Genomic DNA, 57,671 nt, shown 5'->3' on the forward strand with positions numbered 1-57,671 from the left:
AAATTCCAGATTCCTAGTACTATCTATAAACTCTTTTGCATTTCTATTATAATATTTTAAAGTATCAATCATACAAAGGTATAACCCCTTTTTAGTTAGTATATTATTTATCTACCGTTTGATGTTTAATCCCAAATGTCATCCAATGTTTTAGCATTTAAAATAGTTTTATATGCAGAATATCTTGGTGCCTGTGGAGCCAAAGCTCTTTTTTGGCCCAATCCAACTGCACTGATTTTTTTCAGAGTCCCTTCTTTAAAATATATAATATACTTATTACTATCTTCATATTTTTCTATTCTGGCAACTTCAGCCATATAAGTAATGGCTGATACCGGAGCCACCTGATAAGAAGCAACGTATTTTATTTTATCAATCATAGCACTGGATATTCGAATAGCATACCAACGATTATTTTTTATAAATTCATCATTGAATCCTTCTTCTCTGGCAGGTACAACCACTGTATCTAACTGGTCTGCATCCTCAACTGTCGGTAAATCGTCAAGTAAATCGTCTTTAAATGGAGTAAAACGATGTAATTTCTTTTCTCCACATATATATGTCTGCGCCTCAATTACTTCTGTTGCCATCGTAAGCTGAGCCATTACCCGGCTTAACTCCTCTGTTGCCTCATCAATAATAACTATGGTAGAAGGACGGTTATCAAAAATCACTTGATCTAGCAATTCATTCACATTACTATATCTAGACCTTTTTAAAAAGGTATATAATTTTTCCTTTTTTTCATCATCTGAACCAATACTATCCAATAAAATACTTTTCATTTTATACTTATCCATCTCACTGGAAATACCAAAACGTAAGATCTGATCTCCGATATGTCCATAAACATCATGACTCTTTAATTCAATTTCTACCAAATATAATTTAGGATCATTATGAAAGGTAAGATCCAGGTAATAGCCATCTGGTATAGAAGCACCTTTTTTGGACTTTCCGATCAACTTCTTAATGTCAAAATAAATTCCTTCAGTGCCTAAAATAGTATTGGCGTTTTGGACAATCATTCTTTCAAAATCCACTTCCCGCTCATAATGGAGTAACGAATAGAGCTGTCCTGACTCATCTATTATCTTATACATACTAGTCCCCTCAAATTTATTAATCTTCGATATTTATTCCTTTTTCTCGAATCACTTCTGCTCAATATTATACTCTAGTATATCAACGAAGCATCATAATTTGTATATTTTTATTTCGTTCAAAATATATTATATCTATATCACTTCGTATTACCATAAAACCAATCCCTAAATCCGGCATTTTTAGCCACATTATATACAGACAGCAAGATATTTTGAAATTTTCCCAAAATTCTATCTATGGTGTATTCTTTCTATTTTAAATACTCTCAAGAACCATTAATGTTACTGATTCATTTTTCGTCATCTACGCTTTGTGCTAAAACTTAGTGTTGTTAATTTGTAAAAACTTTCATTTTTATTCTCGTAATATAATTATAATATACATTTTTCTCTCTGTTTTACAACTATTCATAAATAATATTATATCACTTAATCTTTAATTCTTCAATTTGCAAACACAAATATAATCTTTTTACCGAGTTAAAAAATTAGACTTCATTCCGGCTTAAGTAAGTAGAATTTATTTATATCCAAGAGGAATTAATGCTTTTATACAAAAGAAAAATAATCTTAACAAACTATGATAATACTCTCATTCTAATGGCTTGTCGTTCGGTGTTTTGCGCTCTTAACTCCAACACGTTGATTAGTCCACCAATCGACCTCTTATTCTCATTTTTTCGATAAAAACACGTTATTGCAACAGCAAATCTAATGCGATTGATAGAGCGACACAAAAAATCAATTAACTATTTCAGGGGTTTTACTATAATTTTTTAGTATATAATACTCACCAAAACAATTTGCCTCCTACATTTTAAAAAAATCAACTTCTATGCAAAATTACCATTGTCAGGAACCAATATGGTCTCATCCACACTGGATGGCTGTATAACAATATCTGAATTTTGTGAATCAGCAAAATTCTTCAAATACCCATCATATAAAATGCACCCAGCATCGTTAATCTGTCTTATATTCGAAAGAACATACAAGGACGGCTTCTACGAATCAAAATCCAGCAAATCATCTACCATCTCATCCAATTCCTCAAAATGTCCTCTCCAAATATCATGAATAATCTCTTTCATCGTTTTAATTTCCGGCGGCAGTAACATGGGAGTGTTCCTCTTTGCCAGACGATACAATTCCTCTTTCTCCATGCCCCACGGCTCCATGTGAGAATTGTGAATTAAAGCCGTCATTTGTCCTCCTCTATGTTCATCCAGAATCAGATAGAATACCACTGCCAGGTCCAGAAATTCAAAATATGGCACATCCTCTAAAAGCTCCTAATTTTTTTCCTCTGAATCAGCTTAAAAGCCACCTTATCCCTCAGATTATCAAATTCCAAAAACTCCCTCATATCATCGAAAACCACGTCATTGTTCTCCTTATATGCAGATATAATATCTTCCAGAATCTCCTGCAGTGGCACACCATGGGTAAAATGCATATAGTATGAGTTCAAGTAAATTGTGGGAGCGATGTTTTTACTTGCTTTCCCAATAATTAGCCCATCCAGCACGATTCCGTTATTTTTTGTAATCTTCTGAATGCGAATCTCATAATCGCTTCCTAATCTTTCCTGTACTGCTGCTCTGACATCCTCTAAAAACTGATTATAATTCATTCATTTTTCCTCCATTATCTCTTTCATTTTCAAATAAAAAGAAGCACTCCTTAGAAATGCCTCTTACATAATAATCACTTATTCACACGTATCCCCTGAAATTATTTTAAAAATTCTGACACCGTCTTTAACGCCAGCAAGGTATAGATAACGATTATCCTGCGCCGACTGTGTAATCCATTCATCCCAAAAACGCTCTACATCAGCTTACCATTCCTTATCCATCTGTCCGATAAACTCCTCCATTCTGTCTTTAAATTCCTTTTCTTCCTGTATTGCTTCATCAGAACGCCCATTTAGCAGCATTTCAATTCGTTCACAAATCATCTGCTCCAGTAAATCTACCACTTTCATATCGTCACTTTTCCCTTCTTTTTTGCAACAAAAAAGCCCCTGCAGTCCCACACCGCAAGGGCAAATCCTATTGTATTTGTTGAAACCAATCTGGCACACTATGAGAAATCCGAACCGGAATCCCATCTTTATAGATGGCGATTCTTTTGAATTCCTTAGTATTATCATACAAAGAAGCCAGATTGCACATAGGAAGAACAATCTTTAGGTTCTTGAACGTTTCCAGATACCGTTTTTCCACATCCTCGTCCGATATTCTATGCCACCTTTTGATACCCGATAGGTAATCCTCTGTTTTTCCAGTTCTACAGAGTCGACCCACACATAATAAAGTTCAATGTAATATCCTTGATTCTTGGCTTTTTCTATTATTTTAAAAATGGTCTTTCTGCAGCGCGTTGTTTCCTGATTAAAGGAAATTTCGGTTGAAAAGCATCGGTTCAATTCCTGAACAGCTAGTTTTCCGGCTTTCATAACATCACCGGCAATTTTCCAGTCACCAAATGTCTTAAGGATTTCATCTGTATTAATTCTGGGCATCTGATGATACTTGGGAAAAATCTAGTACAGTGTGGACTTCCCTGCCCCATTTACACCCGCAAAAATAACATATCGTTTCATCAAAACCGATTTTCCTCAATCACCTTTCTCTGTCTCTGCTGGAGGACAAGGTCACTGACCATGGAATAAAATTCCTGTTCTTCTTCTGTCTCTGCCCCAAGGATTAACTGTGTGGCCTCATCCGGATCTAATTTCAGACACTCTTTATATAACATTTTCAAGGTATCATTCGTTGACATATCATCACTCCTTCCTTGTCTTAACTATAATCGCGGTCACCAGAGCTATAATTACCAAGTACCGGCCGACATCTATTTTTACAAATCATCAAATGCGGCTTAATTCAAGAAAAAAGTTCATAACTAAAAATTTCTGAACAGTGATCCTGACAAGCGTGCACATTATACATCTTGCTGGCATAAACAGCAATAATCCGAGAATTAATACTTTTTCATACGTACTGCATCACTGTTAAGACTTAATTAAACGAAACATTTTTAAGAAAAAGATCCGACAGCACTGACCAAGGCTACTGCATTAAATATTTCAATCCATCAAAGCATAACGTTTACGGGAGACTTCAAACCTTCGGTACATATGCTGCACACCACCTTAGCAGGGTGGCACAATAAACCGTATGGGATATCGGCTATCACTTTATCCCGAAAGGCAAATAAAACTATGGCCGGCTGATTTCACAGCACTGCCATAGTTTTATTTTTCATAACTCATTTCATACCCAAACCATCACTCCAGGAATAAGCAAAGCTATCCCTTTATCAAACTACATTTTTAGGACTTCCGGCCAGCCAGCACTTTACATTGTCAAAGGCAATAATAACGCGTTTCACCATTGATTCCGCGGTGGCAAATGCGACATGCGGTGTCAATAAGGTGTTGGGCGCCTCCAGCAAAGGATAACCCTGAGGTACCGGCGGTTCCATATCAAATACATCCAGGGCGGCACCGGCAATCACACCGTCCTTAAGGGCCTGAGCCAGAGCAGCATTGTCTACAACCGGACCACGGGCGGCATTTATCAGGATAGCAGTGCTCTTCATCAGTTTTAACGTCTCCCTATTGATCAGCCCTTTCGTAGATTCCAGAAGTGGAACGTGTAACGAAACGATATCACTGCGGTGAAGCAGTTCCGCAAAACTTACATTCTCCACCCCGGCCATTGGGGCAGAACCTTCACTGTAAGTAATCACTTCACAGCCAAATGCCTGGGCAATCCGCGCCACCGCACCACCGATGGCACCGAGTCCCACAATGCCGAATGTCTTTCCTTCCAGTTCAAATCCCACCAGTCCATTTTTTGTTCCGCTATTGCGGGTGACTGCATCACACTCTTTGATGCGGCGGTACAGGGTAATCACACTGCCGAATACCAACTCCGCCACCGCAGTCGTGGCATAACCGGAACAGTTGCACACTGTAATGTTATTTTCACGGCAATACTCCATATCGATATGATCGAAGCCCGTAAATGCCACACAAATCATCTTTAAGTTGGGATTCTTGCTCATAATCTTTCGACTGTAGGGAATATTGGATATCATCACAATATCCGCATCGCCGGAGCGCTCGATCAACTGCTGCGGATCTTCGTTCCGATCCGGGTAATAATCAATCACCACATCAGATCCCAGAGCCTCTTTCGCACTCTCCATCAATATTTCTTTACTCACTCCCAATGGCTCTACTACTGCACATTTCATCTGTTCTGCTCCTTTATTTTTTATTTAGAATGGACGGATAAAAATACCGTTTTCCTGCCTTTTTCTTTTTTATTTCCCAATCATGCAAAATCGCCATCGCCAGATTGGCTACCTGGATATTTTTATCCGTGGTGTCACTGTTGTAGGAAAAATCATTGCGGACCCGGTTTGCGATAACCGTAAACACAGCCCCCGCCCGCATCTGATATAAACGGCTAATGGTAAAGACAGTGGCCGCCTCCATCTCAAAATTCAGCACCCCTGCTGCCTTCATATCCGGCAGAATCGTCTTCATGAAACTCTGGCTGTAGTCATTCATCCCCGGCCGTCCCTGGCCACAGAAAAAGGAGGCTGCCGTATAGCCAATTCCCACATGATAAGTATATCCCAGACTCTCTGCCGCCTCAATCAGAGCCTGAGTCACCTCATAATCAGCACAGGCCGGATATTCCGGAATCACATAATCACTGCTTGTCCCCTCTTTGCGCACGGCCCCGGTACAAATAATTAAATCTCCCGGTTCTATATGTTCCTGGATTGTACCACAGGTTCCCACCCGGATCACCGTATCACAGCCAATCGCCGCCAGGTCCTCCAGCGCACTCGCCGTAGAGCCGCCCCCGCCTCCGGTTGAGCAGGCCGATATCTCCATATCTCCGATCTTACCGGTGTAGGTGACATGCTCCCGGTAATCAGCTACTTTCTCAGCACTGTCCCACTTGGCGGCAATCTTTTCCACCCTCTTCGGGTCTCCCGGCAGCAGCACATACCTGGCCACATCACCTATCCCACATTGAATATGATATTGTTTACCACCCTCATTGATCGGGCGGGATGCATCTTGCCAATCACTCATCATTCTCTTCTATTCCTCCTGAAATTTTCCGACACCGGCCGGTATATTTGATCTACGGATACCAAATGATATCACAACTAAAGTAAACAGATAAGGAATCATCCGCATTAATTGGTTGGGCATACCACTGTCCTGGAACAGCACCTGAAGGGAGTCAAAAAAGCCGAAAAACATGCTGCCCAGCAATGCTCCCAGGGGACTGTAACGGCCAAATGCATTGATAACAACAGCAATGTAACCACGGCCGGCTGTCATCCCGTCAACAAACAGATCCAGCTGCCCAATCGACAGATAAGCACCACCCATCCCACATAAAAAACCGCACACTAACACGCCAAAATATTTATAGCCCACCACATTAATTCCCACTGTACTGGCAGCCTGGGGATTTTCCCCGACCATCCGCATGCGGAGTCCCCGGGTGGTGCGAAACATAAAGAACCAGCCAGCCGCAATAAATATAGTGGCCAGATAGAATAAAACATTTTGCTGGTTAAGGATCGCCCCGATCACCGGAACTTTCTCCAGAACTCCGATTCTTAACGGCGAAAAAGCATTTACTCTGGCCGAGCTGTTGCGCTGATGCCAGATCATCTGCAGAATCAGCGGCGATATGGCCAGCCCCAGCAAATTCACACACATACCGCTGATGGTTGCATTGACCCGGTAGGTGACATGCATCACCGCATGGAGCATGGCAATCATGCTGCCGGCGAGAATTCCGCCCAGAAGGCCCAGCCAGGCACTCCCGGTATAATAGGACACGATCACAGAGAACAATGCCCCTGATATCATCATCCCCTCACATCCCAGATCGCTGACACCGGCCCGCATAGAGAACGACGCACCTGCCGATGCAAGCACCATCGGAACCGACATTCTTATGGTTGACACTAACATCAAGAAAAACAAATTAGATCCTTCCATCACATCACGCCTCCCTCTTGATACGTTTCGGAATTTCCAGGATTGCTTTCACCATTCGAGGTGCTGCCACAAACACGACCACCAGAACCTGGATGACATCTACAAATTCAACCGGAATCGGCGTTGTCCGGTTCAGGGTGATGGCACCCGCTTTGAGAATACCGAATAAGATCGCGGAAAGAATGACTGCGGCCGGATTATAAGCCGCCAGAGCCGCCACCGAGATACCGGCAAATCCATAGGACGGAGATATTCCTTCAACAAACCGGAAATTTGTACCCATGACCAGAGCACTGCCGCACAGTCCTGCCACTGCTCCTGATAATGAAAAAGTAATCAGTTGGATCCTGGAAGTATTAATTCCCGCCGTCTGCGCCGCATGTAAATTTAGACCTGTTACATCCATCTCATAACCAAAGATGGTTTTTTTTAAGATAAACTGGATCGCCACTGCCAGTATAATCCCCAGAAGGATAGCTGTCGTAAGCTGTGTTTTGGGAATCAGCTTACTCAGCCGCGCCGTCTCAGCAATCATCTCTGTTTGCGGCTGCATGCTGCCATCCGGTTTTAACGGTCCGTTGGCCAGATATCCGGTAAACAGGATAAATACTTCATTGAGCATCAATGAGGTGATAATTTCACTGGCACCGAACTTCACCCGTAAAAATGCCACCAGAAGAGCTGCCAAACCGCCCATCACCATCCCTGCCAGTAATGTCAACGGCAGGTGAACCATCCGAGGCAAACCAACAAGATACGCACCCATAACCGCACTGCCAACAGCACCCATATAGAGCTGCCCTTCTGCCCCGGTATTTATCATACGCACCCTATAGGCTATGGCAAAGGCCAGACCAGTAAACAGGATCGGCGTAGCCTGACTCAAAGACAGGGCTATGCCTTTCACCGTCCCCAGTGAATAGCCGAAGATCGCCCCATAGCTTTGAATCGGCGAATAACCTGAGAGCCAGATAATTAAGGCCCCTAACAGCAGGGAGAAAAACAGGGCAAACACAGAAGACAGCAAAGGACCGAAATTCAGACTTTTCTTTTTCATATTCATGCTGTTTCCCCCTTCTGTGCTTTGCCGCCGGTCATCAGGATACCTATTTCGATCTCTGACAGTTCCCCCGGCAGACTTTCCGATACAATATTGCCTTCATACAGAACCAGGATGCGGTCACTTAAGGTACGGACTTCATCCAAATCCGGAGATATCAGCAGGATAGCCTTGCCGGTATCCCGCAGCATTAACATCTGCTGATGAATATACTCTATCGCCCCGATATCGACCCCACGGGTGGGATTGGCGATAATCAGAGACTGGGGATTTCTGCTGAAAGCCCTGGCAATGACGATCTTCTGCTGATTTCCACCCGATAAGGTACTGGCAGTTGTTTCTGTCGTCGGAGCCTTAATCAGGAATTTTTCTTTTAACTGCTGACCATAATCCTTGATCACACCGGATTTCAATAAACCCTTATTGTTAAAATCCGGTTCCATATGGTATCCCAGGATCAGGTTCTTTTCAATCGACATAGGACCAACAAGTCCCTGCTTCAGGCGATCCTCCGGTACATGGGCAATACCCTTTTCCAAAAATTTTCTAGCGCTGCCGCTGACCGAATCTCCTTCCAGAAGCAGCTCCATGCTGTCTGGCTTAATACATCCGGTCAGGGACTTGATCAGCTCTGACTGGCCGTTTCCCTCAATCCCCGCGATCCCCAGTATCTCACCTTTGTGTACTTTAAAGCTGATATTATTCAGCTTCTTTTTACCATCCACCGTTAGGCTTAAATTGCTGACTTCCAGACTGGCACCGCCGATCTGTTTAGCTGCATGGCGCACACCCATATCTATCTTGCGCCCTACCATCATCTCGGACAGGATTTCGACGGTAACCTCCGTCGGATTAAGATCACTGGCAGTTATTTTCCCGTCACGCAGAACCACTACACGGCTTGCCAGAGCCATGGTCTCTTTCAGCTTATGGGTAATGATAATAAATGATTTTTTCTCTCTGTTTAACTGCCGCAAAATCTCAAATAATTCCTCGACTTCCTTTGGCGTCAGCACAGCCGTCGGTTCATCTAAGATGATAACATCCGCCTTCCGGTACAGGGCTTTTAAGATTTCCACCCGCTGCTGCTCTCCCACTGACAGATTTTCAACCAGTGCGTCTGGATTAATATTAAAGTGAAACTGCCGGATCAGCTCCTCCACTTCTTTTCTAGCCCTCTTCTTATCAAAGACCACACCGTTATGCGGCTCGCTGCCAACCACGATATTCTCCGCGACAGTAAAGGCCGGCACCAGCATAAAATGCTGGTGTACCATGCAGATTCCCATATCAATGGCATCTGACGGCTTTCTGATGTCTTTTTTTTCACCCTTATATTCAATTACTCCCGCATCCGGTCTGGTCATTCCATAAAGCACTTTCATCAATGTGGTCTTTCCCGCTCCATTCTCCCCCAGCAGTGAGACAATTTCGCCCTCATCAAGTCGAAAATCCACATTGTCCAATGCAACAGTCCCAGGATAATGCTTGGTTATCCCTGTCATTTTCAACAAATTCATGCTATAAACCCCTTTAGCAACTGTTATACACCCCTAAGTTCCATTTCTTAAATCAATTTCTAACCTTCGTAATGATTATTACTTGTCCATTCATCGATTTGGTCCATGTCATTGGGCAATGTAAACTTACCATCAATGAACTGCTGTTTGATTTCTTCTGCTTTGTCGATAATATCCTGAGGTATCTCTACACCGGTCCCCTTAGTGGTATATCCGCAGGCACCGTCCTTAATGCCCAACTGCATACTTCCGGCTTCCCAGGTGCCATTCATAATCGAAGTAAGCTCATAATCAAGAAATGCTTCCATCTTCTTCAGAGATACTGTCAAGGTATAGCCAGGAGTGATAGTGGCGATGGAGCTTGCGACTACATAACGCCCGGCTTCTTCACCAGCGGCAAATACGCCCATTCCAGAAGCACCGGCATTCTGGCAAACAATATCTGCCCCCCGGCCATATGCTGTCATAGCGATCTCTTTGGCTTTGGCCGGATCTTTATAAGAACCTATGTAGTTGGTGATAAATTCAACTTCCGGATTGACATAGCGCGCACCGGCCATAAAGCCTGCTGCCTGAGCCCGGGAAACCGGAGAATCCATTGCAATCGCAAAGCCCAGAACATTTTCCGGATTGGCCATGGGCATCCGCTCATCCTGGGTGACCAGACCGGCAATCACGCCTGACAGGAAATGCTGTTCCGGCTGAAAAGCGCTGAGGGAATGAACATTATCCAAATCATCCAGCACCGTATCCAGAATCGCAAATTTTTGGTCCGGGTAATCCGGGGCTACCATACGCAAAGCATCTGCATGAGCATATGCGACACCAATGATAACGTCATATTCTTCGGAATCCGCATACATACGGAACTGAGTCTCATAGTCATTAATTGCCTTTGGCTCGACAAAATCAAAACTGATGCCATACTTTTTACTCAAATCAACACAAGCCTGGTAAATCTCCATATTATAGCCATTATCGCCAATACCCCCAAGGTCAAAAACCATGGCAAACTTAAAATCCTTTTTTCCGCCGGGCTGTTCCGCCGCCGCGGTATCTGCGGTTTTATCTGCCACAGCATTGGCAGACGCGTCCGCTGCCGGCGCAGAGCTTTCACCAGTAGGCACAGGCTTTCCGCATCCAGCCGTCAATATCGAAAGAAGCAGTACAAAGGTGACTATTAAAATATAATTTTTTTTGTTCATTTTTATCTCCTTCTCCTCTCTTGTTTTCTCCAGACTTTATATCATATCCAGAGCAATATTCATCATTTGTGTAAAACTGTTCTGCCGCTCATCGGCACTGACCTTTTCCCCGGTCAGAACGTGATCCGACATGGTTAAGATGCCTAAGGCCTGCTTTCCTGCCCGGGCGGCCACGATATACAGGGCGGCAATCTCCATTTCCACGCATAGAATTCCCATGCTTCTCCAGTTTTCCTGATAGGAGGCGTGTTCCGGATAAAAGATGTCGGAAGACAGGACATTGCCGACCTGATAACGTACCCTGGCCAGTTCCGCCTGCTCAACCGCCTTCCTTAACAGCGGGTAAGAAGCAATCGAAGAATACGTTCCCTGCAGTTGAAACTGGTCAGCATATGGGGTGTTGTAACAGGCGCCCATAGCGATGACGATATCTTTGATATGCAGGTCCTCCTGCATGGATGCGGCCGTACCGACACGGATAATTTTTTCTACATCATAAAGGTTATACAGCTCCCAGGCATGGACACCCATAGACGGAGCGCCGATACCGTGAGCCATAACACTGACCGCCTTCCCTTTGTAAGTACCGGTATAAGCATACATGCAGCGGATGCCGCTGACCTGCTTCACATCCTCCAGGAAATTATCGGCAATGTACTGTGCCCGCAGCGGATCTCCCGGCATGATCACAGTTTTGGCGATCTCTCCTTTTGCTGCCGCAATATGATGAGTTGGTGCTTTCAGCTTCATTGTATTCTGATCCTTTCTGTAATTTTTCAGCCTTCTTTAAATTCGTTTAATGCCGTCAGATTTTTTTCGTACTCCGGTACAATCACACCCTTTTCAGTAATAATACTACTAATCAGGTGATTTGGAGTGACATCAAAGGAAGGATATATGGCATTCGTTTCCGGCAGCGTGATCCGCTGGCCATTTAAATGGGTAACCTCTTCTGCATTCCGGTATTCCACCCCGATATTCATCCCTTCCTTTAAGGAAAAATCAACCGTATGACTGGAGGTTGCCGTGTAGAATGGGATGCCATTGTCCTTTGCTGCCAGAGCATGCATATAGGTCCCCACTTTATTCAGCAGATCACCGTTAGCGGCAACCCGGTCCGAGCCTACCACAACCTTCTGGATCTTCCCCAGCTTCATCAGATAGCCGGACATCCCATCGGTGATCAGCGTATGGGGAATGCCAAATTTCTGCAGCTCATAGGCAGTAATCCTGGCCCCCTGCAGGTAGGGCCGTGTCTCGCTGGTGAAGACATGAATATTCTTCCCCTGCTCCCATGCCGTCCGGATCACTGACAAAGCCCGGCCGCCATACCCGGACCCGGCCAGAGCACCGGAATGACAGTGAGTGAGGATCGTATCTCCGTCCGCAATCAACTCTGCACCATAAGCTCCAAGGGCATGTTCAAAAGCCAACTGTTTTTTTAGTATCTCCACCACTTTTTCTTCAATTCCAGCAGTGACCCCATCATCCGGCAGCTTCGCCGCATAAGCAAGCAGCTCGTCTACAGTTTTCATCAGGTTTACGGCTGTCGGACGGGTACTTTTTAACAATTGCCCAGCTTCCCTTATCGCTTCCTTACAGCCCTTTGATGAGTAGGCAGCCAGAAGAATCCCGTAGGCTCCCGATATGCCAATCGCACCTGAACCACGCAATGTCATGGAGCGGATGATATCCGCCAACTGTTCGACACTCTGGACTTCAATGATTTCTTCCTGTAAGGGCAGTTTCAACTGGTTGACAACTTTAAGATGTTGTCCGTCCATCCAGATCGGCAGGATCAGATTCTGCTCCTTCCAGTTCTTTGTTAACTCTGCTATTGATTCCATCTGTCTTCTCCTTACGTTTACGGTGTGAGTTGCTTAAAGTACTCTGCATTCCGGCTTACCTCCAGGCATAGATAAGCCTGCTTGGCTGTCCCCTCAATCAAATCCGCCATATTGAAGGCATTAATCAGCGAAGCTCCGACTGCGCAGATTCCATGTTGCTCCATCAGGATGCCTTTTATCCCGGCTTTCGTTCGAAAGGCGTCCACAACATATTCCTTCAGTTCCGCAGAACCGGCCGATGCCGCTGCCACACAGGGTATTTCACCCAGATTTTTTTTGGAGGTCACGGTTGTATGAGGCAAGCTGAGACAGGCATCTGCAAAAGCAATGGCATAACATGGATGGCAGTGTACTACGGCATTGACATCTTCACGCACCTTCATAATGCCTATATGAAAGTTCACTTCTTTGGAAGGAACCCCTTGGCCGTCTATTACGCTACCATCTTCATCCACAATCAACACATCGGCCACTGTCATCTCCCCCATGTTAACCGCTGTCTTCTTAATTGCAAAGAAAGAGGTCCCAGGTACACGGCAGCTGATATTCCCCCCTGATGCCTGCGTATACCCCTTTTGATAAGTCAGTCTTGAAATATGAACTAATTCGTCTTTTACTTTAGTGTAATCCATAAACAATAAAATCCTCCTTGAAATATGTTGGAACTCAGTCGTCCTACCTCTATAATAATTATTTATGCCTTTAATGTCAACATATTTCCCAAATAATTTTACTTTAATATTCATTTTTAGTAGATATTAACCAAAATCATTTTCTTTTTTATCTATTTTTGCCAAAGTGCTCCGTCGTCCAACAACAGTACCTTGCATTTTCCTTAAAAGTTCTTTATAATAAAAGCAGATGTACATGAAAGGATGTTTATAATGAAATTAACTACTCTTACCCTATTTAGCCAGGCTAAAAATGAAATCACGAAATTAATAAACGATAATTATTCATTTATGGACAAACTCCCTTCGGAACAGCAACTTGCTGATCAGATGGGTGTCAGCCGCAACACGGTCCGGGAAGCGCTGAAGGCTCTGGAGAACGAAGGGGTATTATTATCCCGCCACGGTGTCGGCACTTTCGTTATCAGCACCCCCGGTCATCTAAAGCATAATATTGCGGTTCTGAACAGCACTACCGATATCATCGCCAACAATGGATACCAGCCCGGTTCCAAGAGTGTACACTTTGACAAGAGAACAGCCCCGGACGAGATCCGCAAGCGGACGAATCTCCCGGAAAACCAGGTGTATCTGTACATAGAACGGGTGCGCACTGCCGATGAGCGGCCAATTGCTTATGTTGAAGATTATATTCCCTACCAGGAAGGTTTGCTGGAGCTATTTTCTACCGATAGTGAGACACCGGTCTTTCCTATGCTGGATCAGATGGGCAAAAAGGCTGCCTTTTCCAACTGTACAATTCATGCGGTACTCGGTACTCCCAAACATCAGAAATATCTGACACTCCCCGACATAACCAGTTTGCTGTTGCTGCAGCAGAATCATTATTCCAATAAAGGAGAACTTATTTTATATTCAGAAAGCTATTTCCTGACAAATGAGCTTGAATTCAGTTTGGTTCGCAGCTCACTGGATTGATTCCGTTCGAAACAACGCAAAGCCAGGCAATCATCATTGACACCAGCAGCTTTAATAATACAGGTAATAATTATAATACAATAAATTCTGACAGTAATTTTATCTTTGTCCATGATGATCAGCCATTATCTACATGTACCTTTTGGTCGAAAGCCAAAACTATTCTCTGAAAACTGTTTCTCGTAAATCGGAGATAACACCTGTGCAATCGCCGGTTGAAACACTCGGTCTACTACTGTTGGCACTCCCAGTTTTCGGAACTCGCCTTTTGTTTCTTTGGAATTTCTACCCTGCTGACTGGATTAAGCTTGCTTTAGAAAGTTATGTCTTCTCTAAAAGCCATTATTCCCCTCATGCCTGATAAATCCCGCAAGCAAAAAACTCCCCAGGCCTCTAAGTGAGGGAGCTGAAAAACATGGGTTTTTAATAAAACACAAAATCCACCAGACTCAAACTTTTCTGGTGGATTTTTGTGTATTTCCTATTGATGATACCTTATTTTGAACCAAGGCTTCCTTTATTTTTCGCTTATCATCTTAATAATCCGCTTGAGATTCACTGCAAATATAGCCATCGCTCCCTGCATTTCCATACCAATAAGACCTCACGATGACGCAACGTCATAACCATGTTTGTGTTTTAATTCGCTGTTTTTTGCCTCTATCTTATAACGCTCTTTTGCTTTTTCTTTGAAATGTTCCGTTTCCTGCCAGAAGTATCACATAGTTACAGTATTGAGGCTTTTTTATGATTACCCTATTACTGCAGCCATGCCCCATCAGTTCCTACTCTGTACCCATCTGGCGTTACTGTGTCTGAGGCCATCCTGCCATCTGCATTCAAATAATACCACGTTCCATTTACCTGAACCCATCCGGTTTTCATGGCGCCGGATTCCTCCAGATAATACCAGTTGTTATGATCTAAAAGTCACCCTGTTTTCATTTCACCAGACACAGGAACGAGATAATACACCCTGTCATTAATTACATTCCAGCCTTGCAGCATATATCCGTCCTCACCAATTCTGTACCAGCAGCTTTTTACATAAATCCATTCATTCGTATAATTGCTTCCATCTGACTTAGTGAATTTCCATCCCCTTTGGTCTTGATTCCAATCTCCTGGGTTTTCTTGAATCGCAGGGCTTGTTGCAGATGATACTTTGGAGAAACAGAAACCGCCACCGCTGCCTCTACTGCTGCCACCTCCACTATTACTGTTTCCTCCATTAGTACTTCCAGTGCCTGGATCTTCTACCACAACTTCTTTTGTGATTTCCCCACTGCCTTCAAGAGCCCGGCTCCCTTCCCCGGATACTTTAATGGAATCGCCAGAAACTTCAACTGCCCCTGTTGAATTATTTTCGTTCATAATGGCTATGGACTGTGTTCCCGATACAGTAATGGTTTCATTTATCATGGATACCTTTCCCGTCATGTCATTAAATACCGCAATCTCATTATCTGCTTCTGATTAATATGCCCGCCCTGAATATTCAACTCCGCATTTTGCATATTCTTTATTACACAGGCCGTCTTCGCACTTGAAGCCATAATTCTAAAATTGTTTAATCCTTTGCTTTTTCCTACAATCTGACTCTCACTGCCGGTGGGAAGAATGAACGCCCCACCATTTTTATTAAGCACAGCTAATTCGCTGTTATCATGTATTATTCCGCCTTTTATTTCCCCGTTTCCACTAATCTCTATACCATATTTTCTTTGGTTTACTCCAGGCGATTGCTGCCTATCATTAGACAGGGATATACCATCCTCTATCATCAGTTTGCTTCCCTGCCCCACAAAAAGTGCAGAGTATTCCCAATCAGCATGTAATGGATTCCCCATTTTTGTCACATCAATCTCAATGTCACTCAAGGTGATTATGGCTCCATTTCTAACCAAAATCATTGTATCATCCGGAAAATTCGTTCCGCATGACAGTTTTCCATTTTCCGAGGTGATAGAAACTTTTTTGGAATCAATTATAATTGTTTCAGAAAGCTGTATATCATTTTCTAGTACCACAGTTCCATCGCTTTTAACAGCCTCCCTTAGTTCGTTCTCATCTGATACATAAACTGCATCCGATGGAAAAGTTTTCAATTCCATCCTTGCACTTAATACCGTAGGTGTCCCTGGGTTTATTTTATCACCTTGAGTTGTCTCTTGGTCTAAATCTTTTTGACCTGCTCCCTGCTCCCTGATCTGCATCTTCCTGGCCTGTCTCTTAGTTTAAAACTTCCTCGGCATCATCTTCTAAATTCTCTGCTGCTTCTGACGGGGAAGCTACTTTTATTACTTCAGACTCTTCTGATGTCATTTGAATATCCTGGATCATATTTTGCTGTGCATCAGCCAACACAGTAATCCCACTTCCCGAAACCACCAAAATGGAACTTAGAATCAACGCTATTACTTTATTTCTTTTTATCTCTCATCCTCCTTAAATTTTTTCCGTACAAGCCCGTAATTGGTTGTTTTACTTTCCTTACGTAGTTTCAGCATAAAGTATTAAAAATGACGGTTCCTGTTTCACTGTTTGAAGCCACTGAACCTGCTCCGGAGCAAATTTGCTCACTTTCTGTTTTGCATCTTCTTCCGAGTCTGCTGTAATTATTACATGTCCAAACCGGCATACTGTTACTTTATAGGCTTTCATAAAACCTCCCTTCTCACTTTTAACATTTTAATGGCTGTACTAACTTAATCTTCTTTCTTCCCATCTGCATCTTTCTTTCATTCAGAATAATTTTTTTCACACCTCCTCTGCGTCTTAGACAAAAACAACTGCCTTAATCAGTTTTATGATAACACTCAATAGTGACACCCTATGTCTTCGCAAATACCTTTTGTGAAAGATTGCAAATATTTATAGCGGTATAAATGCCACTATTCACAGTTATAATACCTATTTAAAAACTAGGATGTTTTAAGGTTTGCTAAAAAAATAAACGTTGCTTAAAATTGTAGTGCAATATTACTGCTTAACTGTTTAAATATACCTTTTTTATATATTATATCGAAAATACGATATGTAATATACGCTATTTTACGTCTATTGTCTATTGCTTTTTCGATATATTATTATCGTATAATATTTTTCTACGGGAGGTGGATGATGTTTGATGTTTTAAAGCGAATAGAAGAATTGCGAGAGGCAAGAAATTTATCTGTATATAAATTGGCACAACTGTCAGAAATACCACAATCCACAATCGCTACATGGTATCAAAAAGGTCATATACCTCCAATTGATAAAATCGAAAAAATTTGTGATACTTTTGGTATCTCACTGGCAGAATTTTTCTGTTTCAATACAAATAACATATTGACAGATGAACAAGCTGTTCTGTTGAATAAATGGTCACTTCTGTCTCATAAAGAAAGAGAAGCTATTTTTCACATTATAGATGCCTTTTTAAATAAAAGCCTGTAACGCAGTGCTATAGGCTTCCCGATTTTTTACTATGTCCCGTAATAAATTCAACTGTATCTCCATCCCTTAAAATTCTTTGCAGATCTTTTCATGACCTTTTCCCAACCATTTACTATCCTCCAAAGTCATTCAGAGTCAGGGTTCTTATTAAGCTAGTTTTCAATCCGCTAACTGATAGAGTTTTTTCAGTTATTGTAACCGCTGTTCTTAATACACAAAATTGTTTTAGCAGCAACTAGGATTGGAGTAACCGCCTGTCAAATAAAAAGAGACCAGCTCAAAACTCTGACCTCTTAGCCACTTTCTACAATCTATCAATAATAGTTGAAATATTCTTTATGATCATAAGAAACTTGTCAAATTGTTTCTCATTTACCCCTCTTTGAATTCCTCGCAATAGCTGAGATACCTCCTCCGATTTCTTTGGTATGTCTCCGAACAAAAGATCATCCGCAGATACACCAAGTCCTACTGATATTTTAAAAAGAGTTTCGACACTCATCTTCCTGTCACCCCGTTCTATATTTCCATAGAAAGGAGTCGTAATATCACATTTCTCAGAGGCTTCTTCCTGGGTCAGGCCCTGGGCTTCACGGGCAGTTCTTATTCTATTTCCGATTTCCACATAATTAATATTAATTTTGTCCATATCTACCTCCTGCTTCTATTTTCACAAACGAAAAACTATCGGTAAATACTCTGTAAGCATTTATAAATGTTGCTCAAAAGCATTTTCAATGATATAATTTATCCATAAATCTACATTTTTTTTATAAATGACATCAGGTGTCATCTATGGATTGTAAAATACATCTTAACACTAATAACAGAGGGGGCAATATTTGTCATGAAAAAAGCGCAAGATCCCATTCGAAAACATGACCGCATACTGGAAATTCACAGTCGCTTGATGTCGGGTGAGATTATCCGGAAACCAGATCTTGCAGAAGAATATGGAGTAAACCCACGGTCAATTCAACGGGATATTGAGTCCATACGGGACTTTTATGCGAACCGAACCATTAAAGACGGTGAAATAACGGAAATCAAATATGACCGTACTGTCAAAGGGTTTCGCATGATCAGTTCTAAAACAGTAACTCTGGCAAATGCGGAACTGTTTGCCGTTTCTAAAATTCTTCTGGAAAGCAGGTCTTTAAGTAAGGCTGAAATGAAGAAAATAATTGATAATTTGATTGATGCCTGCCTTCCCGTAGCGGAACGCCGAAAAATGTCAGAACTTATCAGAAACGAGTTATTTCATTATGTGGAACCGCGGCATGGAAAAGAACTTGTTAATTTAATATGGGAATTGGGATCGGCTGTGTATTCCCATCGGAAAGTCAGTCTGGAATACAAAAAGGTAAACGGAGATATTACAAAAGCGCTTGTTAAACCAGTAGGAATCATGGAATCAGAATATTACTTTTATCTGATCGCCTATGTTGGAGACAAAGATAGAGAGCATCCCGGATATCCTACCATTTATCGTGTTGACCGGATAAAAAATTATAAAATAACTGATGAAACGTATTACATACCTGACAAAGAGCGATTCGAAGAAGGAGAATTTCGGAAAAGAATACCATTTATGTATGGAGGTAAGCTGCATAAAACCAGTTTCATTTATAAGGGAAATGATATTAATGCGATCTATGACAGACTGCCTACAGCAACGGTAAAACCCCAGGAAAATGGTACATATCAAGTAGATGTTGAAGTCTTCGGGGAAACCGGACTAAATATGTGGCTAAAAAGTCAAGGAGATTATATTACAGTGATTTAACGGAAGAATTTCTCATGAATAAAGAACTGTTCGCCTTGGTCGAAGTTTTGATCGATGCCAGGATCTTTTCGAGAGCGGAACTATTAGCACTGACGGACAAGCTCAAAAGATTCACCACAACCGCGGCTCCTCCCAGGCTGAATGAGTTAATATGCAAAATCAAAAAGAAAATCGCCACATTGTTGGGATGTTGCAACTCGTAAATAATGTGGATACAAGGAGCTACTAACCATGTTCGATGCGACTCTGTTTTTTGTGGAATCCCTTGACTTACGGGAACATCCAATAAAAAAATCAAAAGAAAGAATCAGGACGGAGTATTATACCGCCCTATCATATATAGTAAATCAGGTAATTGAAAATGCTATTTCCACAGATGACCACATCTGCATCACATCCAGTGAAAATACTGCACAAGTTAAAGTTTTAGGCAAAGGCATTCAATCAGCTTTTTTGAAAAAACACATCACGGAACGGCTCGAATTATACAGAAAGCAATTTGCTCTCAAAGAGGCAAATACCAACCTCGACACTGATGCTATAAAGAGGAAATCCTTGCAATCAGTATCAGCGTGTGTATCACGCCCTTGGAGAAAGAAACATCGGCTTTGGTTGATGTGTGATGTAGCACTCATTACCTTGGATCATGTAATGATAAAACAATCAGCCGAAATCATTAAAGGTTTCTTGATAAGATGGCAAAGAGAAGAACTTGATTTATTGGTTTCTTCACTTTTGGACTTGAATATTACTACCTGCAAATTTTCGAGTTCCAAACAGCTTATATCGCAATACCACCTGAATGATTCCTTCGCGAAAAAAACTGAACAAGGGGTTATTGTCACTGCAAATATGAGTGCGGGTAAATCAACATTAATCAATGCGTTGATTGGAAAGCCACTTGCAAGAACTTCACAGGAAGTTTGTACGGGTAATCTTTGTTATCTGTATAACAAACCCTTTGAAGATGGATGCGTACATCTTGCATCACCAGAACTCAATTTAGATACCAATGAAGATGCTTTAAGTAGTTACCAATGGCAAGGAGCAATTTCGATAGCTTCGCATTTTTCTGGCGTAGAACCAAAAGTTCCTCGCTTGTGTATTATTGATACTCCTGGAGTTAATGCTGCATTGTATAAAGAACATAGTAAAATTACCCATAACGCTTTGACCAACTTAAAATACGACAAGGTTCTGTATGTGGTCAGTCCTACAAATCTTGGTACATATGCAGAAATCAAACATTTGAAATGGGTAGCAGAAAATGTTCCAAAAGAAAAAATCATTTTCGTTTTGAACAAACTGGACGATTACCATAGTAGCACAGATAATGTCGGCGAAAGTATAGATGGACTTCGTTCCGATCTCGTGAACATCGGATTTGAGAATCCTGTTATCTGCCCTATTTCTGCTTACTTCGGCTTACTATTAAAAATGAAGCTTACAGGGCAGGAACTTACAGAAGATGAGCAAGACGAATATGCTCTGTTAGCAAAAAAATTCAACAAACCGTCCTATGATCTTTCACGCTTCTACAATGGTGTTCAATGCAATGCTGATGATGCCAATGACATAAGACTTAGCAAAAAATCTGGACTTTATGGTTTAGAAAAACTGATTTACGGAGGAATGGTATGAAAAAGGTATTCATTAAGTACAACCCGTACAACCTCGAAACAGAGTTGACGGTTGATGGAAAAAAGCTTGCACAAAACAGTAAAATCGGAGAACGTATTCTTCCTGGTTCCCGCCTTCAGGAATGGATTGAGGACTTACCTCACGCTTTAATTGACGAATACAACGACGCGGACTTTGATGTTATATTTCATGGGACACTGCTGGACTTCGAGGATTTGACTGAAGTCTTTACCCAGGCCTATGAGCGAGGAGAACTGACCGTCAAACTCGATAGAATCCCCGCAAAGGAAACATCTGACAAGAAAGGTCTCATTGAAGATGTTTTCAAAGAAATTCAGGATGGTCCATTTGATGAACTGCATGATACTGAAATTATTAGTGCATTTCAGCACGCAAAAAGCAGCGATTTTGAAGTCTGTGTAGTTGCTACGATGAGTGCCGGTAAGTCTACGCTCATTAACTCCATGCTTGGTGAAAAACTGATGCCCTCCAAACAGGAAGCCTGTACCGCTATTATCACGCGTATCAAGGACACCGAGGGAGCCGGTACATGGCAAGCTGAAGTCTATAATAAAGAGAACCATCTCATCGAAACCCATGAAAACCTTTCCTACACAACTATGGAAAGGCTCAATAGCGACGAAAATGTATCCGTAATTAAGGCTGCTGGTGACATTCCTTTTGTATCCTCTGAAGATGTATCCCTCGTATTGATTGACACTCCAGGCCCTAACAACTCCAGAGATCCGGAACATAGGAAAGTTCAGAGCGAATTTCTTAATAAATCTTCTAAGTCTTTGGTTCTCTACATTATGGAAGGAACTTTCGGATCTGATGACGATAATGCTTTATTACAGCGTGTCGCCGACAGTATGAAGATCGGTGGTAAGCAGAGTAAGGATAGATTTATTTTTGTCGTAAACAAAATGGATGATCGCCGCAAGGAAGATGGCGACACCTCTCAGACCCTGGATCGTATCCGGGCCTACCTCAAAAAACATGGTATCACTAATCCCAATCTGTTCCCTGTAGCAGCTCTTCCTGCACTGAATATCCGTTTGATGCAAAGTGGCGCAGAAATTGATGAAGATGCACTGGACGAAACCGAAATGAAGGTTCGTAAGCTGAACAGAAATAAACCACTTCATTTTGAAACATATGCATCACTTCCTGCAAGTATTCGTGGAGAAATCAAGAAACAACTGAGTGAAGCGGAACAGAATGACGATGTTAATACAGAAGCATTGATTCACACCGGTGTTATTTCTGTTGAAGCCGCCATTCGGCAGTATGTTCAGAAATATGCAAAGACTGCAAAAATCAAGAATATTGTTGATACATTCACACACAAACTCGATGAAGTCGGCTGTTTTGAGAAAACAAAGCAGGAATTGGCAAAAAACCGAGAAGATAGCGAACGTATCGTCCGGCAGCTTGTAGCAATTCGCAAAAAAATTGACGATGCTGAATCTGCCAAAGAATTCAAAGGCGCGGTTGACGACGCGGTTGTAAAAGTCAATAATGATGCTAGAGATGTTATCGAAGGCATTATGCAAAAATATCAAGCTCGCCTTACAAAAAAAGTTGACTCCGTCCAAGGCGAAGAATTTGATATGTCTGAAATCGACCAGGAAGTTGAAAGTCTTGTTCGATTTGCAAAGAAACTTGAGCCAAATTTCCAAGCTGACCTTGAAGAACTTGTTCGTGAAAATTTAGTTAAAACATGTAATGCCCTTCTTACAGAATACAAGGCTAAACTTGCATCCCTGACAGAAGAAATTGACCCTGCATCTTTTTCCGATATCACGATTGCCCCAATGGAACTCATGGGGGGAAGCATTCCCAGTGCGGATGAATTTTCTTTCGAAAAACTGGTTAAGGAAAAAGAAGTTGAGGACGGTAAAGAATGGTTTTCGAACGCTGATAAGAAATGGTACAAGCCTTGGACCTGGCTCCAGGAAAGCGGCCATTACCGAAAAAAATATAAACATGTTAAATATGTTCCAGCTGATGAACTTATTCAAGAATTTTTCGCCCCTATTCAAGAGAACATGTATAACAATAGTGATGCCGCACAGCAGTATGCACTTAAGCAATCTAATCACATTGCAACCGCATTCAGCAAGGAATTTGAGCATCTGGACGTCATCTTAAAGGGAAAACTCGTTGAATTAGAAAGCTTCGCAACGGATAGGGAAAAAGCTGAAGAACGGATCCAGGAAACTGAAAAAAAACTGCAATGGCTTGAAGAAATCAAACGTAAGGTTGCATCTATACTTGAAATATAATAAGGAGGTATGAAACTATGGCTTTAACAAATGCTTTTTATGATGCTGTTAGCACCGGTAATGTTCGCCTTGTTCACACTATGATGAAGGACAGCCTCTTGGTAGATCCTTCTTTCACAGGATTTTCAGAAATGGAGCGTGCTGCTCGTTCTTTGGAGGGATTATATGATGCTCACGATGGTCGTGAGTTTATCACTGATCAGTCTCTATGGAACGATGATTACATGAATAAACTCATGGTACAAGTTGTTACAAACTTTTCTCACGAACGCATTGACCACCTGAAAGATGTTGTTCATCGTCTAAGACCTGTTGCAACAACAATAAAGACTGCCCAATTCTCCGAAAGGACTAAAACTACGCATAGAGAGCCTACCGGTTCATCCTATCAGGAACAGAAACTCCGTGATCAGGAAAATGGCGACTACCTGGGTACAAAAATTACAGCCGGTGCCGTTGCCGGTGCCGTAGTTGGCGGTGTATTGGCTTCCATGGCAGGTATTACTGTAGTTGGCGGTGCGGCCGCAGGTGCCGTGGTTGGCGGTGTTGCAGTTACTATCGCTGTCAACGGAGGTAAGCAGCCATGAGTGACACTGTAATACTTGGGCAAAAGGAGAACCTCCCAACTGAAAAACCTTTGGAATCGGGTATAGGTGAACCGCCCAAAAGCAACATACCAAGTTATGTTTCTTTGAAAGCACAGCTTGTTGAAGCCAGTAAACTTGTCGATGAGATTGTCCTAAAGAAATATCTTCACAAATTGGCAGACCTGGAAATCATCCCTCTGGATGATGATTTTAAACAGATCAGCGATATTCGCCTTTTCAAAATTACTGAAATGGTTTATCAGAAGGATGAATACTCAACCTATAAATTTGCATCCGTATTTAATGCTGTGCAAAACCTGAATTGCAGTATCTTTATCATTGCCGATAGTGATGGACACAAAACAGGTTTTTATATGGGTGTTCGTTCTCTGGACGATAATCGTACAACGAAATCGCTGAAAGACACCCTTAGAAACGCTTTGAGCGGTCAATTCCCCGGTGTAAAATCAGACGATCTTCTTGATTCTCAAGCACAAAGTTTCTTATCGGAAATTCCGTCAAAGAATATCGCCTCTGTTTCTTGTGTAGCGAACAATAAAGATGAAGATTTCAAAGATAACGAAACATTTATTCAGGGCTTGGAAAAGTTAGCACTTGCAATGCAAGGCCAAAGATATACTGCTATTGTCCTTGCAAAAAGTACGTCTGCTAATCAACTCGATGAAATTCGCCGTGCTTATGAAACAATTTATACACAGTTGTCACCATTTGCTAATATGCAGTTATCCTATGCAACAAATACTGCACTCAGTATTTCGGATGCCCTATCCCATGGAACAACAACCGGAACATCTTATTCAAAAAATACATCGGTAACCACGGGAACAAGCTATTCAACTGGATTCTCTGTGAACGAATCCTCATCGAAAGCAGATACCCTTGGTACTTTGACAAAAACTGTTGGTTCCGTTGCGTTAGGTGCTTTAGGCCTCATTACCGCGCCGCTGACCGGTGGCGCAAGTATCGCCGCTGCTGGTACAATTGTGGCAGGTCAAATTTCACTTGGTGCATTTAATCCTGTTACAAATACCCATGGAACATCAACTACGGAAAACCGCACGGAGAATGAATCCAGAAATAAAGGGGAAACTTATGGGTCAAACGAAAGTCATAATGAAAATGAAACTCGTACAAGAGGTTTGACTTCTGGAACATCTGACAATATGCAGTTGTCTATGCAAAACAAGACCCTGCTTAACACCATGGATCGCATTGACCTGCAACTCAAACGAATTGATGAATGTGAAAGTCTGGGCATGTGGGAGTGTACAGCCTACTTCCTGTCTGATACCCAGGAAACAGCTGAAATGGCTGCTGGCACCTATAAGGCATTGATGAAAGGTGCAAAATCTGGCATAGAAATTTCTGCTATAAACTTATGGGGACGCCAAAACGCAAGCAAACTTCCTGTTCTCCGAGAGTATATTACAAACTTCATTCATCCTGTTTTTGCCTATCGTTCCGAAAATACCACTTTGCCTGTAACAGCATCTTCTCTCATAAGCAGCAATGAACTTGCGATTCAGATGGGTTTACCTCGTAAATCTGTATGCGGTTTCCCTGTTATCGAGCATGCTGATTTTGGTAAGGAAGTTGTTTCTTATGGAAAGAAACTACATAGAAAAGACCTTTGTCTAGGCAAAGTTTTCAGCATGGGGACAGAGATGAGTACCGAAGTTAACCTCGATATTAACTCTCTTACTATGCACACATTTGTAACCGGTTCTACTGGTTCTGGTAAAAGTAACACTGTGTACGAAATCCTTAACCAGCTGCATAACGTCTACGGTATTCCGTTCCTGATTGTTGAACCGGCAAAAGGCGAATACAAGAATGTATTTGGTCTGCATTCCGATGTCTCCGTTTATGGAACAAACCCGAATAAGACGGTGTTGCTTAAAATAAATCCTTTCCGTTTCCCAGAAGATGTACACATCTTGGAACATCTTGACAGATTGGTTGAAATCTTCAATGTCTGCTGGCCAATGTATGCAGCGATGCCCGCAATTTTGAAAGAGGCTATGGAAAAAGCTTATGTTGAAGCTGGTTGGAATTTGATCACATCCGAAAACTGCAAGGGGAAAAAGTTCCCGAATTTTGCAGACCTGCTTGAACAGATCGAATGTGTTATTAATGATTCGAAGTATTCTGCTGATAGTAAGGGCGACTATTCCGGTGCTTTATTAACCCGTGTTCGCTCGTTGACCAACGGTTTGAATGGATTAATCTTCTGTAATGATGATCTCACAGATACAGAACTCTTTGACAGAAGTGTTATTGTCGATTTGAGCCGTGTCGGTTCAACCGAAACGAAGTCACTGATTATGGGGCTTCTTGTTATGAAGCTCAACGAGCATCGTATGTCTACCGGCAAAACTAACAGTCCGTTGTCGCATATCACGGTATTGGAGGAAGCACATAATCTTCTTAAACGTACATCTACAGAACAGTCCTCCGAAAGCTCTAACCTTCTTGGAAAATCTGTGGAATTACTTTCAAACTCTATCGCTGAAATGCGTACCTACGGTGAAGGTTTCATTATTGCAGACCAATCGCCGGGATTGCTTGATATGTCGGTAATCCGCAACACAAATACAAAAATCATTTTGAGACTGCCGGATAAAGGAGACCGTGAACTTGTTGGTTATTCCGCAGGCCTGAATGAGGAACAGGTGGATGAACTATCCAAGCTCAAGAGAGGTGTTGCAGCGATTTATCAGAACGACTGGGTTGAACCAGTTCTTGTTCAGGTAAATAAATGTGATCTCTCCGAAACAATATATGATTTTGATGGTATTACAGTTAATGCAGATAAGGATAACATAAAATCTAAGCTTGTTGACTTTCTGATTCAAGGCAGAGTGCGTGAAAAGTTGAATTTTTCAATAAAGGATATTGAGGAAGGACTGGACTCTCTTGGTCTTTCATCCATCAATACAGAGTTTATTGAAGAACAGATTGCAGATTACAAAGAAAACAAAGTTCTTGCAATCTGGGACGACAGTAATTTCAGAAGGCTTTCACGCCGCATTACAGATATTCTTGGTGTCCGGGCAAGAGTGGAAAACAGCGTATTGAGTGCCACGGATGATGCCGAGTTGACAGTTATGCTTGAAAAGATTGTTCGTCAAATATCTCCTGATGCTTCCAAGAGCAAGATTCTTGCATTGAGCCAGTGCTTTATGAAAGACATGAGTACACAGCAGGAAGAAACCGAAATCAGAAGAAAGCTGTATATTAAGTGGATCAACTTTACCAAAGAAAGGGGTATTAAATGATGATCGGAGGCCTCAAAGAAGTTACCGAAACACTCTCAACCAAATTTGCTGAGTCTCCTCTTGGTAAACAGTTAGAAGGAGCGGAAGTCTTCGACATTGGCGATGATGTAGTTGATCAGCCGTTGGGTAAAATCTATAAACTTGAAATCTCGAAACCAATGGAACTTGTTGATTTGGATGAGAATTTGAATTATGATGATAATGGTCAGCCTTACCATACAGGCGACGGTGGCTTAATTCCAAATAACACCTATGTACTTGGTGAAATAACCTATAAAGCAGACGACAACGGAAACATTTACATGGCAGATGGAAAGTTGAAACCAAATACTACATACGAGCTTAATGGTAGCGTTTATAAAACGGATGATCTGGGTAGAATAATCAGTTGTGAAGCAAAACCACAGCGCAGCCCGGAGAACCTTCGTGATACAGAAGCACAAAGACAAGCTGGTGGGGAAGACCGAAAATCGAACGACCAAGGCGGCCACATTGTCGGACGTGATTTGAATGGTGATGGTGGCGGCGGTAACTTGGTTGCTATGGATTCCAAAATCAATCAAAGTGACTATAAGCGCATGGAAAACGATGTCAAGAACGCTCTGGATGAAGGAAAGGATGTTACTACCAAGGCGGAAATGACATATACAGATGATTCAGAGCGCCCTGATAAAATCACTGTTGCGGTTACTGCTGATGGTAAAGATACTGTCTATAAATTCGATAACAATCTCGATGATTCGCTAATTGATGAAGTGCCTAAGAACGGAAAGGACGCTGTATGGGCAGAATTAGATGATACCGATGGTCAAATTTCTTCCATCAAAGAAGAATATGACGAAAATGGAAATCTGATAGAAACAACCGTTTACGTCACCTATACAGATGAAGATAATTCTAATCATAGAACAAAGGTTGTTATTGATAACACGCAAGGAGGCGAAAACTAATGACTGAACTGGAAAAATTTATTTCTGAGCAAATTTCTCATATTGTACCTAATTTTGAAAAACTCGAAGTTCGCGCCAATATTGGTGATTCAAGCTACTCAGTTGAGTTCTTTGCTACTGTTGATGGTACAAGAATGCAGTGCTTTGATATGGTAGACGAAGGTTTAATAAAAGAAAAAGATCTGGACACCGTTTCAAAGTCGATTGCTAACTATATGCGTTGTTCATCCGATTACAACATAGGTAATATCAATAAAATTTCTGTTATAATAAGCAGGTAATTCTAAAGAATTTGTTCCATCGGACAATGTGTAAAGAAAAAAAGTTCTATACCGAATTTTGGGATTAAGGTGATGAGCGAAAAATAAAGGAAGCCTTGGTTCAAAATAAGGCATCATCAACAGGAAAAACACAAAATCCGCCAGAAAAATTTGAGTCTGGTGGATTTTGTGTTTTATTAATAACTCAGGATTTAAAACCCTATATTTTTCAGTGCCCTCCCATAATGTTAAAGGGATAGGTCGTGACACTGCACATTCTATGATTTGCTCCATTCATTATGAATTCAATCCCCTTAGCTATAGCACAAAACTTGCCAATGATAAGCTTATCACCCAAGAATTCATAATGATGGGTGACATGAGTTTCAAAATTTTCAGCCCCATTTACATCATCATAATAGGTATAGTCCCCAATAATAATATTGGAGCGGGTGATCACGTTTTTAATATAACAAATACTTTTGATTTTTTCATTTGGATATATAGCATTAGGATCTGGTCCGTACTGCATAGTATTCCCCCAATCAATTAAATAAATTACTTATATCTTACTATAACTCAGTATCTTTGTCCAATTCTCCAGTACATAGGCTGACGCACTTACGACGAAATAACCAACCAATCTGACTGAAATCTAAAGAATTCCCAACATAGGTAATTAAGGTGCAAATACCTCATCTTAAACCATAAAAAATAACTTCCTATGCGCAACTATACGGTTATCTGTATCCCGGAATACCTCTTCCGACAAAAATCCTTCAATATAGGATACAATCCCCAGTGCTATATTGCTGCATACTGCCAGACCCGCTTCCATCATCAGTATCCCACCGATTATCACAATCACTCATTGCATATCCACGCCTTTCCTCCCTATTTTCTGACAACAGAAAACAGAGGTTCCCCCGCCGTCACTTCTTTTCCCAGCTGTTTATTTACAACGGCAAACTTATCAGAATCCAAAACCAATACCGGAGAAGTTAAATCAATGTTCTGCGCTTTAAAATATTCCATATCAACATGACATAATAGCTCTCCCACTTTAACCTGCTGCCCAGCCTCCACCTTAACATCAAAACCTTCTCCTTCAAGGCTTACAGTATCAATTCCATAATGAATCATAATCTCAAGCTCCTCCGCTGTCTTTAAGCATATGGCATGCCCGGTCTCGGCTATCAACTCTACCCGTCCGGATACAGGAGCAAAGACATCTCCGGAAACCGGTCTGATGGCACAGCCATCCCCTATCATAAGCTGTGCAAAGACCGCATCCTCTACCTCTGTTATATCCATTGCTATTCCATCAAACGGTGCACAAACACTGATTTTCTTTTTAAACATTCCCAACACGCTATCATCCTCCCATTTTTTAAGAATGGAGGCTGGATTTCAGCCTCCACTCCATTGTTACTATTTCAATTCCGGCCAATATCCCTTATTGGCTTCAATATAATCATCCAGCAGTTTTTTGGCAATCGTTGCGCTGGGAACACAACGGGACAGGGTATACGCTTGCCACATTTTGTGATAGGAACCTTCCTCCCATGCATCCACCACCAGTTTTTCCGCTGCCACCTGCTGCTCCATCAACCCTTTCTGGAAGGTAGGGATTTTTCCAATGGACAGCGGTTCATAGCCGTTCTTACCAACCAGACAGGGGATCTCTACCATAGCATCATCATCAAAGTTAGGGATAGCACCATTGTTTGGAACAATTAACAGCATTCTTTCATGGGTATTCTGTGCCAGCGCAATGCATAAATCAACAATAAATGTAGCATGGTTGGTGATCTCCAAATAACTGCCTTTAGAAGTTCCCGCCTCAGCAATTTCCCTGCATGCCGTGAATACCTCTTTTTCTCTTCCTTCCATTACCTCATTGGCCCGCGTATGATTTGGATCCGAATGCTCAACCACATAGTTTGGGAAGAAGTAATATTTGAAGTAACTGTTGGGAATCATAGTCGGGTCTACCCTAAGAACATCCTTTGCCTTGAAATATGTTTCTTCCCAGCTGTATTCCTGCTGGTTGGAGGTCATTTCCGGTGAGACAAAGCCCTTTTCCAACATATAATCCCTGACCCTTGGCATCAGGTCATTGCCTGCTTTATCCCTGATATCACACCACCAGCCAAAATGATTCAGACCAAAATAACGTACATCCATCTCTTTGCGGTCCTTCAAGCCTGCAATATTGGCAATGCAGTCTTCCAGGCCAATGGGCATATCACAGATATTGATAATTTTTGAATTGGGCCTGAATCGCCTTGTGGCCTCTGCGACTATAGCCGCCGGGTTGGAGTAATTTAACATCCAGGCATCTGGAGAATACTTCTCCATATAATCAATGTTTTCCAGCACCCCGGCAATGGAGCGCATACCATATGTAATTCCCCCCGGCCCGCACGTCTCCTGTCCGACACAGCCGTGTTTTAAAGCAATTTTTTCATCCATTTCCCGCATGGGTAATTTTCCTACCCGGATATGGGCCAGGCAGAAATCCACATCAATGTACGCTTCCTCAGGATCCATAGTTGCCAGGAATTCAATCTCCAGATCCTTTTCCTGCACTAGAATTTCGCAGGCCTTTGCCAGCTGGTTCTGCCGCTCCTCATCATTATCATAAAGTTTAATTTTACGAAGTGGAAACCTGTCAAGATGTGCAAGCAATGTGCAGACAATCTCCGGTGTATAAGTGCTTCCTCCCCCGGCAATGACAACTGAATACTTTTTCATTTTTTGTTTCTCCTTTAACTATTTTCCATAACCTTATCAACTGTTTTCTTAATTAATGTAACGGTAGTTCCGTAAACGATCTGAATTTCATTGTTTCCGGCTTTTACGATTCCATTGCATCCTGTTTTTTTGAGGATCGCCTCGTCAATCAGGGCATAATCCTTTACCGCCACGCGAAGCCGTGACATACAGGCCTCCATCTCCGTAATATTATCTTTTCCACCTAATCCTCTGATAATCAGCTGTGCCTTCAGCATCTCCGGATTTTTCGTATCCAGTTCTGCCTGTGCTCCAGGTTTTGAAGAGGACATATCAATATTGGCAATTTCTGCAGCAAATGCCAGAGAATCATCATAATCACCACCGCGTCCAGGTGTTTTTACATTGAAATGGATGATCCACCAGCGGAAAGTAAAGTAGCAGAGGACAAATTCCAGCACCGTTACCACACAAACCACCCAGACATGGGAATCGGGCCTTAGGAATCCATTGGTAATCAACCCTATAATACTGGAATTGGCACCGCCTACACCGCTGCCCAGAATGTAACACAGCAGCCAGCTTAATCCCGTATAAAAACTATAGACCACATACAAAAGCGGTGCCGCAAACAAGAATATGAACTCAATTGGTTCTGAAATCGCAGCAAATATAGCTGTCAAAGCTCCGGCCAGTACCAGTGGTTTAATGCTTTCTCTCTTATCTGCATCCACACATTTGTAAATAGCCAGTGCTATGGCAGGCAGGCCTCCAAGCATCATGGGAATCTGCGGCCCAAAATAGTATGAAACTAACTGGGGAAGTGTGGTATTGGTCGGCAGGCCTTCCACCAGATATTGCGCATACCCGGCCACTGTTCCTTCTGCAACTGTTCCGGAAGCAAATGTGTATATACCCGATACAGAAGTATTTCTGACAATCGTATTCCAGATCTGGTGCAGTCCAGTGGGAATCAGAGCTCTTTCCCCGAGAGCATAGACAAACGGACCAAAGACTCCCAAACCGCCCAGCACCTTTGCAAATCCGTTAATTGCCAACTGTACATATACCCAGATAAACGGCAGAATCTGACCAACAATACTAAGTACGATTAAGGAAATAATTGGCACAAACCTTGTTCCCTGATAAAAGGAAAATGCCATGGGCAGCTTTACATCCTTGAACTTATTATGCAAATTTGCAACAATAACACCAACCAGGATACCGCCCATAATTCCCACATTAACAGTTTCTACCCCCAGAACCGTTGTAATTCCCGTTTCAGGGAACATTTCCCTTACCGCCGGGAAAGTTGTAATCAACAGATTCATTGATTTCAGCAAAGCAAAATAGCCAATAAACGCCCCCATAGCCGCATACTCTTTCTTTTCAGACGCCAGGCCAAACGCTAAAGCAATGGCATATATCAGCGCCAGATTATGCAGCACCTGAACACCTGCCGTTACCATCCAATTCCCCAGATATTGAATTGGAACACAGGCGAAAAATGGGATTATTTTTATAATCACCGGATCTGTAAAAACACAGCCGATTGCCATGATCAGTGAAGCTACACCAATCAGGGATACAGGAATTAAAAATGCCCTGGCTAATTTTTGAAAAAAAGATTTCAAACTGTTTGACATGTTACCCCTCCTTTTAACTAATACTCCTTTTGTTTACTTAAAACGTAAATGCTTTTGCCTGCGCAGGCTGTATCTTAGTGCGCTTTTAGTATAGCTGTTACAACTTTTAATTGCAATATTTTCAATCCATTGGTGAAAATGTTCATATTAAGTAAAATAATTCAAGTTTTTTAATAATATTAAATATCAAAAAACCGTTTATTCTTGATCTTTCAAAAATAAACGGTTTCATTAACTTTTTATTTATAATTGGGAAAATAATAGTTGGAAAGCTATTATGGCGTTTGGCACGAAAGTATTAACCTGTAATTCATCTTCCCATTCCGCTTTGGGAATGATAATCGGCAAATCTACTATCCTGCCTAAACGGCTATTCCCATTTCGTAAAAAGGCAATTGTAAAATAGTTATTCTTTTTGCACTTTTCCGCCTGGTCAATCACAAGCTGAGTCTCACCTGACTCTGATATCATAATTCCAACATTCTCCTTGACCTCGGATAATTCCCCTAAACTTTCAGTATAAACAACCCGATATCCTTTCTGGATACACTTCCGGCTAATATAGTCTATAACAACCATCGAATATCCGACTCCTGCTGCGTATATATATTTTTCTTTTGCCCTCTTCATGTTTTTGGAAAAATCAGCAGCCAATACTTCAGAATAATTTCTGATAACAGTACTTCTGATTCCCTTTAGATCATGCATCTGCGCCATATCCGGGCTTTTCAGGTTTGATTTAAAGGAAAAGATTAATTCACTATATCCGGAATAGCCGAGCTTTTTTGATAAATTCACCAGAAATGCCGGAGAAACATAGTGTCTTTTTGCCAGTCCCTTAATTGACATATCGCTGTTCTTTTTAATATCTGCTTTTATTTCTTCCAGAATCTGCCTTTGTAAGCCATTAAGATCACTCATTTAAGTACTCTCCTCAATTCACACTACCGGAATAAGCCGGCTCATCCTGCTCAGAATATTGCATTTTTCATCTTTCTCTTCTCCCAGTTTCCTTTATAGCCAGAACCTTCCAACTGCTTTACCTTCAATCATATTTTTCGCTTATTGCCTATAATAAAAATACAGGCTTCATCAATAACTGCTGATCTGATTTCGCACTTTCAGCCTTTTCATTTTCTCATTATATACTATCCAAACAGCAAAAACAAGGAATGATATATTTTTCACTGTGACCTTATACTTGCTTCAAAATTTGAAACAAAAAACAAATTTGTGAACCCGGGAAATAACAAAAGACCGGTAAGCGGTGCGAAAGCCGCCTTTCCAGTCTTTTGTTAACTTATTGTCCATACCCTGTTTCTAATTACACATCACTGCTCTAAAAATTCAGACTACTGTCGCTACCGCTTCAATTTCAATCATAACTCCATTGTTAAACTTTCCAATCTCCATAGTACTTCTGGCAGGTGGGTTTTCCGGGAAAAATTCCTTATAAGCCTCATTGAATACATGAAACTGATCAATATCCGCAACAAATACCAAAGTTTTAAATACATGATCCAGATCGGAGCCCGCTTCCAACAGAATCTGCTCAAGATTTCTCAGAGCCTGGCGGGTCTGTTCTACAATGTCCCCCGGTGCAACAAGCTGCTTTGTTATCGGATCATGAGCAGTTATGCCAGCTGTATACACCAAATCTCCTGCCCGAAATGCCTGAGAATACCATCCTCCCGGCTCAGGTGCCTTCCTCGTAGTAATTTTCTCTGCTTTCATTTCTGTTTCCTTTCCTTCATAAATTATATTTCTTCCAATTCACAAAGTCTCTGCAAGGTCTCGCAAAGCACCTGTGCTCCTGCTGCCAAATCTTCTTTTGTTGTAAGCTCTTCCGGACAATGGCTGACCCCGCCATTAGAACTGCGCAAGAATATCATTGCCATTGGGTATAACCTCCCCATCTGCATTGCATCATGAGCCGGGTAGCTTACCATATTCATATAGGGGATTCCATGTTTATCCGCACTTTCTGCAATTATTTCTTTCAGCCTTGGATGGCAATGGCACGGTGCCGTGCTGATTGTGGACTTTACCTCATAAGTCAGTCCCCTCTCCCCACACTGCTTTTCCACAAACTCTATCAAATTATCATACAGCTGCTTCCAGATATCGTCTTCCACTTCACGGAAATCCACTGAAAATGTAACTTTATTAGCCACTATATTATGCTCATTTGGTTCAACCTTTAAGTATCCTACTGTTCCTCTGGTTGGGGAACCGGATACTAGCGCAAGTTGTTCCACTTTACAGGCTGTCTTTGCTGCTGCTGCAAAAGCATCGTGTCTGTCTTCCATTGCCATACCGCCTGCGTGTACGGATTCACCATAATATGTGATATAGAATTGGTGAATACCAGCAATATCATCCACAACCGCCACAGGCAATCCTTTTTTAAGCAAATATTTCCCCTGCTCAATATGGAGCTCAATAAAGGCGAAATAATCTTCTTTCTTAATGAACGACCCCTCAAAGTTATCCGGCTCCAAGCCCATATTGTATTCCAGCATAGCTTCTTTCATGGTTTTTCCGGTATTCCGGTCCACAGATACAGATGCAAAATCATGGGGCAGCATTCCGCAGATTGCCTTGCTTCCAAAATGGCCGCCTAAAAACTGGCTTGCTTCTTCATTAATTAATGCAATCATTTCAATCGGGCGTTTGGGCTTGTAGCCGGCCTCTCTCATTGTCTTAAGAGCCTCCAATGCCGTCATAACCCCTGCCAGCCCATCGTACTTACCTCCCATGGGTACGGTATCAAAATGAGAGCCAGTCAAGACCGGAGGCAGATCTTCCATTCCTTCATATCGTCCATAAATATTTCCTACGGTATCCACTCTTACCTTTAGTCCGGCCTCTTCCATCCATTTAATCAAAAGAATTGCCGATTCCCGATATTCCGGCGTCCATGCAAAACGGCTGATTCCGCCTCTTGGATCTCTCCCGTATTCACCAACTTCCTGTTCTCTGTCCCATAATCTTTCCGCATTAATTTTCATAAACTGCCTCCTGCCAACTGCTGCGGCCTGACAAACTGCCCATAACCACCTTTTACCATAATTGTATCATGATCAAATACAACTTTTCCTCTCACTATCGTAGTCATTACCTTACAATTTACCAATCTCCCCTGATAAGGAAATTTTTCATTCCTGGTTTTGGAAAAACTTTTGCTGCGATCAATCTTCCAGGGAAAGTGTGAATCAACGATTGTAATATCTGCATCTGCTCCGACTCGGATACTTCCTTTTTGCGGATACAGTTTAAACCTTTTTGCAGCATTGGTTGCGCTTAATTTGGCAAACTGAACCGGACTCATTCCCCGTTTCAAAACTGCCTCATCAAACATCAGGGGAAATGCCACATCAATGGAGGGCGTGCCGCCGATTACCTTCCATTTGTCTCCATCCTCCGGCTCCTTATCCTCTGCCGTATAAGGAGCGTGATCTGTTCCAAGATAATCGATAGATCCGTCAAATAAATAATCCCATAATTTTTCCATCCGCTCCTTTTTCCTGAGCGGGGGCTGAATTAAGGCATATGTATCATATTTTGCATCATCTTCCATATTAAGCAGAAAATAATGGGAGCAGCTTTCCGCCGTAATATCCACACCATCCTGCTTTGCCTTTACAATTAACTCCGCCCCTTCCGGAATAGACACATGGCAGATATGTACCGGACAACCGGTTTTCTTTGAGAACAGAATAATCTGATTAATTGCAGCCAGTTCTGCATAATAAGGCCGTGCCTGATCGTGAAGCTCAAGATTCCACGGCTGACTGCAGTATCGTTTTGCCAGCTCTGTAATAACAATCGGGTCCTCTGCATGAAATCCAAAAACTCTGTCAAGTCCTGCTATCTTCTGCATGGCTTCCATTTCCATCTCTGTATTCAGGTAAGGAAAGGTTGGGCCAGCATCCAAAGTAAATGCCTTATACGCAACACATCCCAGGTCTTTTAGTTCCTCCAGATTCCCCTGGTTATCTGCCGTTGCGCCTGCCCAGATTGCATAATCCACGGCAGCCCCTTTTGCTGCCAGTTGTTTTTTCAAATGAAATGTATCTGCATCAACCACTGCCGGATTGCTGTTTGGCATTTCCATGATACAGGTAAACCCTCCGCTGGCTGCGGCTCTGGTTCCATGGGCAAAATCTTCCCGGTAATCCGCCCCAGGTTCAAAAAAATGAGTGTGCGTATCAATTGCTCCAGGCATCACATAACACCCTTCTGCATCCAACGTCTGCCTTGCCTGAATGCAATCCATTTCACAGCAGTCCTCATCAAAAATTGTTAATATTTTCCCATCGCAAATCCCGATATCTTTTCGGACCACTTCATCTTCCAGCACCAAAAGCCCATTGGTAATTACTAAATCACAATTCATAATCACATTGCCTCATCTCACTGTTCTTACTGCAGGTTCATTGTTCCAAGGGGGTCCAGAATCTTAATAATATCCTTGTCATGAATATTATCAGATGTCACCAGCACAGAAGCATTTTCAATAAATTCCGGAAAATCGGTCTGTCCTTCTACTGCTGCAATTGCCTGCTTTACAGAATTATATCCAAGACCGTATGGATTTTGAGAAACCATTCCGTCCAAAACTCCGTCATATACATACTTGATCAAAGATTCCGATGTATCATAACCAAATACCAGCATATCCTCTCTCTTTTCATTCTTAATTGTTTGGCAGGCACCTTCCGTTGTGCCTTCGTTTACCATAAATATGCCTTTCAGATCCGCATTTTCCATGAGTAAATCCTGAGTTGTATTTGCAGTTTTTTCCAAGTCACCATCGGTGTAGAACGGCCCAATACATTCAAACCCATCCGTTGCTGCCAGCTTGTCCATAAATCCCTTTTCCCGATGCTGAATAACCGCATTTCCTGCATTCGTGGAAATCACAGCAAATTTCCCCCCTTCAGGACTATGCTCAATTACATAATCTGCCACTTCTCCGGCCGCTTTATAATGGTCTACGGAAACGCTGGTTGCACAAACAGAAGAATCTAAACCGCAGTCCCAGGCTATAACCGGAATATCCAAAGACTTAAGCAGATCACTGACCGCATCCGCATTTGTTGCGGAAATTGCCAGTGCATCAATTCCCGTTACAATCATATCTTCTACAATTTTTCTTTGCCCGGTTCCATCCGTATCCGTTGTGGTGCCCTGGTAATTAATCTTATACCCAGCCTCAGCCGCCGCATCATTGGCGCCCTTTTGAACATAATCGTAAAATACAAACAGTGTAGACTGTGGAATCAGGCCAATTGTCATGGTCTTTTCCGAATCAGATGTTTTTGTTGCTTCTGTTTTTGTTTCTTCTGTCTTTGCAGTTTCCTGCTTCTCCTCCGTCTTACCTTCTGCCTTAATTGAACTGCTTCCTGCATCAGGGCTTCCACACCCCATTAACGCAGCTGCCACAAGACCTGTTAATGCCATTGCTTTCACTTTTTTCATCTTACCCATTTGCTACACTCCTTCTTTTTATTAGATTTATTTTGAATAACATTACCTTTAAACTTAAATTCCCGACCCCACTTACTGATTCTTGAACCTTACTCGTACAACATCCAAAAATACTGCCAAAATAATGACACAGCCAACGGCCACCTGCTGCCAGAACGAGCTCAGTCCAATTAAATTTAATCCGTTATTTAAAATACCAATGATAAATGCTCCGATAATCGTTCCGAGCATATTACCCTTTCCTCCCGACATACTGGCTCCGCCAATGACTGCGGCAGCAATTGCAAAAGTTTCATCTCCCTGTCCAGCTGTAGGAGATGCAGAAGCCACTCTGGAAGTCAAGATTATTCCTGCAACAGAGGACAAAAAACCACAAAGCAGATACACTTTAAATTTTGTCGCATTAACCTTAATGCCTGATAAAAATGCCGCACCCTCATTACTTCCTATGGCAAAAATAGTCCTTCCAAACCTTGATTTTGTCAGAATAATTGTTGCAAGCACTGCAATAATTGCCATAAATAATACTGGATAAGGCAACCATCCCCCCAGCTTTCCTTGTCCAATCCACGTAAATGCTTCTCCGGCGGATGATGCCGAAAGTGGAATTCCATTTAATATGACATAAATCAATCCTCGCATAATACTATTGGTACCAAGAGTTGCAATAAAAGGAATAATTCCCAACACCGTAATTGTAAATCCATTAAAAGCCCCGCAGAGAATCCCAACTAAAATCCCCAGCGCAATCGCCGCCGGAACCGGAACTCCATGATTCAGAGCAATGGCAACAACCATTCCGGATGCTGCCGACATCGAGCCAATGGAAAGATCAATCCCTCCGGTAATAATTACAAAGGTTTCTGCTACCGCCAGCAGTACGGCTACTGATGTCTGCAGAGCGATATTCAGTAAATTTCTCTGGCTTAAAAAGTTCTTGGTATTTAATGAAAAAAATATCATTAACAGAACAAGGCCAACCAAAGTGACAACCAACTGCATATTAAACCTGGCTTTTGGCTTTTGTAAATTCATTGCTTTTATCTGAACCATTCCTTACCCCTCCATCATCTCAAATTGAAGTATCTTCTCCTGCGTCGCTTCTGCCTTATCCAATTCCCCGGAAATGCCACCATCCTTCATAACCAGTATTCGGTCACTCATTCCAAGTATTTCGGGCATTTCAGAAGATATCATGATAATAGTCACACCCTTTTGAATCAGTTCATACATCAGCTCATAAATTTCATACTTTGATTTTACATCAATCCCCCTGGTCGGTTCATCAAAAATGACTATCTGAGCATGATTACAAAGCCATTTCGCCACCATTACCTTCTGCTGGTTACCTCCGGACAGAGTACCGGCCGCCTGCCTGGAGCCATGCATTTTAATGCTCATTTTTTCCGCATATTTCAAGACTGCCTCTTCTGCTCTCCCGTCATTTACAAAGCCTCTTCTGGTAAATGCATCATAACTGGAAGAAACAATATTTTCCTTAATGGATAACCCCAGGAACAAACCATCCTTTTTTCTGTCTTCAGTCAAATATGCAATTCCTTCACGGATAGCTTCTTTCGGATTTCGAATATGTACTTCTCTTCCATTCACTTTTACGGTGCCGGAACTTTTATTATATGCTCCGAAAATCGCCCTCATCATCTCCGTCCGCCCGGCTCCCATTAGGCCGGCAATGCCAAGAATCTCTCCTTTATATGCCTTAAACGATATATTATGGAGCCGTTTGCCGGAGTTTAAATTCTCCACTTCCAGAGTGACATCTGCCTTGTGGTAATCTGGTTTTGGAGGAAATTGCTGAGTGAGATCCCGTCCAACCATTTCACGGATCAAAAGCTCCTTGATCTGAGGATTATAAGGACGGGTGCTGATGAGATAACCGTCACGCAATACGCTGACCGTATCTACTATTTCATCCAAGTCACTCATTCTGTGAGAAATATAGATAATTGCAACCCCCTTATCTCTTAATTTTCGGATGATTTTAAACAATACCTGAATTTCATTATCTGTCAGCGCTGCCGTCGGTTCGTCCATAATTAACAGTTTGCAATTGTATGACAAAGATTTTGCTATCTCCACCATCTGCTGCTCCGCCACGCTCAGCTCTTCCACCTTCCGTTCCGGATCAATCTCACACTCCAATTCCTTTAGAATATCCTGCGCCATGGCATTAGTCTTATTATCATCCAGAAACCCCTTTATTTTTAATTCAGGTTCTCTGGCAATAAAAATATTTTGTGCCACCGTTAAATCCGGCATTAAGTTGAATTCCTGATAAACAATCCCAATTCCCATGTCAAAAATATCTTTTGGATGATTAATGACAAGTGCTTTCCCTTCATAGGTGACCGTTCCGAAATTTGCTTTGACCACTCCTGTGATGATCTTCACCAAAGTTGATTTTCCGGCTCCATTTTCCCCCATCAGAGCGTGGACCTCGCCTTTCCTGATTATGAGATTAATATCTCTTAACACTGCATTGCCTGAATATGACTTCCCAATACTTTCTGTTTCCAAAAGAACTTTTTTCATGCTTTGTTCCCCATTTCTTCCGAAGTCTCCTTACATCATTACGTCTCCCAGATTAGGACCCAGGGTCTGTCCTGTATACAAATTGCCATCTGGCTCTGCAGCCAGGAATACAGCTGTAGGAAGAATTTCCTCAAGCTCACCAAACTTTGGAAGAACCAGCTCTGATTCTTTCTGTTTTCTCCATTCCGGGCTTACCACACCCATAAGCTGTGTCTCAATAGGCCCTGGAGCAATGCAGTTTACAGTTATGTTATACTGCCCTAATTCTCGTGCCAGTGATTTGGAAAATCCGATCAGGCCCGCCTTTGCTGCACTGTAATGACAATGCTCTACGCTGCCTTTTTGTGCAATCTGAGAAGATAAGTTGATAATTCTTCCAAATTTCTGCTTGATCATATAGGGAACTGCATATTTACAAGTCAGAAAGCTGCTGGTTAAGTCTACTTCAAGCATCCGGTTCCAATCCTCAAGGGTCATATCTACCAACAATTTAGGATTAGAAATTCCGGCAACATTGAGAAGAATATCCACTCTCCCGAATTCGTCAATGGCTCTCTTAATCAATTTTTCGGCCACTTCCGGTTTTGAGATGTCCCCCTCCTGCATTACAACACGACTGCCATAAGCTTCTAACTCTGTTTTCAGCTCCTCCATTTTAACCGTATCATCCTTGTAGTAATTCAGCACAAGATTTGCACCTTCCTTTGCATAAATAGTGGGAAAACCCCTGCTCATTCCGTGCCCCGCTCCAGCGCCTGTGATGACTGCAATTTTTCCTTTCAGTTTCATTTTAATCCCTCCACTTTCTTATTTTTAGGTACAAAAAATACCCATACCAACAGTATGTTTGCGGTAAACTTTGTTGTTATGGGTATTTAATTCCATCTATAAAGAATTACTTATTCTTTCTGATTTTTTGCTAAATCCAAATAACTATAGAGAGTGTATTTTGAAATCCCCAGATATTCCTGTACCCGTTCTCCTGATTTTGTAATCAAAAAAGCTCCTTTTTCATTCAGACACCGCACAAAATTTATTTTGTCTTCTCTGGTCATCTGTTCCAGTTCTTTCCCCATATTTTCCTGTGTCTTCTTTATTATGCTTTCCAAAAGCTGATTTACATCTGACACAAAAATTTCCTCCTCCGGATTATTTAAATCACACCGGTTCATCTCTTTTAGTACTTGTTCAAACTTAAGCGTCTCCGTAATATCTGTATTGATACAAAGGCATCCGACAATCTCCCCTTCCTTGTCCCTTATGTAAAGTGAAGAGGAACGTAAATAACGACCATCCTGGAGTTTCGTAATATAATTGTATTTATCCCCTTTCCCTGTTGTCCCTTTCATCACTTCCAGACCCAGGTTGCTTCCGGTTCCACCAATCTTTCTGCCCGTGATTTCTCCGTTTCGAACATCAACAATCGTATGTTCATAGCCGTTTCGCAAGTCATGCAGAACAATTTCCGAACCTTTACCTAACTGCTGTTCCAACATGTCTAACAGTCTGTTTACAAAATCCGTATCAAAAAGCTTACTATTCATTTCCATAAGTATTACCTCTTTCAGTCGTTCTTTACAAAAACATAATACAACACTTTTTGTTTTGTGTCAATATATTATTATAACTTTTTGTTTTGTTTTTTTAAATTTCAAGCGATTATTTAATACTTTTTGTTTGTTTTTTAGTTTTTCAAAACTTATTGTTTGTTTTATTAATAAAAAAAGTATTTAATTAAAGAAAAAATAATTCTCAAATACCTGGAAAACCAGCTTTCTAATCAGAGAAGAAAGGTTAAAACCCTCCATTTTCTTCTTCATTGATGCATCAGCACCATCGCCTTTCTCAAGCTTTACTCTTTCCCTATGGGCAAGGTGGAGAGCATGACGCTTTACCCAATGGATTTTGAGGAATTTCTTTGGGCAAATGGTGAAGAACAGCTATCGCAGGAAATTCGATCAGCTTTTGATCTGATGGCTCCACTGCCTGAAACGCTCCACCAAAAAGCTGTCGAATTTTATCGGTACTATCTCATTGTGGGTGGAAAGCCTGCCTGTGTTCAAACTTTTACAGGCTCCGGAAAGTTGGTTCTTATACCAACCGGACAAAACGAAATTGCAAACAACTATGTGTCAGACATGGCAAAATATGCTACCACAGCTGATACTGTTAAAATTCGCAACTGTTTCAATTCCATTCCAGCTTAGCTTGCAAAAGAAAATAAAAAGTTCCAATACAAGGTTGTTCAGCGTGGCGGCAGTGCTGCACTGTTCGGTGAATCAATCGAATAGCTGGCACAAGCAGGCATCGTGTTAAAGTGTCAGAAGATTGATCATGGCACAAGCCCCATCGCCGTATATGCAGATTTGTCCTTCTTTAAGCTCTATATGAGTGATGTAGGTTTTTTTGTCATAAAATCCGGTGCACCACAACAAACGATCCTGACAGGAGAATCAAATGTGTTTATGGGCTCTGTTACTGAAAACTACGTTGCTCAGGCGTTGGCCTCTAATGGACACGCCCTCTTCTATTGGGCAAGTGAACACAGTGCTGAACTTGATTTTGTACTGCAAAAAGATTCCGAGATTATTGGCATTGAAGTGAAAAAGGGGACAAAGGTTCACTCTAAAAGTCTCAGCGTATTTATTTTAAAAAATAACCCAGCTATTCCATCCGCTTTTTTGAAAAGAATTTTAAACAATCTGAGAATCCACTATCCGTTCCACTTTATGTAGCATTTTGTATCTAAATTTTCTGTAGCACTTCCTACAGATTATACCTAGATTTCAATCCATAATTGTAAATAGTATATAAGATACCAAATGAACAATGCCTGACAGCAAACTAACCGTCAGGCATTGTTATAAGAAGCTTTTTGCATTTATTTTGGAGAAATTACATCTGTTATCAGTGATTTTGGAATATCGATTACCTTTAAACGATATCTCAGAAGTGTATGATGGGAACTCTTGCATCAAATTGTTGCAACAAAAGATCAAATACAAGTTCATATTCGAAATTATCAATTAAACCACTGCTATCACTTGTACTCTCACATGCCTTTTCCAAACGTAATCTCCATAAGCTCCTGCGCAATTTCCTTACTAATAACTCTCATTAAATTGTCATCACTTTTTTCTCCAGACAATAAATTCATGCTCCCATACCATACAATCTCCTGATCAATAATCGCATAGTGTTCATGCATAACCGGCACCTGTTTTACATTTATTCCAACCTCTAAAAGCTGCTTTATCAATTGAACTGTTTTCTCCACTCTATTTTCCGGATAGCTTTCCGCCCTCAGCGTTACAACCGTTACAGATACCCCTGACTCTTGTCTGCCTCGTATCAACTCAATGATTCGCTTCACTTTCTTCTCATTAATACCTGGACTGGAAATAATAATATCTTTATTTGCCTCAAGAAGATCTCTTTCATAGATTGTTCCATAGGATTCATTGTCATATATCGCATTTGCATTCTGCTTTCTATCCGTCAGAGTCAGACAAATTTCATAACCAATTTTCTTGTATGCTCGAAGTCTCTTATGATACATTCTCTCCAATACCCGGATATGCGAATCTACATAATCATATATAATTACATCCTGCTTGCTTTTAAAATCTCTGTGTAACCTTCCTGCATATTGTTCCACATTTCCCTGCCATGCAATTGGTGTCGTTAACATCATGGTATCAAGCCTTGGATAATTGAACCCTTCACCAATATATTGTCCAATTGCTACAAGTACAATTGTTTCGTTTTCCGGTACTTCCTTCATTTGTTTTCTTATTAAATCTCGCTCTTTGACACTTTTTCCGCCCTGCAATAAGAAAATGTGATCTGCACTTCCGTTTAATTTTTCGTATAAATAAGCCGCATGCTCTTTAAATTTGGTCAACACCAACGGTGATCTTCCGTTCACAAGGCAATCCTTTACATCGGAAATAATTTGACTATTTCTGATATCACTCTCTCTGACCATCTGGTATGCTTCATTTATATTAAGGGTTTCTCCATCAGCATGTACCAGCCTTGTAAAGCGAGGATAAACAAAATGTTCTATTCCCTGTTTTTTTGCCCTGTCCTTAGCTGTATAACGATATCGTATAGGACCAAACTGCATGAATACTTTTTGTTCCTGGCCATCATCACGTTTTGGCGTTGCGGTAAGCCCATACACATATTTTGAATTTACCTCATTTAGAACTTCCTCTGCTGTTTGAGAAGCTCCATGATGGCATTCGTCCATGATAACTAATCCATAATCTTTTACCAGTTGGTTAATTTCTCCCTTTTTACCCAAGGATGAAATCATTACAACATCTATAATTCCAGTAACCGAATTATGTCCTGCATACATACGCCCGATTACACTTTTTCTCTTCTTTATCATGCCAGTAATAGTTTTATACTCCGGTAGTTCTTCATCAATATGTAGAAATTTCTCAAAATCCTCCACCCAATTCTTCATAATTTCCGTATTGTGCACCAATACTAAAGTATTTACCTTGCGTGCAGCTACTAAGTAGGCACCAACTGCCGTTTTACCAAATGCAGTAGCAGCTCCTAATATCCCGGTATCGTATTCCAGCATTTTATCTGCCGCATTCTGCTGTTCTAAATACAGTTCACCACCAAACGAAACCGCTATACTTCTACCGACTTGCCTGCAATCGTCTTTTTTAAATGGTATACCTGCATCTGTAAGCCTTTCGACAAGTTTTTCTTCACAACCACGAGGTATACAAATATAGTTGTCTATATCCTGACTACAGGATATAATTCTTGCAGTTCCTTGTGTTGAAAAACCCATTGCCTGATTTTTATAAAACTCAGGATTACTAAAAGCCGCTAATCTTCTGATTTGATTCTGCAATCGAGGCCTTAGATTCTCTATATTAATATAAATCCGGTTCGCTATCGTAACGTTTAAAATACCATCAACATCAGAAGACTCAAATCTTTGTTTTTTCTTTTCCCATGGATTTGACTCTTCATTTTCACCTTTTTCAGTACTTCCACTCATATCTTCTGCGAGAACTCCAAGTAATCCATCTGCTGTCCACTCAGTTATCTTTTTCTCTATAAATGATTTTGGTAACTTACTGGTCTCTTTTAGAATTTTCCATTGATTTGGATAAGCATTCCACCTCTCATCAATAAAAGCACTATTACCCTTCTTCAGAGCTTGTCCTTGTAGTGGCAGAGCAATCAGGTTCCCCAATCCGCCTTCTGGCATATCGTCCTGTGCCGGCAACATCCTATCATAGGATTTAAAACTTTTTTGATTTACAGATTCCGCACCCTTTGTAAGTAATGCTGTGCCAAATTTTCTAGCTAGAGATGCCGGAATAGGTTCTTCAAAAAACAACCAGATATGTGCACCCTTTCCTGACCTTGAACGTTCCACCAACGCCTGGATGTCATTATTTTTGCAAATAACTACCATTGCATTGACTTCATCAATCCATTCATTGTCAGTATTGGAAAAATCTTCTCCATTCGTCTTTTCATCATGATTGTCAAAATCAAATACAAGAAAATTACAGGTTTCATCTGGAAACATTGGATATAAGCCGATTACGTCAGAACAGTCTTCTCTTTCACCTTTTAGATGATTCATGATATTTTCACCATTAAGAGGCTTATAGTTCTGATTTTTACACTCTCCACACCTTATTTTGTTACCGTTCTTCTTAGGACATATCCCATCTTTCCAAAAGTTCCAGCACTGTGTATAATACCCGGTCTTTCCTGATTTAGAATTTGGCTTACCTCCACGCTTGCTATAGACATCCATTCTTCCTTTGAACATAGAATAAAAATATTTAGCATGATTCTGAGTTATCACTTCTGAAAGGATGAGCGCTCCTTGGTTTTCTTCTGTGAAATCAATATTCATTAAAATTTCTTTCGGTTGATTTGTTTCATATGGAATCCTTGATTCGTCCAAAATGCTCTGGAGGTATTCCACTCTGGATTTTAATCTGCATACTTTTTGCTGTAATTCATGTATTAACTTGTCTTTATCATCCATGGGTATACCTCCTTTTCAATTTAACTTCTCAATTTCGATGAAATATCATATTACATCCTTACTCTATTTCGTCATCGTTTATTTGTCGCCGGCTTAATACCCGCTCAACTTGAAAGTTAAACCCGATACAAATTAATCCCTTATCTCCCAGTGCCCGCTATACCCTCTTCCAACATATTTTACATTGGTCATTTTTTTCATCTGTCTCTCAATAGTTTTTTCACTCACTGATGCTTCTTTTGCAATTTGTTTTTTTGTCACTTTATTATTTTTATTTATCAACTTCATAATCAATTCCTGCAAAACAGCCTCCTCTTGACCGACACCTTGACCGACACTTTGACCGACACTTTGACCGACACTTTCTTTTTCTGGTCCTACTTTTGCTGTTGCAATATTTTTTAGAGGTATCGTTATTTTGAAAATATCGCCTTCATCAAAAGATGGTGTACCACCAGAATAAAGCTTTGTATATTTATTTGTATTTCTCATTCCAGAACCTAATTCATCTGCAAGTCCAATTTCACGGAACACTTTAGAAATTGGCGGATTTTTAGGAAATGGTTCAAATCTATCCAGTCTCAATTCTCCAATCCCATGTGCAAGATTGCTATTTTCTGTGTAAATTTTATCCTTTTCAATAATAAGTTTGGCAGGAAATCCACTGGAATAGTCTCTATGAGCCAGGATGTTAGAAACAACCTCACGTAATATTCTATCTCTTGCACTAACACTTTGAATTCCTTCAAGCACAAACACATCATTCAAATGTTTTTTTCCAAACTCCATAAGCCTATCATAACTACTTATAAGGTTTGTAATAATTACATCACGGTCATCGTAACGGTCAACATTTTCAACCCGATAAATTGCATCTGTCTTATACTGAGGCATTGCTGACATAATCGAAGAATCCTTACCAAATAACAGAATTGCTGCTAACGTTATTCCCTCTTTGTATGTTTCCATATCTGTCAGAATCAATCCTGAACTGCGTAATATTTCTTCCTCATTCATTGTTGCCCAAGGATGATTATCCACACGCCCTGTTGCCATTTTTCGGGCACGTTTTATTAAATCAGAATTAAGAAATTCCATACCTAATCCGGGAAATACCTTGTTGACATAATAGCTGCCTTGTTTTCTAGCGTACATCTTATATACTAATTCTTCATTCTTTGTTATATCTATATCGCCTTCATATGTTCTATCCCATATAATACCATTGTGCCTTCGAACCTGACCTCCCTCAGGAACTCTAATATAAATAATCTTTATTTCCGGTTCTATCTCATAAACTTCAGGCGTCAAATAGAGTGGTGGATAAACCTTATTGGCATTATTAATTGCCGTTGTAAAATCTCTAAGGATTTTATCTATAGATTCTTGCTCTACACCAAGAATCTCTCTATCATCTTTTACCCCAAGGAAAATATGTCCTCCATTACGATTATTAAATGAACATACAGTGTCGTAAACATCCTTAGTTATGTCTTTTCTTGAACACTTAAATTCAACATCTATTTTTTCGCCAGATTCTATTAATTTTCTTAATTCTTGTATAATCAAAAGATCACCTCCCGCTATTTTAGTTTTAATCTGATATCAAACAAAAAAATCAAACTGTACCCCATAAGGAATACTACCTAATCATGCATAAAGTAATACTCCCCTTTTATAAATTTTTTATGAGATGACAGCCTTCAGAATAAAGTTTTTCTGTTCATCTATCGCAATTTCTCCGGTCTTTCTGCCAAACTTCAAACCTCTCTCTACTGCTACAACCAGCGCTGCGCCGCTTCTGGCATAGCCCATTGTCCGAATCGTCTCCTTTACAAGAGAATCTTTGTCCAAAGAGCCTTTTTCACACAAGGTAACGCATATAGCATTTTTTAGTTCCTGTTGACAAATTTCATCTGGTGACCTTTTATCATCAGAATTTACATCACTCCGATAAACTCTATAAGAATCAGGGTCCTGATCTTTTCTCCAATAAACCTTCATACCAGCCTGCTTATTACTTTTAAGTTCTGCCTTTTTCAAGGCCTTATCCGTCGCCTCAAGCGTTTGGGCACTGGAGCGCCCGATATCAAAGGAACGCAACACCTTCTTTACCAGCCGGTCATGAGCGATCGGAGCCTCCATATCAATAATTTTTTGAAGTCTTGCAGTAATCATTGCCATAGAATCCTTCAATATATAGTCGGTGGTCGATATAGGTGTAACTTCAATATCAGCCAGTATATAGTCTTCCACTTTATATTCCTGATTTTCCGAACCAATTACTATGATCTCACTTTTATGATCTCCTGATTTTGCCGCTACTTTTAATTCTGCTGCCTCTGCCATCAGAACCTTAGGAACAAATCGATTCTCAATGTCTATAACCATCTTCTGTATCTGTTCTGCAGTTTCCTCTATTTTTTCAGTCTCTTCCCGATTAATCAATGAAACCTCTTGGACTTCAGATTCAACTTTACTCTCATCAGCAGATTTCATTGAGTCTTCCCGTACAGTTGATAAATTTCCTTTCTCTGCAGAAGTAGAAGTAACATCCGAAATATTCTGGGTATCATTCAGTATTTCATCAATGCTGTCTACTGAATGAGCTTTTGAATCCTGATCCTCCTTATGCATCTCTTGATATTTTGAGTATGCAATCTCTTTTTCCTGTTCTAAAAGCTGTAATAGCCTGAATATTTCCTTTTCCCGATTATCCCACCAATCCATTGTCCAGATGCGATGAAGCTTCCACCCCAAACCTTCAAGTACACTGATTTGGGCAATCTCCCGGTCTTTTGTATTTGAAGACCGCCTGTATGATTCTCCATCCAGCATGATTCCAAGCAAATACGCTTCCTCATTATATGGATTAATCACAGCAATATCGACTTTAAACTTGGAATGTCCTACCGCTTTCTGATATTGATATCCCGCATCTGTAATCTGCTGGCAGATATGTTCCATAATCCCCTGATCTTTCTGAACCCTGGTATCAACATATTCTCCAATCAGTCTTCCTTTCTCGGAAAACTCCAGAAAGTTCTTAAAAGATTCAACTCCCTTTGACTTTGTACGCTTCAAATTGATCATGTCGGCTGTCATAGTAGTAAATACTACCATTTCCATTCTCGCCCGGGAAACAGCCACATTTAACCGCTTCCAGCCACCATCTTTGTTTAAAGGTCCAAAATTAAGCGAAAGCTTCCCCTCTGCATCCGGGCCAAAAGCAACAGAGAATAAAATGACATCTCTCTCATCACCTTGAACATTTTCCAAATTCTTTACAAACATGGTTTCTTCTCCCACATTCGCCCAATTATCAAAAGCTGGATCCTTCTGATATTCCTCCTGCAGCAAATCCTGAATTAATGTCTGCTGGCTGATGTTAAAAGTAACTACGCCAACGGTCTGTGATTTCAATTCAGGATCACTATATCTGCGCTTAATCTCCTCTACAATCGCTTTTGCCTCTCCTTCATTTACACGGCCTTTTCCACGATCAAAAAATCCATCTACTTTTATAAGACTTACGCGTCTCTCCCGGTCATTTACAGACGGGAACGTAAGCATAGAATTTTCATAAAATTCCTGATTGCTAAAAGCAATCAGACTCTCATGTCTGCTTCGGTAATGCCAGTGCAGATGTGCCTGCGGCATACCAAGAGCCAGACAGTCATTTAAAATACTATCCAAATCTTCTATATCAAGATTGTCTTCATCCACAGTATTTCCTGAGAAAAAGCTTGTAGGCGGCATCTGATTCGGATCTCCAACAATGACTGCATTCTTTCCTCGGGCAAGTACCCCTACCGCCTTACATGTAGGGAGCTGAGATGCCTCATCAAAAATTACAATATCAAACAGATTATTCTCAGCTGCAATGTATTGAGCAACTGAAATCGGGCTCATAAGCATACATGGACAGAGTTTAGTCAGAACATGAGGAATCTGTTCAAATAACGTTCTGATAGACAGTCCCCTCCCATTACTGCTGATGGCCCTGCGTAGTATATTTAATTCTTTGCTTATCTGTACAGACTCATATCCTGTCGGTAGCTGATGAGTCAGCTTATAGAACATCTCTTCTTTGGTCAGTTCCATAAATTCCTGATCCAGCTTCTTAAACTGCGAAATCCGTTCATTAAATCCTGTACCTGTAAATCCGTTTAAAACAGGCTCATTTTCAATGACAGACAAAATAATGGCTCTGTATATCGACTTGAGGTAAGCATTCATTACCTGGTCATGAGGCATGCCAGCTTCATAAGCATCGCAAACAGGTGCAAGTCCCCTTTCTCTGCATTCTTTGGCAAACTGTCTAAATACAATCCAGTCCTTAATCAATGAAGAATTTTCCAGAATACAATGACAAAGAGTCAGTCGGTTTTCCATCCAATTTTCATCATCAGCCTCAAATACCAGATTCAATAATTCAATTGCTGCTGTTTCCTTCTGCTTTACAGTATCTAAATCAGTAATGATATCTTTTGCCAACTGAATACATGCATCCAAAGATCCCTCTGATTCCAGCTTTCTTATCTGTCTTGAAAACTGCTGCATAATCTGAAGCTGAATTTTCACCATCTGCTGATATTGCTGCAATGCCTCCAGGGTTGAATATTCCCGAATCAATGTCTTCCATTCATATTGCAGTTGAGATTCCAGGGTTTCCACCTCATCCGCTTCTTGTTCATAAAAAGTAATATCTGTCAAATAAACCGGTATTTTATCTGTCTCAACTTTAAAAGACGCATAAGCCTGCAGTTCTATAGTCAATGCATCGAGTGCCCTTCCTTTTCCGAAAATCTTCTTATTAGCTTTATCATATGCTTCCCTGAAAACAGTCATATCCATACGAAGGAAGTTTTCGTTCCACTGTTGCATGAACACTACTTTCTTGGCGGCAAAGGCATCTCGCTTCTCCATGTAAGCTTTAGGAATAGAAAATACTCTATCAATAGAGTCTGCATTTCTCAGAAACCCAGGGATTTCTTCTGCAGCAATGACACTGCGGGCATAATTGCAGACATTTTTCCACTCACGTTCTGCAACAGGCTCTTCTATTTCCAGCCAGCGAACAAAAGAGAGTACTTCATTCTGGATCTTCTCCAAAGAAGTTTTGTATGCAGCAACAATATCCTCCAGATCAAACTTCAGACTTTGACTGTATTCTTCCTGATGAACTGTGGCCAGTGGATGATTATATGGGTGGCCAATTACTTTACCAGCTGCAATTAATCTCTCCAGGCTGTGAATCTGATGATCCAGATTGCTTTCCGTCAGCGCACATGCATATGTATGATCAAACCTGATATAGTGATCAGGAACGGGCACCATCTCATAGATATCCATTAGCTGGCGCAAACTCTTTCCAAAGGGTCTCTGAATATGCAGCACTTTAACATACGCATCCAGATCAGCTTTCATCATACGGATATCCTGAATTTTCTTATCATAATCTGTCTGCATGCCCCATACACCGATTTCCAAACCACGTTTCAGTTGATCCAATACTGCCTTTTTTGTCGCCTTATTTGAATGAAGCTCCAGGCAGAAATTCTGAATGCCAAGTGCAGTAAGACGTTTTTGTACCACCTCAAGTGCAGCCATCTTTTCTGCCACAAAAAGAACAGTTTTACCCTTTGTGAGTGCATTGGCAAGCATTGCCGTGATGGTCTGGGATTTTCCTGTTCCCGGAGGTCCGTGAAGCACAAAGCTGACCCCTTCTGCCGCCATATTAATTGCTCTCAGCTGTGAAGAATCAACAGTCACCGGCAGATATGCTTCATCTGTATCTACACGGTCGGGGATTGTACAATCCCAATCCACTGATCCACTCATAAGACTGCGAACAATCTTATTGTTTTCCAGAAAATTCGTTCTGCTGTGGATGTCATTCCACATAACAAATTGTGAAAAAGAAAAGTTTCCAATAACTCCAGCCTCAACCACATCCCACATAGGCAAGTTCATAACGGCATGACGCACGATGGCAAAAATCTTAGGCATATTTAAGCCATGTTCATCCATAGGAAGCGGATTTAATCCGTAAATCTGAGTATCAAAGCTTTGCTTTAAGAATTCGAAAAGAGTAATGTTAATCTGCGCATCCTCATCGCGCATATGCATAGCATAACCCTTGCTTGCAGATTTTCGATTAATATCAATTGGTACAAGAACAATAGGAGCATACCTGGCAGCTGTATCTTTCTTTCCCTCAAACCAGCGCAGCAGCCCCAATGCAAGATAAAGTGTATTGGCTCCGTTTTCTTCCATTGATGTCTTTGCAGATCGATACATCCTGGTAAGACACACGCCAAGTTCTTTTTCTGTATATAAGGAATGAAGTCTTCGGTGTTTACTCTCTAATACAATAAAATCAGCAAATGGCCCCAATTCACCCAGTGCTTCAACAGGAACCCCAGCATCTCCGGAGACGGACATATCTGCAGGTCTTGGCAGCACCTGGAATTCCTCACCGTCTGCCAATGCGTCTTCCAGTATCCCTGCATCTGAAGAAAGCAGCGGAACAATCGCTTTCGTCATACGCAGATTAATAAGCATATTTCGCATGCTTATATCAAGAAGTTTACGCTCCCATTGTGTCTGCTTCGTAGCCTGTTTCTTTTCCCCTGAATATGACAGGTTAAAAGTTTCTCCAATTGCTTCCGGAGCACTGGTAATATCTTTTTCTTTTCTGTCTTCATGAAGAACTTCAAACCCTGCATCCGTTTTTACCCGAACCGGCAAAGGGCGAATACCCATGCTTCTGGCTCTTCGTACATCAATAGCAAAAGCAAAATTTCCATAGTCAGATACATGATGCTCTGCCAGATTAACTGCCTCATCAAAACTGCGGGTCTTTCCTGCACACATAGCCGTACACTCTACAACAATCAGCTCATGAATGCCCTTTGACATTCTCTTTTCCAATTGGGAAGGATCATCCATGACCATATCAGCGAATGATTCTTCAATCAGCCATACACCTGCAAATATATGGCCTTTCATCATAATCAAAACAGGATTCAGCCCCATAGCTTCCAGGCATGCCACATAAAGAAGTGACATGTCCATGCAGGTTCCCATATGCTGCTCTAACACTGCATCAGCTAATCTGATACGCTGTCCGAAAACTTCAAAGCTTGAAGGAGGTTCAGCATAAGTAATATTTTTCTGCTGAATGGCTGCATAAGCAGCTGCAGCCATTGTCTTTACGCGATTTGGGTCTTTAAACTGATATCCTGCGAGTGAGGGCTCACGAGTCCATGTATCCAGATATTTTGAAGCCAACTGTAACAGACTGATGACCACCGGATGATTTGGCATAGCAAAAGCAGCCAAAAGTTCAGGGGTATATTGTAATCCTGGCCACTGATCAAATGCAAGCACAGCAATATCTTTTATTTCCGAAACAAGGACCTCTTCTTCAAAGCATACCTTTACTTTTAATTTACTGATACTTCTTTCTGTCAGCGACGCAAGATAATCCGCATTGATTCCAATCTTCAATTTCTTAAAATGAAGTTCTTCATCCGGTTTAATTTTTTGAATTCCGAACTCAAATAATTCTACCAGTTCGTTATTCGAATCAATCCTTACAACCAGGTTATCAATATCATTCTCAGAAATATTCTTCACACAAATATCTCTGACAAGGTGAGCACCATTATGCTGAATTGCATAGGTCAATACATCATCTATTTCGCAAGAAAGCTCCACTCTGCTTTTCGCCCTCTGGATAATTTCCTTCTTTTTCTCTTCAGAAACCATCTCCACAGAATCTTGAATCTTTATTTCCTGCGAAGCCTTAAAATCCTGATTATTATCTACCGTTACATTTGCATTGGTTTCTCCTGAATGTATTTCTGTCCTAATTTCTTTCTCTGATGATATGGAACTTTCCCATGCAAGCATGACCGCTGCCATATGCTTACAATTACTTCCTGTCTTAGCGTATGGGCAATTGCAGTTCATCTTAGGGGCTCCATCCTCTGCTAAATCAATCTCAACATAGAAATTTTCAATCCCTGCTACATTTGCAGTAACATGTCCTTCGCTTATCTGCAGTTCACGGACAGAATTACTCTTGATATAGTCCTCTGCGCTATTTAATATATTTGCTTTAAACAATACTCTCCAATCCATGTAAATCCCCCCCCATCTTATAGCTCATCAATGAACTTATCATAAGCCGTCTTTAATTTCTCATTTGCATGTTCACTTTCTACCAATCCATCAATTGCACTTTCTATTATTTCACGGAATAACTTTTTATCGCAGATTTGTACTGGAAGCTTCCACATGTACAACTGATCAATCATCTCTGAATCATATATATCCTGAAACTTCTCTAAAGCTGCAACATTTCCGGGAGGAAGCATAACAGCTACATTGAAGTATTCTCTCATATCCCTTTTTGTATAAAATCTTTCCTGATACAAATGCAATAATGACTGAACTTCCACTCCACTCAAGTCTAAATAAAAAACTTTCAGAAGCATTTCCAGTGCATCAGATCTTTTCCCCTGTTCCATAAGAACGGAATAAAGGGAATAGTAAAGATTTCTCGACTCCAAAAGGCTCGCTTTTTTCAGATGATCATTAAAAATAACCCACATGGTTGAAAGATAATCCTGATCACCTTTTGCATAACGATCATATTCCTCCCATGATACGCCCCAATTTTTATGCCTATGTACCTGAACATAATCCTCATGTTTTTCTAAAAACGATAGCCCCTTCATAGATGGTTTATATAGTTTTTCCGGGCAATGTAATCCTAAAAAGTCAGCCCCAGCAAATTCAAGGATTCTATTTATCAGTAAGGCTTTCTTTCCGGATACCGGCTGATTTAATTTCTTCAGCATTTCCTTCAGCTCTGGAATCCTAAAAGAATTTAGTACTTCAACAGGTTCTGCCTCAATCATGTACCCGTCTTGAATCATATCCTGATGATATTTAATACAGTCTCTTATTCCACATTCATACAGAAAATATGCTGCATATCCATCTGCCTTACGAATAGGTGCAGGCTTAGAAAATGCCCACAGGAATACCGCTTTTGCGTAATCACCTTGTAATGGAGGGATTTCATGTTCATTATGCTCAACAGAAAAGCTGACACTTACTTTTATTTGAGGTATGTTATCTGCAGAACCTTTATTTTCTTTTTTCTCAAGCATAGTTCTGCCCACATTTCTATCCTTTTTAAACAATTTTGAAAAAAACTCCATAGTATATTTCCCCTAAATACAGCTTTAAAGCTTATATAATTTCTGTGCTTCTCCTTCAGATAAAAGGGTATCTCCTTTAACATATTTTTGTATTTTTTTCTACGATAACTTTACAGTCCTCTAAACTTATTCTGAATCATCATTAGCCCATACTTCTTATTTCAAAAAATAAGAATTTTCAAAGGAACCTTCTTGTTGCCTTTTCTCTGCCTGCAATAAAATAAAAGTATATAATATACCCATTATATTTTGATACTATCACAGGTTACCTTTTTTTTCAAGTTTAACCATATCCTTCTAAACAAGACGCACAGTAATTGCTTCCGGCTAAACAGCCATTAAAACTTTCTTACATCATAATAAAAAATAAAAGACGCAGCAAAATCAAGCTTTTTCATTTCCTGTCAGTTACATCGTATAACTCATTTACTTCTTTCTTCGCTCTTCCAGTAAATTATTAAGTCTTTTTAATTTCTTGCTGAATACCGTATATACTTAATTTTTTTACTCTATCTTTATATTTATTTTATCTCGTTGTTTAAGAAGTGAAATTAATTGTAAATGGGTTGGCGTTGCATTGGTGAACTAGAACAATCAAAAATTCTCGTAAAAAATAATCCATTTAATCAACAATATAAGATTGTGCATCTCCAAGCGCAGTGCTATGATAATTCCACCGGCACGCATATTCATCATGAATATAAAGTCAAAAGAAAAGCAGTTAAAAAGGGTTTGTGATTTATCAAAAATTAAAACCAGACCTGATGATGGACGAAAATATTTTATCTTCAAAAGAAAGCCAATAAGCAGCAGTACTTATGAGGGTTTAATCGATAAACTGTATGATCAGTTCTTCGGGGCTACCGCTGCTACAATGGAAACATATTTTAAAACCTGGATGGAATGGAGGGAAAAGGAGACAAGCGTAAGTAGAAAAACAATTAGAGAAAACTGCTTTATGTGGAATTCTTTACTGAAAAATCAGGATATCACCTTGATTCCCTTAAAGGAGCTAACAGCAAAAGATCTAATTATCTATTTCAGGAACATTACAAAAGGCCGCCAGATCACAAGAAAACGCTTTAATGACCTAAAAAGCATTATGAATGGAATTCTGTACCTTGCAGTGGAAAATGATATTATAGAACGAAATTGTCTTCGAGACATCAATTATAAACAGTTCAGCTATAAAGCAGAAAATACTAAAAGCACCCCATACACCGAGGAAGAACGTCTGCAAATTATAAATCACTTGGGAGATGATTTTTACTCACTAGCCATAAAACTGGATTTCTACTTAATCCTG

At 40.9% G+C, this 57,671-nt stretch carries 49 protein-coding genes and 5 pseudogenes (2 of these 54 cut by a window edge); 13 read left to right on the forward strand and 41 right to left on the reverse strand.

Going from position 1 to position 57,671, the window contains the following annotated elements:
* From ACYVD3_RS15340 to ACYVD3_RS15410, 15 genes and pseudogenes are all read right to left on the reverse strand, one after another.
* Window positions 1–72, reverse strand: partial view of a class I SAM-dependent methyltransferase gene (locus ACYVD3_RS15340; protein WP_460643361.1) — the 5' portion only. 519 nt of this gene lie to the left of the window's left edge; 72 of the gene's 591 nt are visible here — the first part of the coding sequence; its start codon is at window positions 70–72; the stop codon falls past the left edge of the window.
* Window positions 73–125: 53 nt separating this feature from the next.
* Window positions 126–1,106 carry a hypothetical protein gene (locus tag ACYVD3_RS15345; protein ID WP_460643362.1) on the reverse strand — a complete coding sequence of 327 codons (981 nt, stop codon included), beginning with the start codon at window positions 1,104–1,106 and terminating at the stop codon, window positions 126–128.
* Window positions 1,107–1,942: 836 nt separating this feature from the next.
* Window positions 1,943–2,386 (reverse strand): annotated as a pseudogene (locus tag ACYVD3_RS15350) (DUF5688 family protein).
* Between the two features lie 5 nt (window positions 2,387–2,391).
* On the reverse strand, window positions 2,392–2,742 hold the full coding sequence (locus tag ACYVD3_RS15355; protein WP_460643363.1) for a DUF5688 family protein: 351 nt from the start codon (window positions 2,740–2,742) through the stop codon (window positions 2,392–2,394).
* Window positions 2,743–2,949: 207 nt separating this feature from the next.
* A complete protein-coding gene (locus tag ACYVD3_RS15360) occupies window positions 2,950–3,096 on the reverse strand; it encodes a hypothetical protein (protein WP_460643364.1) in 147 nt (48 codons plus the stop codon).
* Window positions 3,097–3,716: 620 nt separating this feature from the next.
* The gene (locus tag ACYVD3_RS15365) at window positions 3,717–3,896 is read right to left on the reverse strand and encodes a hypothetical protein (RefSeq protein ID WP_460643365.1); all 180 of its coding nucleotides are present in this window, start codon (window positions 3,894–3,896) and stop codon (window positions 3,717–3,719) included.
* Window positions 3,897–4,436: 540 nt separating this feature from the next.
* Window positions 4,437–5,378: an NAD(P)-dependent oxidoreductase gene (locus ACYVD3_RS15370; RefSeq protein WP_460643366.1), complete on the reverse strand. Its 942-nt coding sequence runs from the start codon at window positions 5,376–5,378 to the stop codon at window positions 4,437–4,439.
* A gap of 13 nt (window positions 5,379–5,391) precedes the next feature.
* Complete coding sequence (locus tag ACYVD3_RS15375) at window positions 5,392–6,237, reverse strand: nucleoside phosphorylase (RefSeq protein ID WP_460643367.1); 846 nt, start codon at window positions 6,235–6,237, stop codon at window positions 5,392–5,394.
* 6 nt (window positions 6,238–6,243) lie between these two features.
* The gene (locus ACYVD3_RS15380; protein ID WP_460643368.1) at window positions 6,244–7,161 is read right to left on the reverse strand and encodes an ABC transporter permease; all 918 of its coding nucleotides are present in this window, start codon (window positions 7,159–7,161) and stop codon (window positions 6,244–6,246) included.
* 4 nt (window positions 7,162–7,165) lie between these two features.
* On the reverse strand, window positions 7,166–8,224 hold the full coding sequence (locus ACYVD3_RS15385) for an ABC transporter permease (RefSeq protein WP_460643369.1): 1,059 nt from the start codon (window positions 8,222–8,224) through the stop codon (window positions 7,166–7,168).
* Window positions 8,221–9,741 carry an ABC transporter ATP-binding protein gene (locus ACYVD3_RS15390; protein WP_460643370.1) on the reverse strand — a complete coding sequence of 507 codons (1,521 nt, stop codon included), beginning with the start codon at window positions 9,739–9,741 and terminating at the stop codon, window positions 8,221–8,223. Before ACYVD3_RS15390 ends, ACYVD3_RS15385 begins: the two co-directional genes overlap by 4 nt.
* Before the next feature lie 59 nt (window positions 9,742–9,800).
* Window positions 9,801–10,946, reverse strand: coding sequence for a BMP family ABC transporter substrate-binding protein (locus tag ACYVD3_RS15395; RefSeq protein WP_460643371.1), 1,146 nt, complete (start codon window positions 10,944–10,946; stop codon window positions 9,801–9,803).
* A gap of 36 nt (window positions 10,947–10,982) precedes the next feature.
* Window positions 10,983–11,696 carry a purine-nucleoside phosphorylase gene (gene deoD / locus ACYVD3_RS15400; protein WP_460643372.1) on the reverse strand — a complete coding sequence of 238 codons (714 nt, stop codon included), beginning with the start codon at window positions 11,694–11,696 and terminating at the stop codon, window positions 10,983–10,985.
* 26 nt (window positions 11,697–11,722) lie between these two features.
* Window positions 11,723–12,793: an S-methyl-5-thioribose-1-phosphate isomerase gene (gene mtnA, locus ACYVD3_RS15405; protein WP_460643373.1), complete on the reverse strand. Its 1,071-nt coding sequence runs from the start codon at window positions 12,791–12,793 to the stop codon at window positions 11,723–11,725.
* Window positions 12,794–12,810: 17 nt separating this feature from the next.
* The gene (locus tag ACYVD3_RS15410; RefSeq protein ID WP_460643374.1) at window positions 12,811–13,425 is read right to left on the reverse strand and encodes a class II aldolase/adducin family protein; all 615 of its coding nucleotides are present in this window, start codon (window positions 13,423–13,425) and stop codon (window positions 12,811–12,813) included.
* A 252-nt stretch (window positions 13,426–13,677) separates the two neighbouring features.
* Here ACYVD3_RS15410 and ACYVD3_RS15415 point away from each other — a divergent pair, with 252 nt between their 5' ends.
* Complete coding sequence (locus ACYVD3_RS15415) at window positions 13,678–14,403, forward strand: GntR family transcriptional regulator (RefSeq protein ID WP_460643375.1); 726 nt, start codon at window positions 13,678–13,680, stop codon at window positions 14,401–14,403.
* 143 nt (window positions 14,404–14,546) lie between these two features.
* On the opposite strand, the pseudogene ACYVD3_RS15420 reads toward ACYVD3_RS15415, so the two are convergent.
* The 7 genes and pseudogenes from ACYVD3_RS15420 to ACYVD3_RS15450 all read right to left on the reverse strand — a co-directional run.
* Window positions 14,547–14,713, reverse strand: a pseudogene (locus ACYVD3_RS15420) (reverse transcriptase domain-containing protein); the annotation flags it as partial.
* 207 nt (window positions 14,714–14,920) lie between these two features.
* Window positions 14,921–15,115: pseudogene (locus ACYVD3_RS15425) on the reverse strand (transposase); the annotation flags it as partial.
* 47 nt (window positions 15,116–15,162) lie between these two features.
* The gene (locus tag ACYVD3_RS15430) at window positions 15,163–15,288 is read right to left on the reverse strand and encodes a hypothetical protein (protein WP_460643376.1); all 126 of its coding nucleotides are present in this window, start codon (window positions 15,286–15,288) and stop codon (window positions 15,163–15,165) included.
* 45 nt (window positions 15,289–15,333) lie between these two features.
* Window positions 15,334–15,825, reverse strand: a complete 492-nt coding sequence (locus ACYVD3_RS15435) for a hypothetical protein (RefSeq protein ID WP_460643377.1) — start codon at window positions 15,823–15,825, stop codon at window positions 15,334–15,336.
* A 14-nt stretch (window positions 15,826–15,839) separates the two neighbouring features.
* Window positions 15,840–16,619 carry a hypothetical protein gene (locus ACYVD3_RS15440; protein WP_460643378.1) on the reverse strand — a complete coding sequence of 260 codons (780 nt, stop codon included), beginning with the start codon at window positions 16,617–16,619 and terminating at the stop codon, window positions 15,840–15,842.
* A 16-nt stretch (window positions 16,620–16,635) separates the two neighbouring features.
* Window positions 16,636–16,767 (reverse strand): hypothetical protein, encoded by a 132-nt coding sequence (locus tag ACYVD3_RS15445; RefSeq protein WP_460643379.1) that lies wholly within the window; start codon window positions 16,765–16,767, stop codon window positions 16,636–16,638.
* A 129-nt stretch (window positions 16,768–16,896) separates the two neighbouring features.
* Window positions 16,897–17,067, reverse strand: a complete 171-nt coding sequence (locus tag ACYVD3_RS15450; RefSeq protein ID WP_460643380.1) for a hypothetical protein — start codon at window positions 17,065–17,067, stop codon at window positions 16,897–16,899.
* 456 nt (window positions 17,068–17,523) lie between these two features.
* Here ACYVD3_RS15450 and ACYVD3_RS15455 point away from each other — a divergent pair, with 456 nt between their 5' ends.
* The gene (locus tag ACYVD3_RS15455) at window positions 17,524–17,844 is read left to right on the forward strand and encodes a helix-turn-helix domain-containing protein (protein WP_460643381.1); all 321 of its coding nucleotides are present in this window, start codon (window positions 17,524–17,526) and stop codon (window positions 17,842–17,844) included.
* 304 nt (window positions 17,845–18,148) lie between these two features.
* Here the strand turns inward: ACYVD3_RS15455 and ACYVD3_RS15460 are convergent, their stop codons facing one another.
* Window positions 18,149–18,493, reverse strand: a complete 345-nt coding sequence (locus ACYVD3_RS15460; protein WP_460643382.1) for a helix-turn-helix domain-containing protein — start codon at window positions 18,491–18,493, stop codon at window positions 18,149–18,151.
* Window positions 18,494–18,691: 198 nt separating this feature from the next.
* Between ACYVD3_RS15460 and ACYVD3_RS15465 the strand changes: the two genes are divergently transcribed.
* From ACYVD3_RS15465 to ACYVD3_RS15500, 8 genes are read left to right on the forward strand one after another with little or no spacing between them, the layout of a single operon-like run.
* Window positions 18,692–19,630 (forward strand): helix-turn-helix transcriptional regulator, encoded by a 939-nt coding sequence (locus tag ACYVD3_RS15465; RefSeq protein ID WP_460643383.1) that lies wholly within the window; start codon window positions 18,692–18,694, stop codon window positions 19,628–19,630.
* 14 nt (window positions 19,631–19,644) lie between these two features.
* A complete protein-coding gene (locus tag ACYVD3_RS15470; protein ID WP_460643384.1) occupies window positions 19,645–19,833 on the forward strand; it encodes a hypothetical protein in 189 nt (62 codons plus the stop codon).
* Window positions 19,834–19,861: 28 nt separating this feature from the next.
* Window positions 19,862–21,271 carry a dynamin family protein gene (locus ACYVD3_RS15475; protein ID WP_460643385.1) on the forward strand — a complete coding sequence of 470 codons (1,410 nt, stop codon included), beginning with the start codon at window positions 19,862–19,864 and terminating at the stop codon, window positions 21,269–21,271.
* Window positions 21,268–23,559, forward strand: coding sequence for a dynamin family protein (locus tag ACYVD3_RS15480; RefSeq protein WP_460643386.1), 2,292 nt, complete (start codon window positions 21,268–21,270; stop codon window positions 23,557–23,559). Before ACYVD3_RS15475 ends, ACYVD3_RS15480 begins: the two co-directional genes overlap by 4 nt.
* A 17-nt stretch (window positions 23,560–23,576) precedes the next feature.
* Window positions 23,577–24,146 carry a hypothetical protein gene (locus ACYVD3_RS15485; RefSeq protein WP_460643387.1) on the forward strand — a complete coding sequence of 190 codons (570 nt, stop codon included), beginning with the start codon at window positions 23,577–23,579 and terminating at the stop codon, window positions 24,144–24,146.
* Entirely contained in the window at window positions 24,143–27,445 is a 3,303-nt protein-coding gene (locus ACYVD3_RS15490; protein ID WP_460643388.1) for an ATP-binding protein, read from the forward strand. The genes ACYVD3_RS15485 and ACYVD3_RS15490 overlap by 4 nt, the downstream gene beginning before the upstream one ends.
* Complete coding sequence (locus ACYVD3_RS15495; RefSeq protein ID WP_460643389.1) at window positions 27,442–28,395, forward strand: DNA/RNA non-specific endonuclease; 954 nt, start codon at window positions 27,442–27,444, stop codon at window positions 28,393–28,395. Before ACYVD3_RS15490 ends, ACYVD3_RS15495 begins: the two co-directional genes overlap by 4 nt.
* Window positions 28,395–28,676, forward strand: coding sequence for a hypothetical protein (locus ACYVD3_RS15500; RefSeq protein WP_460643390.1), 282 nt, complete (start codon window positions 28,395–28,397; stop codon window positions 28,674–28,676). The genes ACYVD3_RS15495 and ACYVD3_RS15500 overlap by 1 nt, the downstream gene beginning before the upstream one ends.
* 217 nt (window positions 28,677–28,893) lie before the next feature.
* Here ACYVD3_RS15500 and ACYVD3_RS15505 read toward each other — a convergent pair.
* From ACYVD3_RS15505 to ACYVD3_RS15565, 13 genes and pseudogenes are all read right to left on the reverse strand, one after another.
* Window positions 28,894–29,187: pseudogene (locus ACYVD3_RS15505) on the reverse strand (LbetaH domain-containing protein); the annotation flags it as partial.
* A gap of 362 nt (window positions 29,188–29,549) precedes the next feature.
* Window positions 29,550–30,017: a PTS sugar transporter subunit IIA gene (locus ACYVD3_RS15510; protein ID WP_460643409.1), complete on the reverse strand. Its 468-nt coding sequence runs from the start codon at window positions 30,015–30,017 to the stop codon at window positions 29,550–29,552.
* Window positions 30,018–30,086: 69 nt separating this feature from the next.
* Window positions 30,087–31,412, reverse strand: a complete 1,326-nt coding sequence (locus ACYVD3_RS15515) for a 6-phospho-alpha-glucosidase (RefSeq protein WP_460643391.1) — start codon at window positions 31,410–31,412, stop codon at window positions 30,087–30,089.
* Between the two features lie 14 nt (window positions 31,413–31,426).
* Entirely contained in the window at window positions 31,427–33,037 is a 1,611-nt protein-coding gene (locus ACYVD3_RS15520) for a PTS transporter subunit EIIC (RefSeq protein WP_460643392.1), read from the reverse strand.
* Window positions 33,038–33,280: 243 nt separating this feature from the next.
* Entirely contained in the window at window positions 33,281–33,958 is a 678-nt protein-coding gene (locus ACYVD3_RS15525; RefSeq protein ID WP_460643393.1) for a MurR/RpiR family transcriptional regulator, read from the reverse strand.
* Between the two features lie 426 nt (window positions 33,959–34,384).
* A complete protein-coding gene (locus ACYVD3_RS15530; protein WP_460643394.1) occupies window positions 34,385–34,771 on the reverse strand; it encodes a RidA family protein in 387 nt (128 codons plus the stop codon).
* 23 nt (window positions 34,772–34,794) lie between these two features.
* Window positions 34,795–36,048: an allantoate amidohydrolase gene (locus ACYVD3_RS15535; protein ID WP_460643395.1), complete on the reverse strand. Its 1,254-nt coding sequence runs from the start codon at window positions 36,046–36,048 to the stop codon at window positions 34,795–34,797.
* The gene (gene allB, locus ACYVD3_RS15540; protein ID WP_460643396.1) at window positions 36,045–37,436 is read right to left on the reverse strand and encodes an allantoinase AllB; all 1,392 of its coding nucleotides are present in this window, start codon (window positions 37,434–37,436) and stop codon (window positions 36,045–36,047) included. Before allB ends, ACYVD3_RS15535 begins: the two co-directional genes overlap by 4 nt.
* Window positions 37,437–37,462: 26 nt before the next feature.
* The gene (locus tag ACYVD3_RS15545) at window positions 37,463–38,530 is read right to left on the reverse strand and encodes a sugar ABC transporter substrate-binding protein (RefSeq protein ID WP_460643397.1); all 1,068 of its coding nucleotides are present in this window, start codon (window positions 38,528–38,530) and stop codon (window positions 37,463–37,465) included.
* Between the two features lie 72 nt (window positions 38,531–38,602).
* Window positions 38,603–39,583: an ABC transporter permease gene (locus tag ACYVD3_RS15550; RefSeq protein ID WP_460643398.1), complete on the reverse strand. Its 981-nt coding sequence runs from the start codon at window positions 39,581–39,583 to the stop codon at window positions 38,603–38,605.
* A gap of 3 nt (window positions 39,584–39,586) precedes the next feature.
* Window positions 39,587–41,083 (reverse strand): sugar ABC transporter ATP-binding protein, encoded by a 1,497-nt coding sequence (locus ACYVD3_RS15555; RefSeq protein ID WP_460643399.1) that lies wholly within the window; start codon window positions 41,081–41,083, stop codon window positions 39,587–39,589.
* Between the two features lie 30 nt (window positions 41,084–41,113).
* Window positions 41,114–41,872, reverse strand: a complete 759-nt coding sequence (locus tag ACYVD3_RS15560) for a 3-oxoacyl-ACP reductase family protein (protein ID WP_460643400.1) — start codon at window positions 41,870–41,872, stop codon at window positions 41,114–41,116.
* A gap of 110 nt (window positions 41,873–41,982) precedes the next feature.
* Window positions 41,983–42,633, reverse strand: a complete 651-nt coding sequence (locus ACYVD3_RS15565) for a helix-turn-helix transcriptional regulator (protein ID WP_460643401.1) — start codon at window positions 42,631–42,633, stop codon at window positions 41,983–41,985.
* 333 nt (window positions 42,634–42,966) lie between these two features.
* On the opposite strand from ACYVD3_RS15565, the gene ACYVD3_RS15570 reads away from it, so the two are divergent.
* The gene (locus ACYVD3_RS15570; protein ID WP_460643402.1) at window positions 42,967–43,290 is read left to right on the forward strand and encodes a hypothetical protein; all 324 of its coding nucleotides are present in this window, start codon (window positions 42,967–42,969) and stop codon (window positions 43,288–43,290) included.
* A 102-nt stretch (window positions 43,291–43,392) separates the two neighbouring features.
* Window positions 43,393–43,818: a DUF4143 domain-containing protein gene (locus tag ACYVD3_RS15575; RefSeq protein ID WP_460643403.1), complete on the forward strand. Its 426-nt coding sequence runs from the start codon at window positions 43,393–43,395 to the stop codon at window positions 43,816–43,818.
* A 146-nt stretch (window positions 43,819–43,964) separates the two neighbouring features.
* Here ACYVD3_RS15575 and ACYVD3_RS15580 read toward each other — a convergent pair.
* The 5 genes and pseudogenes from ACYVD3_RS15580 to ACYVD3_RS15600 form a co-directional block, all read right to left on the reverse strand.
* A pseudogene (locus tag ACYVD3_RS15580) lies at window positions 43,965–44,045 on the reverse strand (hypothetical protein); the annotation flags it as partial.
* A 90-nt stretch (window positions 44,046–44,135) separates the two neighbouring features.
* On the reverse strand, window positions 44,136–47,126 hold the full coding sequence (locus ACYVD3_RS15585) for a TOTE conflict system archaeo-eukaryotic primase domain-containing protein (protein WP_460643404.1): 2,991 nt from the start codon (window positions 47,124–47,126) through the stop codon (window positions 44,136–44,138).
* A 132-nt stretch (window positions 47,127–47,258) separates the two neighbouring features.
* Entirely contained in the window at window positions 47,259–48,695 is a 1,437-nt protein-coding gene (locus tag ACYVD3_RS15590) for an AlbA family DNA-binding domain-containing protein (protein WP_460643405.1), read from the reverse strand.
* 117 nt (window positions 48,696–48,812) lie between these two features.
* Complete coding sequence (locus tag ACYVD3_RS15595; RefSeq protein WP_460643406.1) at window positions 48,813–55,277, reverse strand: DUF4011 domain-containing protein; 6,465 nt, start codon at window positions 55,275–55,277, stop codon at window positions 48,813–48,815.
* 17 nt (window positions 55,278–55,294) lie between these two features.
* Window positions 55,295–56,365: an SAP domain-containing protein gene (locus ACYVD3_RS15600; protein ID WP_460643407.1), complete on the reverse strand. Its 1,071-nt coding sequence runs from the start codon at window positions 56,363–56,365 to the stop codon at window positions 55,295–55,297.
* 694 nt (window positions 56,366–57,059) lie between these two features.
* Between ACYVD3_RS15600 and ACYVD3_RS15605 the strand changes: the two genes are divergently transcribed.
* A protein-coding gene (locus tag ACYVD3_RS15605) for a tyrosine-type recombinase/integrase (protein ID WP_460643408.1) crosses the window boundary here: on the forward strand, window positions 57,060–57,671 show its 5' portion. It continues 465 nt past the right edge of the window; the window shows 612 of its 1,077 coding nt (coding positions 1–612); the start codon lies at window positions 57,060–57,062; the stop codon falls past the right edge of the window.

The organism is Lacrimispora brassicae (assembly GCF_054772055.1).

Coding starts and splice junctions, on each gene's coding strand:
- ACYVD3_RS15345 (WP_460643362.1), bottom strand. CDS start 1,106: ATGTATAAGATAATAGATGAGTCAGGACAGCTCTATTCGTTACTCCAT.
- ACYVD3_RS15355 (WP_460643363.1), bottom strand. CDS start 2,742: ATGAATTATAATCAGTTTTTAGAGGATGTCAGAGCAGCAGTACAGGAA.
- ACYVD3_RS15360 (WP_460643364.1), bottom strand. CDS start 3,096: ATGAAAGTGGTAGATTTACTGGAGCAGATGATTTGTGAACGAATTGAA.
- ACYVD3_RS15365 (WP_460643365.1), bottom strand. CDS start 3,896: ATGTCAACGAATGATACCTTGAAAATGTTATATAAAGAGTGTCTGAAA.
- ACYVD3_RS15370 (WP_460643366.1), bottom strand. CDS start 5,378: ATGAAATGTGCAGTAGTAGAGCCATTGGGAGTGAGTAAAGAAATATTG.
- ACYVD3_RS15375 (WP_460643367.1), bottom strand. CDS start 6,237: ATGATGAGTGATTGGCAAGATGCATCCCGCCCGATCAATGAGGGTGGT.
- ACYVD3_RS15380 (WP_460643368.1), bottom strand. CDS start 7,161: ATGGAAGGATCTAATTTGTTTTTCTTGATGTTAGTGTCAACCATAAGA.
- ACYVD3_RS15385 (WP_460643369.1), bottom strand. CDS start 8,224: ATGAATATGAAAAAGAAAAGTCTGAATTTCGGTCCTTTGCTGTCTTCT.
- ACYVD3_RS15390 (WP_460643370.1), bottom strand. CDS start 9,741: ATGAATTTGTTGAAAATGACAGGGATAACCAAGCATTATCCTGGGACT.
- ACYVD3_RS15395 (WP_460643371.1), bottom strand. CDS start 10,946: ATGAACAAAAAAAATTATATTTTAATAGTCACCTTTGTACTGCTTCTT.
- deoD (WP_460643372.1), bottom strand. CDS start 11,696: ATGAAGCTGAAAGCACCAACTCATCATATTGCGGCAGCAAAAGGAGAG.
- mtnA (WP_460643373.1), bottom strand. CDS start 12,793: ATGGAATCAATAGCAGAGTTAACAAAGAACTGGAAGGAGCAGAATCTG.
- ACYVD3_RS15410 (WP_460643374.1), bottom strand. CDS start 13,425: ATGGATTACACTAAAGTAAAAGACGAATTAGTTCATATTTCAAGACTG.
- ACYVD3_RS15415 (WP_460643375.1), top strand. CDS start 13,678: ATGAAATTAACTACTCTTACCCTATTTAGCCAGGCTAAAAATGAAATC.
- ACYVD3_RS15430 (WP_460643376.1), bottom strand. CDS start 15,288: ATGAAAACCGGATGGGTTCAGGTAAATGGAACGTGGTATTATTTGAAT.
- ACYVD3_RS15435 (WP_460643377.1), bottom strand. CDS start 15,825: ATGATAAATGAAACCATTACTGTATCGGGAACACAGTCCATAGCCATT.
- ACYVD3_RS15440 (WP_460643378.1), bottom strand. CDS start 16,619: ATGCAGATCAGGGAGCAGGGAGCAGGTCAAAAAGATTTAGACCAAGAG.
- ACYVD3_RS15450 (WP_460643380.1), bottom strand. CDS start 17,067: ATGAAAGCCTATAAAGTAACAGTATGCCGGTTTGGACATGTAATAATT.
- ACYVD3_RS15455 (WP_460643381.1), top strand. CDS start 17,524: ATGATGTTTGATGTTTTAAAGCGAATAGAAGAATTGCGAGAGGCAAGA.
- ACYVD3_RS15460 (WP_460643382.1), bottom strand. CDS start 18,493: ATGGACAAAATTAATATTAATTATGTGGAAATCGGAAATAGAATAAGA.
- ACYVD3_RS15465 (WP_460643383.1), top strand. CDS start 18,692: ATGAAAAAAGCGCAAGATCCCATTCGAAAACATGACCGCATACTGGAA.
- ACYVD3_RS15470 (WP_460643384.1), top strand. CDS start 19,645: ATGAATAAAGAACTGTTCGCCTTGGTCGAAGTTTTGATCGATGCCAGG.
- ACYVD3_RS15475 (WP_460643385.1), top strand. CDS start 19,862: ATGTTCGATGCGACTCTGTTTTTTGTGGAATCCCTTGACTTACGGGAA.
- ACYVD3_RS15480 (WP_460643386.1), top strand. CDS start 21,268: ATGAAAAAGGTATTCATTAAGTACAACCCGTACAACCTCGAAACAGAG.
- ACYVD3_RS15485 (WP_460643387.1), top strand. CDS start 23,577: ATGGCTTTAACAAATGCTTTTTATGATGCTGTTAGCACCGGTAATGTT.
- ACYVD3_RS15490 (WP_460643388.1), top strand. CDS start 24,143: ATGAGTGACACTGTAATACTTGGGCAAAAGGAGAACCTCCCAACTGAA.
- ACYVD3_RS15495 (WP_460643389.1), top strand. CDS start 27,442: ATGATGATCGGAGGCCTCAAAGAAGTTACCGAAACACTCTCAACCAAA.
- ACYVD3_RS15500 (WP_460643390.1), top strand. CDS start 28,395: ATGACTGAACTGGAAAAATTTATTTCTGAGCAAATTTCTCATATTGTA.
- ACYVD3_RS15510 (WP_460643409.1), bottom strand. CDS start 30,017: ATGTTTAAAAAGAAAATCAGTGTTTGTGCACCGTTTGATGGAATAGCA.
- ACYVD3_RS15515 (WP_460643391.1), bottom strand. CDS start 31,412: ATGAAAAAGTATTCAGTTGTCATTGCCGGGGGAGGAAGCACTTATACA.
- ACYVD3_RS15520 (WP_460643392.1), bottom strand. CDS start 33,037: ATGTCAAACAGTTTGAAATCTTTTTTTCAAAAATTAGCCAGGGCATTT.
- ACYVD3_RS15525 (WP_460643393.1), bottom strand. CDS start 33,958: ATGAGTGATCTTAATGGCTTACAAAGGCAGATTCTGGAAGAAATAAAA.
- ACYVD3_RS15530 (WP_460643394.1), bottom strand. CDS start 34,771: ATGAAAGCAGAGAAAATTACTACGAGGAAGGCACCTGAGCCGGGAGGA.
- ACYVD3_RS15535 (WP_460643395.1), bottom strand. CDS start 36,048: ATGAAAATTAATGCGGAAAGATTATGGGACAGAGAACAGGAAGTTGGT.
- allB (WP_460643396.1), bottom strand. CDS start 37,436: ATGAATTGTGATTTAGTAATTACCAATGGGCTTTTGGTGCTGGAAGAT.
- ACYVD3_RS15545 (WP_460643397.1), bottom strand. CDS start 38,530: ATGGGTAAGATGAAAAAAGTGAAAGCAATGGCATTAACAGGTCTTGTG.
- ACYVD3_RS15550 (WP_460643398.1), bottom strand. CDS start 39,583: ATGGTTCAGATAAAAGCAATGAATTTACAAAAGCCAAAAGCCAGGTTT.
- ACYVD3_RS15555 (WP_460643399.1), bottom strand. CDS start 41,083: ATGAAAAAAGTTCTTTTGGAAACAGAAAGTATTGGGAAGTCATATTCA.
- ACYVD3_RS15560 (WP_460643400.1), bottom strand. CDS start 41,872: ATGAAACTGAAAGGAAAAATTGCAGTCATCACAGGCGCTGGAGCGGGG.
- ACYVD3_RS15565 (WP_460643401.1), bottom strand. CDS start 42,633: ATGGAAATGAATAGTAAGCTTTTTGATACGGATTTTGTAAACAGACTG.
- ACYVD3_RS15570 (WP_460643402.1), top strand. CDS start 42,967: ATGACGCTTTACCCAATGGATTTTGAGGAATTTCTTTGGGCAAATGGT.
- ACYVD3_RS15585 (WP_460643404.1), bottom strand. CDS start 47,126: ATGGATGATAAAGACAAGTTAATACATGAATTACAGCAAAAAGTATGC.
- ACYVD3_RS15595 (WP_460643406.1), bottom strand. CDS start 55,277: ATGGATTGGAGAGTATTGTTTAAAGCAAATATATTAAATAGCGCAGAG.
- ACYVD3_RS15600 (WP_460643407.1), bottom strand. CDS start 56,365: ATGGAGTTTTTTTCAAAATTGTTTAAAAAGGATAGAAATGTGGGCAGA.